We start from the raw sequence: 57,671 nt of genomic DNA on the forward strand, positions 1-57,671 counted from the left end.
CGGTCAGGCCAGCGGCCTCGAGATCCTGACGGATCTGCGGGGTCAGGTTCGCAACCCACGGGTGATCCGTCGAAATGAGGGTGACTTCGGTCAGACCAGCGTCGGCGAAGACCTGCGCTGCTGCGTCGGTGTCGTAGTCGAACTGCGTTGCGGCCTCGGTGTACATCGGGTTGGTTTCCGGAAGGAATGCGGTCGAGACGATCGCATCGCCCGCGAGTGCGGTGTCAACGAGACCCTGACGGTCGATTGCCTGGTGGAATGCGCGGCGAACTTCAGCGTCACCGAACGGATCCTTGGCGGTGTTGAACATGAGGAATGCGTTGTTGTAGCCGGGGACCTCATCGAGCTCCCAGCCTGCACCAGCAAGCTGATCCTTGGTTGCCGACGGAACGGTCTCCATGACGTCGATCGTGCCACCGAGGGCAGCGGACAGACGTGCCGAGTCGTCCTTCAGGACGTCCCAGTGCATGAGCTCAACCTGAGCAGGCTTGGAGCCGTTGTAGTGCTCGTTCGGAACTGCTTCGATCGAGGTGTTGGTGATCTCGGTGTACTTGAACGGGCCGGTGCCGATCGGGTGCGCGGTCATCTCATCCTGGGTCGAGGACGCCGGGATGATCTTGACGTTGACGAGACGGTCCGTCAGGCCTGCGAACGGGTAGTTCAGCTTCACGGTGATGGTCTGGTCATCCTTGGCCTCGACCGAGTCAATGAACGTGAAGAACTGCTTGTAGATCGAGGTCTCGTCCGTGGTGCGTGCCCACGACTCGAGAACATCCTCGGTGGTCACGTCGGTGCCGTCAGAGAACTTTGCACCTTCGCGAAGCGTGATTTCGTATTCGGTGTCCGAGATTTCGACAGGCTCGCCATCAGCAAGCGCCGGGTAGACCTCGTAGGTCGCCATGTCGAACTCGTACAGACCCTCCATGACGTGCCAGTTCGCACCCATGGCCAGAGCCGATGAGGTCGTTGAGGGGTCATAGTTGGTGGTTTCGTATGCAACGCCGAGGTTGATCTGGCCCGAGGGGGCGCCGTCGCCACCTTCGCCACCTTCGCCGCCGTCGGTCGTCGTGGTATCCGTGGCGGAACCTTCTCCACCTTCGTCACTGTCGCCTCCACAGGCTGACAGCGCAAGCATCGCTGCCGCTACAACGGCAGTTGCCTTGACCCAGCGCTTTGATGAACGCATGTCGTTTCCTCTCCATCGAGTAAATGTGAAGCACCAATGCTTCAAATCGGGTAGAATGATTGTATGTTGTCAGACAAGTCGGCGCAAGTCCTTTTAACTAAATACTCTCCGACAACGATGTCGGAGCGCGCTCGTGAGCCCATTGTGGCGGTAAATCGGTCATCGGCGACGATGAACGCGATCAAGGCCTACATTTTGAATCACGCGCTTAAACCGGGAGATCCCCTGCCCACCGAGTCCGCGCTATGCGAAGATCTTCAGGTCTCTAGGTCATCGGTTCGCGAAGCTCTTCGCAAGCTCGAGGCCCTCGATATTGTCCGCGTTCACCAAGGCCGTGGATCCTTTGTGGGGTCCATGTCACTTGAGCCCATGGTTGAGACCTTGGTTCTGCGCTTCGCACTCGATACCGAGTCTGGCGCCGAATCTCTTCGCCAGGTCGTCTCCATGCGGCGCTTCATCGATCTGGGTGTGGCAGACAGCCTCGTCTCTGCGATGAAGGGGACCAAGAATCCCGATCTGGAAGAACTCGTGGAGGCGATGGTCACCAAGGCCTCGCGCTCCGAGAAGTTCACGGAGGAGGACATGGCCTTCCATACCGGCCTCGTCTCCTACCTGGATAACGAGCTCGTCACCCAGATCAACGCCTCGATGTGGCTCATCCACCAAACGTTCATTCCGGAGCTGAATGAAAGCTCGGCCGAGAGCCTGCTGCGCACCGCCCGCGCACACGAAAGCATGCTCCTGACAGCGCAAGACGGGGACGTGGAGGCATACCGAGAGGCGGTCATCGAGCATTACGAGCCGCTCGCAGGCCTGCTCGATATGGACTCATAATGTTTCGCACTCACCCCGATAGGCCGCTGTCGTATGTGAGCACTGGCGCAGGTCCGCTGGTCGTGCTGTGCCACGGCGTCACCGATTGCGCGGCCTCGCTTGCCGATCTCGTGGAGCGCCTGTCGGACCGCTACCTCGTCGTCGCTATCGATTCGCTCGGCCACGGCCTCTCGCGCCGAACCACACCCGCCGAGCGCGAAACACCGATGGCCAGCGCGCTTGCCGCGCTCGAGGACACCCTTGAGCGGCTGGTCCACGAACACGGCGTCGCCGTTGGCATTGGCCATTCCATGGGCGGCGCATTGCTAACGCGCCTGGCCGCCCGCCGCCCAGATTTGTTCGCCGGCGTGATTGGCGAGGATCCGTCGTGGCTCTCCCCCGATCAGGCCCAGCGCTATCTCGACGGCGTTCCGGGCAGCCTCGAGTATCACCGCACGCTTCGAGCCGCTCCGGCTGGCGCGCTCGAGAACAACCGCGCCGAGTATCCCTCGTGGCCCGAAACCGAACGCCCAGGCTGGCTCGCGGGCAAGCTTCAGGTGGATCTCGACTTCCTTGAAACCGGCGAAGTCGGCTTCGTGGATTGGCGCGAGTTCGCCGCCACAATCTCGGTGCCCGCGCTCATTGTGACCGGCGACGGCGACGACGTCGTGCTTGGTCACCCCGGCATAGCCGAGATTGACGCTCTCCACAATGGCAGCATTCGCACGCACCTCATCGAGGGTGCCCGCCACTGCGTGCGCCGCGAGGACGCCGAGGCGTTCCAGGCCGTCGTCGATAGCTTCTTGGATCGCGTCCATCCCGCACTGGACCCGGAAGCCGCCGTACGTGAGCCGGGTGAGCCCGCCGTCGTCGGCCCTCAGCCCAGCCAAACCGCGGAGTTCTATATCGATCCGCAGTTGCGTGGCCCGCTGGCGGAGGCGTATTACCCGCAGTGGGATCCGATCGGCACCCGCGAGCGCACGGAGGCGAACCTGCCGCCGACCGCCGCGGCCGAGGGTACCGAGCTCGACGTGCGGGAATTCGAGGGCGTGAGCGTGCGCGTGTGGAATCCGCCCGCGAGCGCCGAGCGAGTCATTCTCGCCATTCACGGTGGCGGCTTCATGGCGGGGCGCGCGGACTTCGATGATGAGCGAAACTCGCAACTCGCGGCCCGGTTGAACGCCGTCGTCGTCAGCCCGGAGTATCGGCTCGCGCCAGAACATCCGTTCCCCGCGGCCGCCGAGGACTGCCTGAGCGCCGTTCGCATGCTCGAACGCGATGGGCTCGTCGGCGAGTCGAGCCAGGCGCTACCTTTCTTTATATACGGCGATTCAGCCGGCGGCGGGCTGGCGGAAAGCGTCGGGGCCATGCTGCTCGAGGGCGAGGCGGTATCGCCAGCCGGGTTCATCATGCTCGAGCCGTTCCTTGACCCGTCGATGTCCGGCCGCTCGATACGCGTCCATCAGGACGCGCAGATGTGGAACCACATGAAGGCTTACCACGCGTGGCGGGCCTACCTTCAGGGCACGCATCCGCGCGAGCTTCCTCGACTGATCGATCACAGGGATCGCGAGCACCTCCCGCGCGTGCTGACCATCGTCGCGAGCGCGGATCTGCTGCGCGACGAGGGCATCGCGTGGACCACGGATCTCGTGGACGCCGGGTTCAACGCGCAGCTGCACATGATGGCCGGCACGTATCACGCGGGCCTGTCGATGCCGGGCACGCGCGTGTGGGAGCAGGTCCAGCAGCTCATGGAAGATTTCGTCACGGATTAAGGATAGGTATGTGGGTTTGTTCGGGTCAGATGCGTCAGGGCCTCGTGCTCGAAGCAAAGTCGTGGGCGCTGGCCGTACGCGACGGAAAGCTGCACCTGCACGGCGTGGCCGACGAACCATTTGACTACGACATCGAAGACGCGCGCGTGGCAGGCATGCACACCATCGGCGTGATTGCGCAGCCAACCACTCGCATCTTCCTTGATGGCTACGAGGTGTGGTCGGCGACGGCACCGCTGCGCGGCACACCCACCGCGCGCCAAGGAGAGCTTCACACCGTGAGCGTGCCGGGTGGGCTCGGCCCGGATGAGGTGGCCACCTTCGTCCGCGACCTGACCTCCCCTCCTACTCCGCTCGTGTCCTTTGCCTCGATGCGGTTATCCGACGACGACGCCCGCGCGATGGGCGCCCTGCCCGAGCTCGTCATTCATGCCAAGTTCCGCGTGCGCGGGCCGGGTCAATACGGCACGATCCTCGCGGCGGGCCTCGAGGGAGCCACCGTGCTCACCGCCTACATCGACGGCACGCGCGGCATCACGCTCACCTCCGAGACCACCACGGCGTTCTCGGAGGGCAACTGGTCAGATGGGCGCTGGCACCACCTCGCGCTTGCGTTCACCGGCGGCGCGATCCAGATCTGGATCGACGGCTGGCTTCACGCCCACGTGCCCGGCTCTGCCCCGCGTTTCGACAACGTGGCGATCGGCCAGGATTTGGCGGGCCGCCGCCTCATGGGCGAAGTGGGCGAGGGTGGCATCTACGGACCCATCAACGATCAGCAGATCGCCTTGCTCGCTCACCGCGCCGCGCTCTCGCAGGTGCCCGTCTTCGACTCCTACCCCACCGGCTCGTTCCATCGCATCCCGGCGCTCACGCGCACGAGCGCCGGCACGCTTCTCGCGTTTGCCGACCGCCGGCGCGATCTGCCCAACGACGCCCCGAACGCAACCGACCTCGTGCTGCGGCGCTCATTCGACGAGGGCCGCACGTGGGAACCGGTCCAGACCGTCGCAAGCTTCCCGGGCGAGGGAATCGACGGCGTGGCCGTGACGGATGCGGCCGCCGTCGAAGATAGGAACGGCCGCATTCACATGCTCGCCGACTTCTACGCGGCGCACACGGGCCTGCTGAACTCGCGCCCGGGCTCTGGCATGGACGAGCGTGGAGTGTTGCTCGAGGACGCGGACGGCACCGAATACGCGGTGCCGGGGCGGTGGCCGGCAAGCCCGACCGTCGTCATTGATAGCGAGGGCGCTCAGACCCCGTGGGTTGTGGACGCGGACGGCAGCCTCACAAAGGACGGCGAAGCCGCCGGAAACGTGCTGATTGACGGCGAGCTGCTACTCGTCAAGACCGCGCATATTGGCGTGTGGACCTCGGATGACGACGGCGCGACGTGGTCGCCCATGCGCCTGATCACCGACCAGATCAAGGATTCGTGGATGACGTTCCTGGGCATCGGCCCCGGCAACGGGATTCGCCTGGAGCACGGCGAGCACGCGGGCCGGCTGCTTGTCCCCTGCTACTTTTCCACCGAGGACGGCACCGAGCATTCGGCGGCCGCACTCATCTCCGACGACGACGGCGCCACCTGGTACCGCGGATCGTCGCCCAACGATGACCGCGAGGTGGATGGCGTGCGCGTCGACCCGCGCACGTTCACGGACTCGGCGCTGACCATGACGGAGTCGGCGATCGTCGAGGTTGGCTCCCGCGTGCACATGTTCTCGCGCTCCCAGCATCCGCGCGTGTTGCGCACCTATTCCGACGACGGCGGAACCACGTGGAGCGAGGTCGTGGAGGATCCGCAGTTGCGCGAGATCTTCTGCCAGCCCGCAGCGACCCTCGCCGACGACGGCTCGCTCGTCTTTGCCAACGCCTCGCGCATGTTGCCCTACCGCGGCTGCGGAACCGTGTACCGAGCCAATGGCGTGGGCGAGCACTGGGTGGGCAGGGCCGTCAATCCGCGCCACCACGGGTATCAATCGCTGGCGGCGTTGCCCGGCGGCGACGTCGCGATGCTGTGGGAACGGGAAACGGCGGGGATCTGGATGACGCGGGTACCTGCGGCGATCTTTTCAGTAGACTGAGGGCACAGACGAACGGAGAACCACATGATTTCCAGACTCGCCCGTCCACTACTGGCAGCCCCCTTCATTGCAAGCGGCATCGACGCCCTCATGAAACCCGCCGAGCATCGCGAGGCCGCGAATCGCGTGTTCGACGCGATCGAATCTTTCGGCGTCAAGCGCCCCTCGCAGGATCTTGTTGATCTGACGACTCGCGCCACCGGCGTCATGTTCACGGTCGCCGGCCTCACGCTTGCGCGCGGCAAGCTCCCGCGCAGCTCCGCGCTTTTCCTTGGCGCGATGCAACTTCCGGTTTCGCTGGCGCGCAACCCATTCTGGGAGCAGACGGGCCAGGAGCGCCGCCAATCGCTGAGCTCGCTCGTGTCTGCCGCTGGCCTCGTGGGCGGGGCGCTCATCGCCTCGCAGGATCGCGGAGGTAAGCCTTCGATCGCGTGGCGCGCGCAGCGCCTGGCGAAGGATGCCCGCGACGCCGCGTCCGATCGCGTAGACGCCGCCTCTGAGCGTCTGCATATTGGAGATGGTCGGTGACCTGGCCTGCGCCACATTCTGGGCCGGTCGACACGATCGTTGATATCCCCGGCTCGAAGTCTCTGACAAACCGGTATCTCGTGCTCGCCGCGCTTGGCAGCGAGCCGGTGACGATTCATCACCCGCTCGCCGCCCGGGATACCGAGCTTATGGCCGCCGCTCTCGAATCCCTCGGCGCCGTCATCATCCGCGCGGACGACTCGTGGACAATCCAGCCCGGTCCCCTTCGCGGTGGCGACGTCGAGTGCGGGCTGGCCGGCACGGTCATGCGTTTTATTCCTCCGCTGGCGGCTTTTGCGATGGAGCCCGTACGGCTCGACGGCGACCCGGCGGCGCGCGTTCGCCCCATGGGTGCGATCGTCGAGGGTCTGCGCGGGCTGGGCGTTCAGGTGGATGCCGATGAGCTCGATGGCTCGCCGGTGCTGCCCATGACCGTTCATGGAACGGGTTCGGTGGCCGGCGGCAGGTTGGAGATCGACGCCTCGGCCTCCTCACAGTTCGTCTCCGCCCTTCTCCTTGCCGCCCCGCTCATGACGCACGGGCTTGACCTGCACCATGTGGGCGAAAATTTGCCCTCCCAGCCGCACATCGCGATGACCGTGGCGGTGTTGCGCGAGGCGGGCATCGACGTCGCCGAGATGCCTGCGGACGCCCCGAACCGGTGGGTCGTCTCCCCCAACCTGCCCCAGTTGCCGGATGTCACGATCGAGCCGGACCTGTCGAATGCTGGCGCGTTCCTCGCCGCCGCGATGGTCACCGGCGGGCGCGTGTCCATCCCCCGCTGGCCGAGCCAGACCACCCAGGCGGGCGACGCCTATCGCGACATCTTCGCCGCCATGGGCGGGCGCGTCACCCTGGACGAAGGCCTGCTGACCGTCGTCGGGCCGGAAAGCATCACGCCCTACGATGCGGATATGAAGGACGTGGGCGAGCTCGTGCCGTCGGTGGCGGCCGTGGCCGCGTTCGCGCAGGGCACCTCGCACCTGCGTAATATTGGTCAGCTGCGCGGGCACGAGACGAACCGGCTCGCGGCACTGACGGCCGAGTTGGCGAAGATTGGCGTGCGAGCCTACGAAGACGGCGATGACCTCGTAATCGAGGGCGGCGGGCCCACCCGCGCGGCCGTCATCGATTCCTACGAGGATCACCGAATGGCGACCTTCGGGGCGATTCTTGGCCTTCGCATTGACGGGATCGAGGTCATTGACATCGAGACCACGTCGAAGACGCTGCCCGAGTTCGTCGCCATGTGGAATCGCGCCTTTGGAGGTCACCGTGTCGAGGCGTGACATCGGGACGGACGATCCGCGGGTTCGCGTACGCCCGGGCAAGGGCTCGCGGCCGCGAACGAAGCGCCGGCCCGACTACTCCGACGCGCGCCGGGCGCAGGTCTACCGCGTGGATCGCGGGCGTTACCACGTGACGATGGTCGACGACGCCACGCAGGTCACGGCCGTCAAGGCGCGCGAGCTGCCGCACGGCTCGATCGTCGTCGGCGATATCGTGGCGATGGCTGGCGACCTCTCGGGCCGCAAGGACACCCTCGCCCGCATTGTCGAGGTGGATGAACGCTCCACGGCCCTGCGCCGCACCGCAGAAGAGAGCGAGGCGGCCGGGACAGAGCGGGTGATCGTAGCGAACGCCGATCAGCTCGTCATCGTGACCGCCGTGGCACAGCCCGAACCTCGGCCCGGCATGATCGACCGCATTTTGGTGGCCGCCTACGACGCCGGCATGAAGCCGATCCTGCTACTGACGAAGAACGACCTGGCTGATCCCACCACGCTGCAGGCACTGTACGAGCCCCTCGACATCGATATCTACACCTCCTCGATCAATGAGGAGACGGGCGAGGCCGACATTGACGAGATCGCCGACGCGCTCACGGATCACGTGTCGGTGCTCGTTGGCCATTCCGGCGTCGGGAAGTCGACCCTCATCAACGAGCTCGTCCCCGAGGCCGCACGTGAAACCGGCGGCGTCAATGTGGTGACCGGGCGCGGGCGGCACACGTCCACGTCCGCGATGGCATTCCCGCTGGCAGATGGCGGGGCCGTCATCGACACGCCCGGCGTGCGCACGTTCGGGCTCGCCCACGTGGAACCCGAGGATCTCCTGCGCGGCTTCCCCGACCTCCAAGAGATCGCCGAGGAATGCCCGCGCGGATGCACGCACGAGGATGGGACCATCGACTGCGCATTCGACGATGTCAAGGGCGAGCGCCTCACGGCACGCGTGGAATCCTTCCGCAGGCTCCTCCACTCGCGCACCTCGATGGATCCGCACTGGGCGTAGCCGCCGCGACCTCGCCGGCCTGAATCGGCACAGCGCATAGCGGCGGGTATCGGCGCCTTTTCGGGGCGCGGCGTCTATGCTGAGGGGTATGAATACTGCACGCCACTCTGCCGATCTTCAGGTTGCGCTCGGGATTGCCGACCGCGTTGACGTCTTCACGATGGAGCGTTTCCGCGCCGCGGACCTCTCCGTTGAGACGAAGCCTGACATGTCACCCGTCTCCGACGCCGACCTCGGCGCCGAGCGCATCATTCGCGACATGCTCGGCCAGTTCCGCTCGCGCGATGCGATTTTGGGCGAGGAAGAGGGCGAGACGGGCTTGTCTGGCCGCCGCTGGATCATCGATCCCATCGACGGCACCAAGAACTTCGTGCGTGGCGTGCCCGTGTGGGCGACCCTGATCGCACTCGAAGAGCAGGGCGAGATCGTCGTCGGCATCGTCTCCGCGCCCGCGCTCAAGCAGCGCTGGTACGCGGCGAAGGGCATCGGCGCGTTCAACGGCCGCTCGGCCACGAGCTCGCGCAGGCTCAAGGTCTCGAACGTGGGGCGGATTGAGGATTCGTCGTTCTCGTATTCGTCGCTCGATGGCTGGAGCGAACGCAACCAGTTGCGCGGCTTCCTCCGGTTGGCACAAAACTGCTGGCGCACGCGTGCCTACGGCGATTTCTGGTCCTACATGCTGGTGGCCGAGGGCGCGGTTGACATCGCGGCCGAACCCGAGCTAGAGCTCTACGACATGGCGGCGATCGTGCCGATTGTGACCGAGGCGGGCGGCAGGTTCACCTCCCTCGAGGGCGAGGACGGACCGTGGGGCCGCAACGCGATTGCGACGAACGGACACCTCCACGACGCAGCGATCGAGATTCTTCATTCCGTTCGCGACGACGACTAGGCAACTTTTCCCTCCCCCGCGGGTTGCCCGCGAACGGGCGCGCGCAAAAAATGTCGGAGCCGCCCGATAGTGTTGAGGGCATGAGATTCTTACACACCGCTGACTGGCATCTGGGCCGCACGCTGCACGGCGCCGATCTTTCGCCCGCCTTCGAGGCGTGGACTGATCACGTCATTGATCTCGTGGCCACACAGGACATCGACGCCCTGCTGATCTCAGGCGATGTGTACGACCGCGGGATTCCGCCGCTAGAAATGGTGGATCTGCTGGCAGAGACCTTGGAGCGCGCGCTCGACCATACGAGCGTGATCGTGACGTCCGGCAATCATGACTCGGCCAAGCGGCTGGGTTTTGGTTCCCGTCTGATGCGCGATGGCCTCTATTTCTATACCGATTCCTTGGCCTCCCGCGTGCCGGTGCCGATTCGCGACCGCAGCGGCGATGTGGGCGCGCTGGTCTATCCCATCCCCTATCTCGATCCCGATTCGGAGCGCGGCCGGCTCGCTGACGATCCGGCCGAACCGCTGGCGCGCAGCCACGCGGCGGTGCTGGGCAAGGTTCTCGATTCGATCCGCGCCGATCTCGCGGCGCGAGGACTCGGGGCGCGAGGACTCGGGGCGCACACAGACAAGCCGTACACGATGATCATGTCCCACGCCTTCGTGAGTGGCGCTGAGGAAACTGAATCCGAGCGCGACATTTCGGTGGGCGGTGCGGCGCAGGTGTCGGCGTCGTTGTTCAATTTGCCGGGTGTGGACTACGTGGCGCTCGGCCACATCCACGGCCCTCAGCAGGTGGCCAGCGCCGGGCCTGTCATGAGGTATTCGGGCTCGCCGATCCCGTTCTCGTTCTCCGAGCAAAACCATACGAAGACGTCGGTGATTGTGGATACGCAGGCGGCCGATCCGATCGAGCTTGTGCCCGCGCCGGTGTATCGCAAGCTTGCCACCATCGAGGGCACGCTTGATGAGCTGCTGTCTTCTCAGTTCGATGAGTATCGGGGCCATTTCCTCCGCATCAACGTCACGGATCCCGAGCGGCCGGCGAACCTGTTCGCCAAGCTCATGCAGAAGTTCCCCTATGTGCTCGAGCATCAGCACCTCACGGAATCCACCGCTGTCTCGGTGGCTGAACTCGAAGCGATTCGCACCGAGCCGCTCGCGGTGCTGCGCGAATTCTTCGAGATGTCGGGCGGGCGCGATCTGAATGAGGCGGAGCTTGATGTCATTCGAGACGCGTGGGAGAAAGTCGGTCAGGGGGCCTAAATGCAGTTTCGCTATTTGACGTTCAGCGCGCTGGGTCCGTTCCCCGGCACGCACACCATTGATTTTGACGAGCTCACGGCGGGCAAGCTCTTCCTGTTCGACGGGCCGACCGGCTCGGGCAAGTCCTCGATCATCGATGCGATTGTGTTCGCCCTGTACGGCAGGGTGGCGGGCGAAGAATCCGACGATTCGCGCATCCGCTCCGCCCACGCCGATGATTCGACCCCGTCCTACGCCGATCTGGTATTCACGATTCCTTCGGGCATCTACCGCGTGCGGCGCACTCCGGCCTGGAATCGTCAGAAAAAGCGAGGCGAGGGCACCACGAGGGAGAACGCACACGCGACCCTGTGGAGACTCTCCGAGGCCGCCGTGGACGCCCACGAATGGGACGCCGGCGACGTGCTGGCCAGCGGCGCGCGGGATGTGGGCATCGAGCTGAGCCGGTTGCTGGCGCTTACCCGCGAGCAGTTCGTCCAGACCGTCGTGTTGCCGCAGGGCGAGTTCGCGCAGTTCCTGCGCCTGAGCTCAACTGACCGCTCTGCCCTGTTGGAGACCCTGTTCGACACCACCGATTACCGCACGTTCGCCCAGAGTCTGGATAAGCAGGCGAAGGCGGCACGCGAGAAAGTCGACGCCGCCGGCGCCGTTGCCACCCGCGCACTGCAATCCTGGTGCGACATCGACGGGCTGGCCTCCGACTTCCCCGACACCGGGGCGCTGGAGTTTATCGACGCCGAGGATTCGGCTCCTCTTGAGGTCATGGCCTCCATCGATGCGCAGTTAACGGCGCGCGCCGAGGCCGCCGAGGCGAAGGCCGGCGATCTCAAGAAGCGCTTTGACGATCTGACGGCGGCGAGGATTGCCGAGGAGGAACTCGCCAAGACGCTCGCGGAACGGGCATCCCTCATCACACGGCGCGAGGAGCTTGTGGCGCGCTCCGAAGAGATGGATGCCAAGCGCGCTCGGATCGACGTCCACGAGAAAGTGGCAACGTCCGTTGATCGCCTCGCCACCGCGAGCCTAGCGCAAGACGCACTCGAGGCCTCCGCCGCGCAGCTACCGGACGGCGTCGCGCCCGTCGAGGCCGAACGCGCGGCGCTAGCTGACGCGATTGATGATGGCCGCGATCTGGCAGACACCGCGCAAGCCCTCGTGAGCGCCGCCGATGGAGCGATCAGTGAGATCACCGCGCGCGTCGGTTCGCTGGCGAACACGCTCACGATTGAGGAGTCTCTGGGCGCGCGGGCGAAGAGCCTGGACGATCTTGATCGCTCGGCCACCGAGCTTGCGGACGACATCGCCGGTGTGACCAGCGAGCTCGAGGCGTTCCCTGCGCGCATCGAAGCCTTGGATGGTGACATCACGACGGCGCGCGAGCAGGGCGATGCCATCCCGACGCTCGAGGCCGAGCTCGCCAAGCTCACGGAGCAGGCCGAGCAGTCGGCGAAGCTCGATACTCTCCGGGCGAAGCTCGAGGAGGCTGAGAAGGCGGGGCGCCTTGCTCTTGATCGGCACAAGAAGCAGTTCGATCGAGTCGCCGAGGTCACCGCGGCATGGCGGCGCTCCACGGCGGCGAATCTGGCCGCCACGCTTGACGAGCAGGAACCGTGCCCGGTGTGCGGCTCGCTGGATCATCCGGCGCCGGCCCAGCCCACCGACGATTCGGCCAGTCTTGCCGACGTGCAGGCGACCGAGGCTGCGCTCACACCCCTCGCGCTTGAACTCAACGAGGCCAATGCTCGTCACCAAAAGCTTCAGGGCCAGCATGAGGAACTCTCGCGTCAGGTCGGTGACGCATCGGGTAAGGATCTCGAGGAATCGATGGCGTCAGCGGCCGAGAAGCTCGCCGCGGCGAAGGAGGCCAAGGCACGCGAGGCGTCGCTGACCACGACCCGCGCGAAGCTCACGGCGGCAAACAGCGCCAAGCAGGAGGAGCTCAGTGCAAAGCGTGCGGAGCAGAGTTCGCTTGCCGAGCGGATCAAGAATGCGCGAGAGTCGCTGGCGCGTGATGAAGAGGCAGTGGCCAAGTTGCGCGGCGACTTCGACTCCGTCTCAGCACTTCGCGATGCTCTCGTGAGCCAGCGTGCGGATCTTCGTGGCCTTAGGGACTCTGCCGATGTTATCGCCGAGCGCGCCCGGCAGGCTCTTGCCACTCGCGAGGCGGCCGAGGAGGCCCTCGCAGCGGCCGGCGTCAGCAGGTCCGAGGCCCTCAGCGCGCACCTTGATGCCGATACCCTCGCGGGCTTGAAACAGGCCGTCGATCAGTACGGCAAGGATGTCGCGGCGGTTCACGCCCAGCTTGCCCACGAGCGGTTCGAAGCGCTGACGGGTGAGGAGAAGCCGGACGTCGGTTCCGCGCGAGAGAAAGAGACCGCAGCCGCGGATGCCTACCGGGCCGCTGCGGCCGAGCACACGCTTGCAAAGAGCTGCGCGGAGAGGTCGGTGCGCTTCCTCCAACGCACCCGCGACGCCGTCGCCGGATGGAAGGCCACGGTAGATGACGCCGGACCGGTCGTGCGACTCGCTGGCCTCGCCAACGCGGAGAACATCTCACTGAGCAAGATTCGGCTCTCAACGTGGGTTCTGCTGCGCAGATTCGAACAGATCGTTGAGCGCGCGAACGAACACCTGCGCGAGTTCTCCTTCGGTCGCTACGAGCTGGCGCGCACGGACGAGTCGGGCAGCGAGCGCAAGACCGGCCTCGGGCTCGAGATCATCCATCACGACGCCGGCCCTCACGGCGAGCACCGGCGCTCTCCCCGAACGCTCTCGGGTGGCGAGACATTCTACACGTCGCTCGCGCTCGCACTCGCGCTGTCCGAAGTGGTGCAGGCTGAACACGGCGGAATCCGCATGGAAACGCTCATTATCGATGAAGGGTTCGGTGCGCTGTCGTCCGAATACCTGCAGTCGATCATGGATACCCTCGGCCAGCTGCGCACCGGCGGGCGGACGGTGGGAATCGTCAGCCACGTGGACGAACTCAAGTCGATGATCAGTGACCGGGTCTCGGTCCGCCCGCTCGAGGGCGGTGGGTCAACGCTGAAAGTTGTCGCCGGAAGCTAGGCGCCGAGCTCGTTCGCGAGCACCTCGCGCTCGATCACGTCGTACCACATAAGGTCAATATCGCCCGAGGCCATGAAGGCCTTCTCGTCTCCGGCCAGTGCCCGCTCGACGACGTCCTCCGATCCGGGCTCGTCCACGAGGATCGCTTCCACGTCGTCCCACGAGACCGGTTCAACCAGACGGCGGGCTGTGGGTAGCTCGTCGGCCATCTCCAGCACGCTGTCCGCGACCTCCGCCACGCACACGATTCGGCGCAGTGTGCCACTCAGCCTGCGCAGTGAGTCATCGGCGGCCGCGAGGGTCGCGATCATTTCCCACCCTTCCGCGTCCTCGCGCGGCACCTCGCTTTTCAACTGCGGGGTGACGCCGTGTACGAGCCGCGGCGTAATATCACCGCGAAGGTCGGAGGATTCGAGGGGAATGTAGATGCGCATACCCCATCCTAAACATCACGATGGCTACGCGGGCGCCGCCGCAGCAAGCGAGTCCCACAGTGCGCGCACGTCCTTCGAGTACCCGGACCTCGGATAGGCAACCGGCATCGCTTTCATCGCGAGCTCGCACTCGTCGAGGCGATCGCGATCCCCGCGCACAACATCGCAAGGCATCGGCGCGTTGGCGAGCAAGTCTCGCACCTTTGCCCTTCCGTCGAGGCCGAGCGCGTGCGGCGAGGTAACCACAACGCCACGGTGATGAGCGGCGTGATCGGAGCCGACGGCGTCGATATGCTCGACGAATCTGCGAAGCCCCACGGGAGTCCCTCGGCCCACGTGAAGCACGACGTCGGCCGCCTCGAGCGCCGAGCGCGTCACCGCGTATCGATCGGCTCGCTCCGCCCGGGCGTCCATACCGCCAGACAGATCGACGAGGACGGTCGAGGCTCGCCTGACGAGCGGTTCCCACTTCCGATCGACGACGACGCGCGGCAGTTCCCGCCAGCGTTCGCCCGTGTTCAGCCCAGCCAGTAGCCGCCGATTGCCGGTGCCGCCCGGGAGCTCGGCGAGGATCGAGTCGATGAGGTCCTCCGGGTCGCGCCCGCGTTCAATATGGCGAGCCAGAGCCACGATGGCGGAGGTTTCTTCGAGGCCGTAGAGCTGGGTCAGGCTCGGGCGATGGGTATCGGCGTCGACGACGAGGACGTCGTCGGCCAGACTCGCAAGGTCACGCACGAGCGCGGACCGTCCGACCGAACCGCCCGGTCCCCACACGGCGATCAGTCGGCCCCGGGCGGCTGCGTCCGGCACGCGAACCACCTCCGACGAGCCGCGAGCGAATGCGAGCAGCTCCCCCTCGCCCACCACCTCCACGCCCAGAGCCCGCAGGTCTGCGACGGGCCTGCCGTGGGGAACGACGCCGATGCGGATCCCCTGCCTGCGCAGCGTTGAGACCACGGTGAGATCGAGTCCGGGTTCGTCTCCGGAGATGAGGACGGACTGCGCGAGCCCGGCGTCGACGCCCGCGAGCACCTCGGCGAGGTCGGCGCATCTGCGCGCAACGAGGTCCTCTTGGCCAAATGACGCGAGTTCGCGGATGAGCGCTTCGTCGTCGGGTAAGCAGACGAGGATCACGGCTCGCCCACCGCTCCCACGATGACGAGCCCATCCTGTGTGCCAAGGACTTCGAGGATGTCAGGAACGTCGGCGGGGCTCACTCGCACCTGCGCTCGAGATCCCGCGGCAGCAACCGAATCCGGTACATCGATCGACACGAGCACCGCGCCGGAGGCGATGCGATGAGCTTGGGCATCGGCATCAAACTGAGCCGAGCGGACTCGCCAGATCTCCACCTCGGCGCCGATTCCGATGCTCGAGGGCGGATCGGCAATGAGTGGGAGTGAGAGGTCGACCTGATCGCTCGCCCCCTCGAGCGCAGACCGCGTGAGCAAGTCACCCTCGCTGATTGTGTGTGCGGCGAGGGAACCCTCAGGGATTTGTCCCGGCCTTACGTACCCCTCTCCCACGCGTTGTGGCAGCTCGTCGACGACGAACTGCCCGGGATCGAGCTCGCTGCCGGCCGCGATCGTGCGTTCGGCGCGAAGGATCGGAACCGTGTCTTCACCGCCGAGCAGGAGCGAGCCTGCTAGGCCGCCGCCCGCGATCAATGCGATACCTGCCGCTAGCCGAGGATCCTTCCACGGCACGAGAGATGACATACCCATATTGATACCGTTCCAGATTCACCATGCGGGCGAAAAAGTTGTCCACAGCGGCGCTCGGATGTTGATAACGTTGCCGAAACCGATACGAAGATGGGAGACTTTCGACATGGCTAGGTTCTTAACAATTGCTGACGTGGCGGAGTATCTCAATGTCTCCGCAGGTCAAGTGCGCACGCTCATCAAGAATGGGGAGCTGCCAGCTATTCAGGTCGGTGGCCGCGGGCAGTGGCGTATCAGCGACACGGTCCTCGCCGAGTACGTCGAGCGAGGATACGAGACCACTCGCCGCAAGATCGCAGCCGGCGAGGACATCTAGACCGCCGCTTAGCAGTCGAACTTCGTGGTCACATAGTTCGCGCATGAGGCTCGTTCAGTAACCACACTCAGTAGGCACCCGCTCAGAGGGGCTCCTCGTGGCCGTGGCCGATCACCTGGCTGAGCACCGCAATAGCCCTAAAGGGAATGGCGACCAGCCGACGCTCAGTATTCGCCGCGAACGCGTATCGCGGCTCCCAATCCGGCGCATACGAGCCCCGGCGCGCAGAATTGTCTCCCTCATCAAGCACGAGGTAGTCCTTGCCCACCCCGGTGATCACTCCCGTCCTCGTTGAGTCGATGCAATTGATAGTGACGTGTGAACCCTGGAGCTCGCGCAACATCGAGCTGAGAGAAACTGGCAAGCCATCGGGAGCTTCTCGTGCGAATGTCGGCGAATGAAGCCGTGTGATCGCATGTGCAAGGACGAGGTATTCGAACACCGCATCGCGCAGGAGAAGCCAGTCATCACCCGAGGTGGCAAGTATGCCGGATAGGAATGAGAGATCCGGCGCACTCACTGACAATAAGGCCTCGCGCCCGGTCAACGCTCTGATTCGATCCGCGAAGAGCTGGGTCGCCCGTTCGGCGTCCGCGAGCTCGCGCGCCTCGGCCAACAGATCCTCTCGAGCATCATTTTCGATGCTCGCCGCGATGTCGTACGCAATCAATTCCCATGTCATGGATGCGAATTTACTCTGAAACTTTTGCAGATAATTTGATTATCCACAACCTCTCGTATCGCATTTATGCAGGTCATACACCAAAACGCGTGTTTCAGGCATTTACATCAAATCCCAGCGACTGAAATGCCGTGTATACCCACTCGCGAATGCAAATCCTTGGGATCAAACTGACCCATATCGCATCAAACGACATCAAACGACATGATTGGAGGCGAGATGGCTACGCTCAGCATTTCTCGACCAGTTTCGTCGCCGCGGGGCGACTTCGAGCAGTTGCTCGTCATCGCCGCATTCGGCGCGCTGCTTGTGGTGGCGCTGTGGTATCTGACCTCCATTGCTGCGCTCATTTATGCGAAGCGCACCCGAGATCGCAGGCTCCGCGCGGCGGTCGCGCGGTGGGGAGCACCGCTCATCAAGACGCTCGCCGCCACCGGCTTAGCAACCGCTCTCGCGACGCCGGCGATGGCCTCCACCGACCCGGTGGACCTCAGTTGGGGCTCTGACGCACCAGAGTCCACGTCCGAGGTCGCTGACTCGCCTGCTGAGAGCACCTCGCCATCCGGGAGTGACTCGCCTCCCGTGGTCACTAGCTCGCCTCCCGTGGCTACTGGCACGATTAACGACGCCGAGGGTGTCGATTCGGAGCTGACCAGTTCGGCATCCACCGTCACGATCGCGCCGGATGCGGATGATCTGTGGCTTCCCGCGCATGCGTTCGTTAGTTCACCCGTGCAGCCCACCGTGGAGGCAGAGAACCACACCCCCGTCCCAGACTCCTCTGCGAATGAGACGGCCGCAGCAATTGACGACCCAACGCTGCCGAGCCCGGTGAGCGTCAGCCAAACCGGCGACCAGGTCCGCAACCAGAGCATCGTCGAAACCGGCGGCCAGCTACTGGGCAACGTCCACGTCGTCCAACCGGGCGAGACCCTGTGGTCGATCGTCCGGGATCACTACGCCCCCGCCACCGACGCGCAGGTTGCGAACCTCGTTCTGGATCTGTGGAGCGCAAACTCGTCAACCATCGGTTCGAACCCGGACCTCATCTACCCCGGTCAACGACTGGAATTACCGTAAGGACAGCCCATGAGTCACACCACCGCGCTCACAGCACCCGAGCTCACAGCACCAGCACCCGAGCTCGCAGCGCCAGCACCCGAGCTTGCGCCGCTCACCGTCGAGGGGCCACCACCTCCGCCGACACCGCTCCCCCGGCCCTACCCGGCCAAGGTCAACGTCGCGCCGCTCGCCAAGCCGATGCTCGACCAGGAGGACCTGCCCGCGCGCTTTGACCGCACGTCCTTTTCCTCACCCAAGATCGACAGGCCGATGTTCAACGTCGTCGACGACGACGAAGAAAAGCACCCCCTGCCCCCGCCGGATCGGTTCGCGGCGGCCGTCGTCGGGCAGGCGATCGAAGTCCTCCTCGGGCATCGGCCCGTGCGCCAGCTTCAAACGTGGGTGCACCCGCTCGTCTACGATGCCCTCGCGCGACGGGCGGGGCTCGGCCAGCGCATCCGCGGCAAGGCGGAAAAGTGCATGGCTCCGCGCATCAAGAAAATCATCGTGTGCGAGCCGCGGCCCGGGGTTGCCGAGGCCTCCATCGTCGTCTTCGATGGGATAAAAGTGCGCGCGGCGGCAGTGCGGTTAGAAGTGCGCCGCTCACGCTGGCACGTGACCGCGCTGGAAATTATCTAACCGCGCGACTGGCGCTCCGAGCCGCTACCGCTTGCGACGCTTCGCGGCGCGGCGCTCAGCCGCACGGCGCTGCTGACGGTTCATGCCAGCGTAGGGATCCGCCGCCTGCTGATTCGTCTGCTGGCCCTGCGCTTGTTGCCCCTGGGCTTGTTGCCCCTGGGCTTGCTGACCACCCTGAGCGCCGCCAAAGGCCGCGCCGACGGGCTGCGATTGTCCACGTGAGCCCGCAGGCCCAGCCTGCCCCTGATTCGCCGACGAGGTGTACGTCAGCTTCTGCTGGCCGCGTTCGGGGCGCTTGATGCCAAGAATCTTCTCGGTCGCATCCGGTGCCTGCACATGGGTCTGCTTCGGGCGCGCTGCCATCGCCTGCTTCTGCACGGGAGCCTTCTGGCCGATAAACGCGCTCCCTTCCGGCAGCTGGTTGAGCCCGGACATCGCCGCGCTCTTCGCGGCCTCCGCCGCCTCGCGAGCCATCTTCTCTGACGGCGTCTCGAAGTTCATCAGGTGGCGGACGGTGTCCTCACGGATCGCATCGTTCATCGCCTGGAACATGAGGTAACCCTCCTGCTTGTACTCCACAAGCGGGTTACGCTGCGCCATCGCGCGAAGGCCGATGCCTTCCTTCAAGTAGTCCATCTCGTACAGGTGCTCGCGCCACTTGCGATCCAGCACGGTGAGCAGGACCTGGCGCTCAATCTTGCGCATCTGCTCATCGCCCAGCTCGTCCTCGCGCTCGTCATAGACGGCCTGCATGTCCTCGCGCAGCTCAGAGCGCACGATCTGACGGCTCAGCTGCTCCTGACCGCCGTGAGCCTCGGCGAGCTCCTCGCCCGTGAAGCTCGGCTTGTAAATGCCCTTCATGTCCGTCCACATCGCGTGCATGTCCCACTCGTCTGGCGAGCCCTGCGTATGAGAGGTCACCACGTCGTCGACGACGAAATCAATGAAGGACTCAATCTGGTCCTCCACGTCCTCACCCTCGAGGATGCGGCGACGCTCGGCATAGACGGCCGTACGCTGCTCGTTCATCACGTCGTCGTACTTCAGCACGTTCTTACGCATCTCGGCGTTCCGGGACTCGATCTGCGTCTGCGCCATTTCGATGGCCGATGACAGGATCTTGAAGTCGAGCGCCTCGTCCTCCGGGCCCTCCCGGAACCCGGCCGTGGCGCGATTGTTGCCGAACAGGCGCATCAGGTCGTCGTCGAGAGACAGATAGAATCGCGACTCGCCCGGATCACCCTGACGGCCAGAACGGCCGCGCAGCTGGTTGTCGATTCGGCGGGATTCGTGGCGCTCGGAGCCGAGAACGTACAGTCCGCCAAGTTCCACGACCTCGTCGTGCTCCACCTTGACGGCGGCCTTGGCCTCCTTGAGCACCTCGGGCCAGGCTTCCTCGTATTCCTCCGCGTTCTCCTCCGGATCGAGGCCACGCTTGTTCATCATGTCAACCGCGATGTGCTCGGCATTGCCGCCGAGCATGATGTCGGTACCTCGGCCTGCCATGTTCGTGGCAACCGTGACGGCGTGCTTGCGGCCCGCCATCGCCACGACCGATGCTTCGCGATCATGCTGCTTGGCGTTGAGCACCTCGTGCGGAATGCGCGCCTTCTTCAACAGCTTGGACAGGTACTCGGAATTCTCCACAGACGCCGTACCCACAAGCACGGGCTGGCCGGTGCGGTAGCGCTCCTTGATGTCCTCCACGATCGCCCGGAACTTGCCGTCCGCGGTCGGGTACACGAGGTCGGTTTTATCCACGCGCTGCATGGGCTTATTGGTATCGATAGGCACGACGCCGATATCGTACGTTGACGCAAATTCTTCTGCTTCCGTCTCGGCGGTACCCGTCATGCCCGAGAGCTTGTTGTACAGGCGGAAGTAGTTCTGGAGCGTGATGGTGGCGAGCGTCTGGTTCTCCGCCTTGATCTTCACGCCTTCCTTCGCCTCGATGGCCTGATGCATGCCCTCGTTGTAGCGGCGCCCGGCGAGGACTCGGCCGGTGTGCTCGTCGACGATCAGTACTTCGCCGTCGGAGACGATGTAGTCCTGATCGCGGGTGAACAGTTCCTTGGCCTTGATCGCGTTGTTGAGGTAGCCGATGAGCGGGGTGTTGACCGACTCGTACAGGTTGTCGATGCCGAGCATGTCCTCGATCTTGTCGATACCCGGCTCGAGGATGCCGACGTTGCGCTTCTTCTCGTCCACCTCGTAGTCGATGTCGCGCTTGAGGTGATCCATGGCTTGGGAAAACGCCACATACCACTTGTTCGCATCGCCCTCGGCCGGCCCCGAAATGATCAGCGGCGTTCGCGCCTCGTCGATCAGGATCGAGTCAACCTCATCGACGATGGTGAAGTAGTGACCGCGCTGGACGAGGTTATCCAGGCTCATCGCCATGTTGTCGCGCAGGTAATCGAAGCCGAATTCGTTGTTCGTGCCGTAGGTGATGTCGCACGCGTACTGTTCGCGCCGCTCCGCGGGCGTCAGGCCGGAGGTGATCGTGCCCGTCGTCATGCCAAGGAAGCGGTAGACGCGACCCATGAGCTCCGACTGGTAGGAGGCCAGGTAGTCGTTGACGGTCACAACATGGACGCCCTTGCCGGGGATCGCGTTCAGGTAGGCGGCCAAGGTTGCCACGAGGGTCTTACCTTCACCGGTCTTCATCTCCGCGATGTTGCCCAGATGAAGGGCAGCGCCGCCCATGATCTGCACGTCGTAGTGGCGCTGGCCGAGCGTGCGCACGGAGGCCTCTCGCACGGCGGCGAAGGCTTCTGGCAGAAGGTCATCGAGCGATTCACCGGCGTCGTAGCGCGCGCGGAACTCCTCGGTTTGCCCCTTGAGCTCCTCGTCGCTCATGTCTTGGAAGACGTCCTCGAGCTCGTTGACCTGCTCGGTGATTCGTTCCAGCTTTCGAAGAATGCGCCCTTCGCCAGCTCGCAGAATCTTATCGATAAGTTTGCGCACGTTTGCTCCTCGCTATGACTGCGAACATTCTACCGACTTCCCCAAGCATCACTGCAATTGCGGGTATATCTTCACTCACAGCCAACGCGGCGCGGGCGCGGGCAAGGCCGCTTAGGCCATGCGCTCGACCATCGCGTGCGCGAACGCCACGAGGTGGCTGTGCACGGGATAATCCTCAAGCCCGTCGAGATAGGCCAGCGCGTCGTTGACCCACGAGCGAGCCAGATCACGCGTTTCGTCGACGACGGGGTGCTCGCGCAGCATCGCCACCACGGTTGCGAGGCGGTCGCCCTCGTCGAGGTTGCCCTCGGCGAGCATCTGCAGGATCGTCGCGCCCGTCTCGTCGAGATCCCCGCGCGCCTCGCGCTGTCGAAGAAGGAGGGTGGGCATGGTCGGAACGCCCTCGAGGAGGTCGGTGCCCGGCGTCTTGCCGGTGAGCTCCTCGTCGGAAGCCAGGTCGATGACGTCGTCGGCGATCTGGAACGCCACGCCGACTCGCTCGCCGAACTGCTCGAGCTTCTCGGCCACCTCATCCGTACCGCCGGCGGCCATCACGCCGTGATGCGCCGCCGCGGCGATAAGAGAGCCAGTCTTGCCCGACAGGACGCCGATGTGGTGCTCGATCGGATCATCGCCTGGCTGCGGGCCCACGATCTCGTGCAGCTGACCCGTGCACAGGCGTTCGAACGCCACCGCATGCATGTAAATCGCCTTCGGGCCGAGCCCAGAGACGATCTTCGACGCTCGGGAGAACAGCACGTCCCCCGCCATGATTGCCGAGGAGTTGCCGAAGATGTACTGCGCCGTCGGAACGCCGCGGCGCATCGGCGCCTCGTCCATGACGTCGTCGTGATAGAGCGACGCAAGGTGCGTGAGCTCCATGACCACGGCGGCGTCGATGACGTCCGGCGAATCCGGGTTGGGCCCCATCTCCGACGTCAGCAGCGTCAGCAGCGGCCGGAGCCGCTTGCCGCCGGCGTCGGCAAGATGGGACGTCACGGAATCAACGACGACGTCGTCCACCCGGGTCTCGGCGCGGAGGCGGTCTTCGACCTCATCCATCCGCTGCGCAATGCGCCGGCCAAACGGGTCGTCGCTGGTCAGGAATTCCGTTACGCTCACACGAACGACCCGATGATGAAGTCAAGAACCGGACCGGGCAGGACGCCCAGCGCGATCGTGCCGATCAGGGCAATGACGATCGCGACGATCGACATACCCTCGGATTCGATGACCACGGCCGAGTCGGTATCCGGCTCACGGAAGTACATGAGCTGGACGAGACGGAAGTAGAACACTGCCGTGGCAGCCGACGCGAGAACGGCGATCACAACGAGCACGGCCTGACCGGTGTTCAAGCCGGCCTGGAACACGCGGAACTTTCCGATGAAGCCGCCCGTGAGCGGGATGCCCGCGAATGAGAGCAGGAAGACCGTCATCGACGCTGCGAGCAGCGGGCTGCGCTTTCCAAGGCCGGCCCAGCTCGAGAGCTTCGTGGCCTCGCCGAGGATGTTGCCGTGTGCGTCACGTTCGCGAACGAGCGTGACGATGCCGAAGGCGCCGACGGTGCCGATGCCGTAGGCCAGCAGGTAGAACATGATCGCTGCGATCGACTGCTCGGTCACCTGAGCCGAACCCTCGGGGTTGTTGATCGCGTTGATCGCGATGAGGATGAATCCGGCGTGTGCGATCGAGGAGTAGGCCAGCAGGCGCTTGATGTCCGTCTGGATCAGACCCATGACGGTACCGACGAGGATCGTGGCAATGATGACGATCCACAGGAACACGTTGAGCGAGTCGTGCACGAGCACGGCCACCCAGTAGAACACGCGGGCCATCGCCAAGAACGCGGCCGCCTTCGTTCCAGCGGCCATGAAGCCGGTGATCGGAGTGGGTGCGCCCTGGTAGACGTCCGGCGTCCATGAGTGGAACGGCACGGCGCCAACCTTGAACAGCAGGCCAACCAGCATCATGATTCCCGCGACGGCGAGCATGACCGAGAAGTCTCCGGCCGGTCCGAATTCCGCGCGCAAGAATGCGCCCGTAAGGTTCAGCGTGCCGGTGGCTCCGTAGAACAGAGCTGCGCCCATGAGGAAGATCGCCGAGGAGAACGCGCCAAGAATGAAGTACTTGAGCGCGGCCTCCTGAGCCAGCAGGCGCTTGCGGCGCGCGGTGGCCGAGAGCACGTACAGCGGGAGCGAAAGGACCTCGAGGGCGATGAAAAGCGTGAGCAGATCCATCGCCGACGTGAAGGCCATCATGCCACCGGTGGCGAACAGTGCCAGCGGGAAGATCTCCGTCTGCTGGCGGCCAGCCTTCGTCATTTCGCGCTCGTCGGGCGAACCCGGGCGGGTTGCGGCCGAGGCTGCGAATGCGCCTTCGCGGGTCTCCGTGCGGTCCGCCATGATGAGGAACGCCAGCAGCGCCGACGCCAGGATCACCGTCTGGCCGATGAGGGAGATGTTGTCCTCAACAAGTCCCACGCTGTAGAGGCCCTGCGGGAGGGTCTCAAAGCCGGAGCCCGGAATGCCCGCCATCGGGTGCGAGGGAAGGACCGACGCCGACAGCGCGGTTCCTCCTGCCCCGGAGACTTGCAGTTCGGTCCAGCGCCACACGACAGCCACGAGGGCCGATGCGAGGGCGAGCATCGAGAGCCCGATCTGGACGGGCCGGCGCGCCCGATGGGGCACGAACGCTTCGATCAGCGTGCCAAGCACTGCGGCGCCGAGCACGATGAGCAGTGGAAGTACCGCTACCCACTCAATACTGAATTCGAGGTAATCAGGGGTGGTCACTTGGTGCTCCCTTCTGCAGATGCGTCGGCCGGGCCGGCATCAATGTGCGATGCGTACTGTTCCGCGACCGGATTGATCACATCAAGCGCGGGCGCCGGGTAGAAGCCGAGCACGAGCATGGCCGCAACGAGCGCGCCCATGACTGTCTTCTCGCGGCCGCCGAGGTCCTTAACCTCAACCTCGGGCCTTGGGCCCGTGAACACGCGCTGGTACGGAAGCAGGATGTAGATCGAGGCGAGAACGACGCCGATCACCGCGACGAGCGCCGCCGCAGCGTTGACCTTGTAGGTGCCCATGAGGACCATGAACTCGGGGATGAAGCCCGACAGGCCCGGCAGGGCGATCGTGGCAAAACCGGAGAGCATGAAGAATCCGGCCACGAGCGGGGTGACGCGCTGCCAGCCACCGTAATCGGCGATCATGTGCGACTTGCCGCGCTCGCCGAGGAATCCGACGGCGAGGAACAAGCCTGCGGTGCCAACACCGTGGGCGACCATGTACAAGATCGCGCCAGCCATCGCGAGCTCCGAACCCGAGAAGATGCCCAGGACCATGAAGCCGAAATGCGAGACCGACGTGTAGGCGACCAGACGCATGAGGTTCTTCGAGGCGATCGCCATGAACGCGCCCCAGATGATCGAGATGATCGCCGCGACCATGATCACGCCTGCGGCATCCGATGCCGCAGCCGGGAACAGTGGCAGACAGATCGCGATCATTCCGAACGTGCCCAACTTGTCGAGAATGCCAACAAGGAGGGTTGACGTTCCGGCCGGGGCCTCTTCGGTGGCGTCAGGCAGCCAGGTGTGGACGGGCCACATCGGAGCCTTGATCGCGAACGCGATGAAGAAGCTCAGGAAGATCCACATCTGCGTACCGCTGGAGACCTGGAGACCAGTTGCGAGGTTGTCGATCATGAAACCACCCGCGCCGCCCGGGCCGTATGCGTAGACGGCGATGACGCCGACCAGCATGATCAGGCCACCAAGGAGCGAGTAGATCAGGAACTTCATCGCGGCCTTGCTGCGGTTCGCACCCTTGCCGTAGCGGCCAATCATGAAGAAGATTGGCAGGATCATAAGCTCGAAGAGCACGTAGAACACGAACAGGTCGCGTGCCGCGAACAGGCCAATGATGATCGCCTCAAGGAACAGGATCCAGGCCATGTAACCGGCCGCGCGCTCGTCGTCGATCTCGTCCCACGAGGCGAGGATGACCACCGGCACGAGGAACACGGACAGGGCGATCATCACGGCGCCCATTCCGTTGATACCCCATGCGAGGCTGACGCCGATCTGCGGGATCCACGTGTAGGTCTCCGCGATCTGGATCGCGCCTGCGTTCGCCACGTCGAACTCGCTGACAAAGGCGACGACGTACGCCGCGGCGATCACCAGCGACAGGCCGAGGGCGATCGGGCGTGCCTGCGTGCGCAGTGGCTTGACCAGCCACAGCACGATGGCACTGACCACCGCAAGGAGGATAATAGTTGTGAGCCAGGGGAAGCTGGCTTCAGAAACGGTGTGCAATTGCATGTACCTCTTGTCCTCCCAGTCCTAGAACGCAGCCGATGCGACGACAGCGATGAGTGCAATGACCAGGCCGATGGAGATGTAGCTGGCGTAGTTTCGGGCGTAGCCGGTTTGCAACTTTCCAATTGCGTGGCCCAGTCCAGGACCTCCCTTGCCAACGCCTTCGACAGCGCCGTCGACAACTGTTCGATCCACCGCGTCGGTGCCGGCAACCAGTGCCATACCGGGCTTCATTAACAGGCCTTCGTTGATAGCGTCCTGATACAGATCGTTGCGCGCCGCTCGGGTCAGGCCAGAGCCGACCGGAGCAGCCGCAGGCATCGGGTTCGCGAGGTACATCTTCCACGCGATTCCAACGCCGACCGCAACGGACACCAAGGTGATTCCGGTAATGACCGGGATGGGCATGACGGGATCCTCGTGTGGCACGTGGCCGATAGCCGGCTCGAGCCAGGTGAGGAAGCCCGTGTAATTCAAGAACGCACCCAGTCCGAGCGAACCGAGGGCGAGAACCGCCATCGGAACCCACATGAGCGGGGACGGATCGTGCGGGTGCTGAGCATTCGGCCCTTCGCTACTCCAGCGTTCCTTTCCGAGGAAGACGCCGAAGAACAGGCGGGACATATAGAACGCCGTCAGGCCAGCCACCAGAACGGTGATGCCACCGAAGATCCAGGGCTGAACGCCGTCGCCGGTAAATGCGATCTCAATGATCTTGTCCTTCGAGAAGAAGCCCGACAGGAGCGGGAATCCGATGATCGCGAGGTAGCCGGCGAGGAACGTGTAGAAGGTGATCTTCATGTGCTTGGCTAGGCCGCCAAAGCCGCGGATGTTCACCTGGTCGCTCATGGCGTGCATGACCGCGCCGGCGCCAAGGAACATGTTCGCCTTGAAGAAGCCGTGCGTAACGAGGTGGAAGATCGCGAAGCCTGCGCCGATCGGGCCAAGGCCAGCGGCGAGCATCATGTAGCCGATCTGCGACATCGTGGACGCCGCGAGGATCTTCTTCATGTCATCCTTCGCCGCACCGACGATCGCACCGAAGACGAGCGTGATCAGACCGATGAGGGCGACGATGAGGGCCGCCGTCGGGCTTGCCTCGTAGACGGCGCCCGAGCGAACCATCAGGTAGACGCCCGCGGTGACCATGGTGGCCGCGTGGATGAGGGCCGAGACCGGGGTCGGGCCCGCCATCGCGTCGCCGAGCCACGCCTGGAGCGGGAACTGGGCGGACTTACCACAGGCGGCCAGCAGGAGGAAGATACCGATGAACGCTGCCGTGCCTTCGGAGACGTTGGCAATGCCCGCCGAGACGTCGGTGTACTTGACCGATCCGAACGAGGCCACCATCGCCATCATGGCGATGAGCATGCCCAGATCGCCCACGCGGTTCATGATGAAGGCCTTCTTACCGGCCGTCGCGTATTCGGGAACCTGGTTCCAGAAGGAGATGAGCAGGTATGAGGCCACACCCACGCCCTCCCAGCCGAAGAACAGAACAACGTAGGAGTTACCCAGCACGAGGAGCAGCATCGCTGCCACGAACAGATTGAGGTAGGCGAAGAAGCGACGACGTGCCGGATCGTGCTCCATGTAGGACACGGAGTAGATGTGGATGAGCGTGCCCACGAAGGTCACGAGCATCACGAACGTCATCGACAGCGGGTCAACGCGCGTGCCGAAGTCAACGGCGAAGTCGCCAACGCCGGGGATCCATGTGTAGAGCGTGGATTCGACCACCCGCGAACCGGCGTCCATGCCAAGCAGCTGCACCGTGGCAGCGGCTCCGATCACGAACGACGCGGCGGAGGCGGCGATAGCGAGCCAGTGGCCCCACTTGTCCGCAGCTTTCCCGGCTAGCAGGAGGATCGCAAAGCTCAGCAGCGGCAGTGCCACGGTCAGCCAGATCATGTTGGCTGCGCCCGTCGCCTCACCGGCGCTGGCGGTGCTCAGTGCAAAGAAATCATGAACCAATGATCACACCTGCTTCCGTCAGTTCTTCATGAGGTTCGCGCCGTCGAGCGATGCGGACCTGCGGGTTCGGAAAATGGACACGATGATCGCCAGGCCCACCACGACTTCCGCGGCTGCCACGACCATGACGAAGAAGGCAAAGACTTGGCCCTCGAGGTTGCCCCACATGCGGGAGAACGTGATGAGCACGAGGTTGCAGGAGTTGAGCATGATCTCCACTCCCAGCAGCGCGACGACGCCGTTGCGGCGAGTCAGCACTGCGGCTCCACCAATCACGAAGAGGATGATCCCAAGGATCACATAGGCCATGAGATCCATTAGTTACCCTCCTCCGAATCCGTGGTATCGGTGTGCTCTTCGGTGACGTTGCCTTGATCAGCAACCCTGTCCGCGCTCGGCACCTCAGGTTCGGGGGCGGCGTCGATTTCATCGCGGTCACCGCCGGCCTCGAGTTCCTCGAGGCGCTTGAGAGCGGCGTCGTGATCGGGAGCGAGTTCTCCTGGCATACCCATGAGAGACGAACGACCAACCTTTCCGTATGTGCTCGGGCCCGAGATGCCTTCGCCGGTCGCAATGCGCTCGACGGTCTTGGGCGAGATCTCACCGACGGTGCGAACCTGGCCGCGAACCTGAAGCACGCGGTTGACCGAGCCGGGCTCGGGCTGGCCGTAGGCGGTGAGTGCCGGGTTAGCCGACGAGTTGGACTCGGCGTACACGCCCGGGTTGGGCTTATTACCAATGTGGGTGCCCTTGGTGATGAAGTCGCGCACGGAGCGGTGTGCGCGCTCTTCCTGCGTAACGATCGAGCGGAGGCGATCCTTGTGCGTGAGCGTCATGGCACCGAGCGCTGCGACGATGAGCAGCGTGCCGGTGATCTGCAGCGTGAGCACGTGGTTGGAGAAGATCGACTTCGCCACGCCAATCGGGTTGCCCTCCGCGTTCGCCAAGGAAAGACCAACGGCCGTGGGGTTGGCCGCGCCCATCACCACTCCGATGAGGATCGCTGCGATACCCAGACCGCCAACCGCGGCAACTCCGCGCTGGCCCTTGAGCGTCTCGTGGCTTGAATCGGCCGAGTCAACGCCGATGAGCATGAGCACGAAGAGGAACATCATGAGGATCGCGCCGGTGTAGACCACCACTTGCGCCACGCCCATGAACGGCGCCTCGAGAGCCGTGTACATGATCGCCAAGCTCACCATGATGAAGATGACGCAGACGACCGAGTAGACCGCCTTGCGCGCAATCAATAATCCGTAGATCGCGAGGAGGACCATCACAACGGCGCCAACGCCGAAGATGATCATCTCGCCAAGAGAAATCTCTAGCATTTACTTTGCCTCGGCTTCCCGTGTCGCCCGCGCCTTGTCCAGCGACGGATCATCCGGGCGGTTCGTGGCCACCCAATCGATCTGCGCCTGGGTCGGGCCGGTCACTGCGCCCCTGTAGTAATCGCTATCCGAGGTCCCCTCGACCATCGGATGAGGAGGATTGAGCATACCCTCTGCGAGCGGTACCAGCAGCTGGTCCTTCTCGTAGATCATGCCCTCGCGGGTCGGGCCCGCGATTTCGTATTCGTTCGTCATCGTCAGCGCGCGGGTCGGGCAGGCCTGGATGCAGAACGCACAGAAGATACAGCGCAGGTAGTTGATCTGGTAGACCTTGCCGTAGCGCTCACCCGGCGAGTACTGCGCTCCTGGGGTGTTCGAGCCGGCTTCCACGTAGATCGCGTCTGCCGGGCACGCCCACGCACACAGCTCGCAGCCAATGCACTTTTCGAGCCCGTCCGCGTAGCGGTTGAGCTTGTGCAGGCCGTGGTAGCGCGGACGCGTGGGGACCTTCTTGTAGGGGTACTCCTCCGTCACCGTCGGACGGAAAATCGTGGAGAACGTGACGCCAAAGCCGGCAACCGGGTTCAGGAATCGGCCGATGGGCCCCTTCTTCGTGGGGCTATACAGCGCCGGATCCGGTTGCTCGAAACGTGGCTGGTTCTTATTCTCTTCAGACATTGTCAGCCTCCTCTAGCGTCTTGACGTCAGTGGTCTCGTTCGTACGTGCTCGCGGCGAGGGTGGCAGGTGCTGGCCGGGCAGCGGCGGTACCGGGTAGCCGTTCTCGAATCCGTCGAACTCCTGACTCTCGCGCTCGGCGATGAGCTCCTGCTCGGACTTTTCGACGTCGTCGCTGCCAAATGCCCAGATGAGCAGGATGAGCGAGTAGCCGATCGAGAGGATGATCAGGACGTTGCGGACGTTGATGCCGATCGCGATGTCGATCGCGATGACGGCCATGACGATGCCGAGCCAGCCGAGGGCTGCCGGGATGAGTCCCTTCCAGCCAAGGTGCATGAACTGGTCGTAGCGGAAGCGCAGGAGCGTGCCTCGCACCCACACGAAGATCGCCATGAAGAACCACGTCTTCGCGATGAATACGAGGACGGGGAACCAGCCCTGGTTCGGATCGCCGTTCCACAGTCCGAAGATCCACGTGATGATCGGGCCCGAGCGCCAACCGCCCAAGAAGAGGGTGGTGGCGAGCATCGACATGTTGAGCATGTTGATGTACTCGGCCAGGTAGTACCAGCCGAACTTCATCGAGGAGTACTCGAGGTGCGGGCCGGCAACGATCTCGCCCTCTGCTTCGGGAAGATCGAACGGCAGACGGTTCGTGCCGCCGAACATGGTGACGAAGAAGATCATGAAGGCCGGCAGGAGAAGGATGATGTTCCACAGGCCCTGCTGGCTGGCCACGATGCCCGAGGTGGACATGGTGTGCGCCATGATGAACACGGTGACGAGCGAGAGGCCCTGCGCGAGTTCGTAGGAGATCATCTGGGTGGCGGCACGGACCGAGCCGTACAGCGGGAAGGTCGACTTGGCCGACCAGCCACCGAGCACCATGCCGTATTCGCCCAGCGCCGCAACGGCGAGGACGAAGAGCATGGCCACCGGCGAATCCGCCAGCTGAACTGGTGTGTTGATGCCGAACATCGAGACGTTCGGGCCCACCGGGATGACGGCCATGACCGTGAACGCACACGTGGCCGAAATGACCGGCGCGATCGCGTAGACCACCTTGTCAGCACCCGCGAGCCAGAAGTCTTCCTTCAGCATGAGTTTGAGTGCGTCAGGGAAGGACTGACCGAGGCCGAGCGGGCCAACAGTGTTCGGACCGAGACGATTCTGCATGCGGGCGAGCAAGCGGCGCTCGAACCACAGCGCGAAAATCACGGAGAAGATGAGGAACAGGAGGATTGTAACCGCCTTGATCACCCAGATCCACCACGTGTCCTGGCTGAAGTCCGCGGCTACTCCCCCGTTCATGAAAATAACCGGATTCACTGTGCTACCTCCGTGCTGATACCGACGACGTCGCCGGCGCGGCTACCGATCGTGTGGATCTGGCAACCGAACGAGTTTTGCGGCACCCACACCACGCCGTCGGGCATGTTGAGGGTGACCACATCGAGTGTGATGGCACCGAGTGGGCCGCTCACCGTGACTGCGCCCGTGATTCCGGCGTCGTCGGCCGTCTTTGCAGACATGACGGCAACCGGCTTGCGGGCCGTCTTGGCAAGGTGCGGTTCGTGGCTGAGCAGCGCTCCGGCGTCGATCATCTGCTTCCAGGAGGCGAGGACTGCCTGACCTGGGCCAACGGCTGGTGCGGGCGATGCCTCGACGTCGGCGAACTGACCGCGGGCGCCATCCCAGCGGCGAAGCTCGGCCATTTCCTCCACTGCCTCGGCGAGTGTGCCGAGGCCAAGGTCCACGCCCATTTCGTGAGCGAGGTCGTGCAGGACGCGGCGGTCGGGCAGGTTCTTCGAGACGAGCGTCTGGCCGAACGGGCGCAGGCGGCCTTCCCAGTTGATGAACGTGCCGCCCTTTTCCGAGGTGGGGGCTACCGGCAGGACGACGTCGGCAAGCGCCGTCGTCTCCGTGTCGCGTACCTCAAGCTGGACGACGAAGACGTTACGAAGTGCGTCTTGCGCTCCGGCCGGAAGGTCAGCGAGTTCGACGCCACCCAGGACGATTGCCCCGAGCTCGCCGTTCTTCGCTGCTTCGAGGATCTCCTGCGTGCAGCGGCCTGCGGTTTCTGGAAGCCCGCTGGCTCCCCACACGGCCGCCGTATCGATGCGTGCTCCCGAATCGGCGACCTGACGGCCACCAGGCAGGAGGGTCGGCATTGCACCGGCGTCTACTGCTGCGCGATCACCCGCGCGGCGCGGGATCCACGCCAGGCGTGCTCCGGTGCGCTCTGCGAGGCGGCGTGCCGCCGTCAACGCGCCGGGCGTATCGGCTGCGCGCTCGCCAACAAGAATGACTGCGCCGTCTTTGCTCAGATCGGTGAAGACCTCACCGAATGCATCCTCGCCGCCGTCGGTGATGGCGTTGAGGACCTCTGCTTCGGTGCCGGGCGTTGCCGGGATGAAGCGGGCCTTCATCTTCGAGGTGCCAAGCGTTTCGTAGGCGGAGATGACGGAGACCGAGGTGGTGTTAGCCAGCACGCCCTTGCGAAGGCGCAAGAAGACCGTGCCGATCTCATCCTCTGCCTCGAGGCCGACGGTCAACACGTGCCCTGCTTCTTCGAGATCGCCGTACGTTACGCCCAGATCGGAGCCGGCAACGTGAGCTGCGAGGAACGCGTCCTCTTCGGCTGACGCCGGGCGAGTGCGGAAGTCGATGTCGTTCGTGCCGAGCACGAGGCGAGCGAACTTCGAGTAGGCGTAGGCGTCCTCGATCGTGAGGCGCCCGCCGGTGATCACACCGACGCCCTTGTCCTTCGCGGCTGCGAGGCCCTCGGCGGCGGCGTCGAGCGCCTCCCACCACGAGACCGGGCCTTCCGGATCCGCGGCGATGCGCGGGAACCGGAGGCGATCCGGGCCGGACTGCCAGCGGAACGCGAAGCGGTCCTTATCCGTGATCCACGATTCGTTGACGTCCATGTCCTCCTGAGCGAGGCGGCGTGCAACGGTTCCGCGGCGGTAATCCACGCGAATCGCGGCGCCCGATGCGTCGTGCTCGGTCACCGATGGAACGGAGACGAGGTCGAAGGGACGTGCGCGGAAGCGGTACGCGGCCGAGGTCAGTGCGCCAACCGGGCAGATCTGGATGACGTTGCCGGAGAAGTAGGACGAGAACGGCTTACCCGTGACGTCCACCTCGGACGGCTCAACCGGGCCGGCTGCAAAGCCGACCTCGTGGCCGAGCAGACCCTGTGGGCCGGCGTAGTTATTGGCGACGACGGGCGGCAGGTTGCCGTCCTCATCGGTGAAGCCGAGCACGGTGGCGTCGAAGTTTCCGACCTGCGAGCCGGGCAGTCCGTGAACCTCCATGCCTGGCGTGCCGCCGGAGCGGCCCTGCAGCTGGATGAAGGCGTCGCCTGCAATTTCCTCCGAGAAACGCGTGCAGCGCTGGCACAGGATGCAGCGATCGCGGTCGAGGAGGATCTGCGGGGAGACGGAGATCGGCTTGGGGTAGGTGCGCTTGATGTCCACAAACCGGGACTCCGCGCGCCCGTCCGTCATGGCCTGGTTCTGAAGGGGACACTCGCCGCCCTTGTCACATACCGGGCAGTCCAGCGGGTGGTTGATCAGCAGGAACTCCATGATTCCGTGCTGAGCCTTCTCCGCGACCTCGGAGGTCTCCTGAGTGTAGACCTCCATGTTCGGCGAGACCGCCACAGCACATGCGGGCTGCGGCTTGGGCATCTTCTGAACCACGCCGTCGCGATTCGGCGAGGCCACCTCGACGAGGCACTGGCGGCACGCGGCGGCCGGTGCCAGGAGCGGGTGATCGCAGAAGCGCGGAATGTGAACGCCCATCTTCTCCGCGGCGCGGATGATCAGCGTTCCCTTGGGAACGGAGGTTTCCTTGCCGTCAATCTTGAGAGTGACGAGTTCTTCTGGCGCGTTGTGAGTCGTTGTCATTGAACACCTACTTCGGAGAAGAGTGCAGACTTCTCGATGGGGAATCGCTCGGTGATCGGCGTCGTCAAGCAATCTTCAAACTCGGAACGGAACAGCTCGATCGCGGAGCGAACGGGGGTTGCTGCGGCGTCGCCGAGTGCGCAGAATGACCGTCCGAAGATGTTGCCGGCGATCTCGTAGAGGAGATCGATGTCGGCTTCGCGGGCGCGGCCCTCTTCGAAGCGGTGCATGATTTGACGCATCCAGTACGTTCCCTCGCGGCAGGGCGTGCACTTTCCGCAGGATTCGTGCTGGTAGAAGTCGGTCCAGCGGGAGACGACGCGAACAACCGAGACGGTCTCGTCAAAGACCTGAATAGCCCTGGTTGCGAGCATCGACCCGGATTCGGCCACTTCTTCGTATCCGAGCGGAACGTCGAGGTGGTCGGGGGTACACAGCGGAGCGGACGAGCCGCCAACCGCGTAGAACTTCAGTTCGTGGCCATCGCGCATGCCACCAGCCATCTCGAGCAGTTCGCGCATCGTGATGCCGAACGGAGCTTCGTACTGGCCGGGGTTCTTCACGTGGCCGGACAGGGAGAACAGTCCGTGACCGGAGGAGTTCTTCGTGTCTTCGCCCATCTTCTTGAACCAGTCGGCGCCGTTGTTGATGATGCCGGGCACCGAGGCGATTGATTCGACGTTGTTGACGACGGTCGGGCGGGCGTACAGACCCTCCACAGCCGGGAACGGGGGCTTCAGGCGCGGCTGGCCGCGGCGGCCCTCGAGCGAGTCGAGGAGCGCGGTCTCTTCGCCACAGATGTAGGCGCCGGCGCCGGCGTGAACCGTGATGTCGAGGTCATAATCGCCGTTGGGTCCAAGGCCCGTGCCGAGCAGGCCGGCTTCGCGAGCCTCGCGAACGGCGGCCAGCAGGCGGCGGTACACGTGCACGACCTCGCCACGCAGGTAGATGAAGCCGTGATTGCCACCGATGGCGATCATGCAGATCATCATGCCTTCGAGCAGGACGTGCGGGTTAGCCATGAGGACCGGGATGTCCTTGCAGGTGCCGGGCTCGGACTCGTCCGCGTTGACCACGAGGTAGCGCGGGCCGCCGTCGGGTGCCGGAAGGAAGGACCACTTCAACCCGGTGGGGAATCCTGCGCCGCCGCGTCCGCGAAGGCCGGAATCCTTGATGAGGTTCGTGATCGCGCCTTCCTCCTTCGACATCTCCCACGCCTTCTCGATGGCCTTGTAGCCACCGTTTTCGCGGTAGACGTCGAGCGTCCAGGAACGCTCCTTGTCCCAGATGTCACTCAAGACCGGCGCGAGTGTGCCGGGTGCATTGAACTCAGTCACTGCTGCTCCTCCCCACCTGTTGGCTGGGGTGCGCTCCAGCCCTGTTCGCGTGCGATCTTCAGGCCGGCCATCGTGGCGTCGCCACCGGCTGGGCCCTCGTCGACGAGGCCGTCTTCAAAGCCGGCCAGAACGCGTGAAATTTCCTTGAAGGTCTGAACCTTGTTCGGGCCGCGGGTCGGATGGACGTCCTTGCCCGCGCGGATGTCGTCCACGATCTGCTTCGCCGACGCCGGGGTCTGGTTGTCGAAGAACTCCCAGTTGACCATGACGACGGGCGCGTAGTCACAGCCGGCATTGCACTCGAGCTGCTCGAGCGTGATCTTGCCGTCCGCGGTGGTCTCATCGTGGCCGATGCCCACGTACTGGCTGAGCTCCTCCCAGATGATGTCTCCACCCATGACGGCACACAGCGCGTTCGTGCACACGCCCACGTTGTATTCGCCATTGGGACGACGACGGTACTGCGAGTAGAACGTCGCCACGGCCGAGACCTGGGCGCGGGTCAGGCCGAGGATGTCTGCCACGAGCGTGATGCCACGCGGGGAGCAGAAGCCGTCTTCGGACTGAATGAGATGGAGCAGCGGCATGATGGCCGAGCGCGACTGCGGGTAGCGCGAGAGAACCTCGTCGGCGTCGGCGCGCAGCCGTGCTTCAACGTCAGGCGAGTAATTGGTTGCCATTAGCGATCCACTCCTCCCATAACGGGGTCGACTGCCGCGAGCGCAATGATGAGATCGGCCAGCAGGCCACCCTCACCCATGATCGCGAGCGACTGTAGGTTGTTGTAGCCCGGGTCGCGGAAGTGCGCGCGGTAGGGGCGCGTTCCGCCGGAGGACACCAGGTGAACGCCAAGCGTGCCCTTCGGGTGCTCGATCAGCTGGTAGACCTGACCTGCCGGGACGCGGAAGCCTTCCGTCACCAGCTTGAAGTGGTGGATGAGCGCTTCCATCGATCCCGTCATGATGTGCTCGACGTGCTCGGGCGTGGAGCCCTGGCCGTCGCTGGCAATGGACAGCTGCGCTGGCCACGCGATCTTCTTGTCCGCCACCATGTAGGGCTGACCCTCGGTCTTATCGAGCTGGTCAAGCACCTGGTAGATGATGCGAATCGATTCGTAGCACTCCTCGAACTTCACCTTGATGCGGTTAAAGCCGTCAGACTTGTCGGCCACCGGCACGTCAAATTCGTAGAGGTCGTAGCCCGAGTTCGGCTGGGTCTTGCGAAGATCCCACGGAACGCCCGCGGCGCGGATCGACGGGCCGGTCATGCCGAGCGCCATGAGCGAGGACAGCGGCGAGACGGCGACGTCGATGTGGCGCTTCTTAAAGATCGGGTTGCCGAGCGTCAGATCCTGCATCTCAGAGATCGTGTTGCGCACGCCGGGAAGCAGCTCGCGGATGTAATCCGTGCCGCCGGCGGGCATGTCATCAGCCACGCCGCCGGGGCGGATGAACGCGTTGTTCATGCGCAGGCCCGTGATGTCTTCCAAAATGCGCAGGATGTCTTCGCGCAGGCGGAAGGTCAGGGTGAGCATCGTCGTCGCGCCCAACTCGTTACCGCCCGAGCCGATACCCACGATGTGGGACGAGATGCGGGTCAGCTCCATGAGCAGAACGCGAATTGCCTGGGCGCGCTCGGGAATCTGGTCCTCGATGCCCAACAGCTTCTCAACTGCCTGGCAGTAGGCCACTTCCTGGAAGATCGGGGCCACGTAGTCCATGCGAGTACAGAACGTGACGCCCTGCGTCCACGTGCGGAACTCCATGTTCTTCTCGATACCCGTGTGAAGGAAGCCCGTTGCTGCGCGCACTTCGTTCACACGCTCGCCGTCAAGCTCGCACTGAACACGAAGAACGCCGTGGGTCGAGGGGTGGACAGGGCCAAGGTTCACAACAATGTGCTCTTCACCGAGCTCCTCGGCGTCCTTGGCGATATCGCCCCAGTCGCCGCCCACTGCCTCATACATCTTTGCGCCGGCCATCGACTCCTCGGTCGCGGCACGCGTGGCGCGTGGCATGGAATTGGTCATTAGTTGTACTCCCTCCGTGCATCCGGCGGCGGAATAACGGCGCCCTTGTACTCCACGGGCACGCCACCAAGCGGGTAGTCCTTGCGCTGGGGGTGTCCGATCCAGTCATCCGGCATCGCGGAGCGAGTCAGGCCAGGATGCCCATCAAAAATAATTCCCATGAGATCGAAGGCCTCGCGCTCCGACCAGTCGTCGCCCGGGTAGACCGAGCAGATCGACGGCATGTGCGGATCGTCATCCGGGCACGTGACCTCGAGGGCGATCATCCGGTTGTGGGTGATCGAGAAGAACGGGAAGTAGCCGTGGAGCTCCCGGCCCTTATCGTGCGGGTAGTGCACGGCCGAGACGCCAAGGCACAGCTCGAAGCGAAGGTCTTGGTCATCGCGCAGGTAGCGCGCCACGTCCACGAGGCGCTCGCGCTTGATGAAGATCACGAGCTGGTCGTGTTCGACCGAGACCTTCTCGATGACGTCCGTCTCCGCGAAACCGTCGGCCTGGGCGAGCTCGATGATGATGTCCACGACCTCGTCGAACCAGCCGCCGTAGGGGCGGGTTGCCGGAGGAGCGGTGACGAATACTTCTTCTTGGCCGCCAAAGCCGGTGGTGTCGCCGGTGTCCTGGACACCCCACATGCCCTTTCGCCGGGCGATGACCGACGGACCTACCGCGCCGGTTGCTGCGATTTCATCACTCACGCCAGCAGTCCCTTTCTTTCCTCGACTGGGATCGCTTCGAGGGCGGCCTGCTCAGCCTTGCGCGCGATCTCCTTGCGGTGCTCGCCGATGGGGCGGCCCTCAATATGGTTGTTACGAAGCTCAAAGATTGCGTTGATCAGCATCTCGGGGCGCGGCGGGCAGCCGGGCAGGTAGACGTCAACGGGCACGAGGTGGTCAATGCCTTGGAGGATGGCGTAGTTGTTGAACATGCCGCCAGAGGACGCACACACACCCATGGAGATGACCCACTTGGGTTCCATGAGCTGATCGTAAATGTTGCGCACGACCGGAGCCATCTTCTGACTCACGCGGCCCGAGACGAGCATGAGGTCTGCGTGTCGCGGCGATGCGCGGAAGACCTCCATACCAATACGCGAGGCGTCGAATCGCACGGCGCCGAACGCCATCATCTCAATTGCACAGCAGGCCAGACCCATCGTCACCGGCCACGGCGAACGAGCCTGTGCCCAGCCGCCGACGGCCTCGATGCCGTGAAGGAGCTTTCCTGATGCCTTTTCTTCAATACCCATTCTTACTCCCACTCCAGTCCGCCACGGCGCCATTCATAGACGAACGGGACGGTAATGAGGAATACAAAGCTTGCGATCGCAATCACTCCGGCCACGCCCAGCTGATCCGCGGTCACAGCCCACGGATAGAGGAACACGACCTCGATGTCGAAAATGATGAAGGTCATGGCCGTCAAGAAGTACTTGATCGGGAAGCGCCCTTCCTGGCCAGCGTTCGGTGTGGCTTCGAGACCGCACTCGTAGTTGGCGACCTTGACGCGGTTATAGCGCTTGGGGCCGAGGAACGCGGACATGACGAGTCCGACGACGGCGACCACGCCGGCGGCAATGATCATCACTAGGAATGGAACATACGAATACATCAGCCCTCCACATGTTCTTTCATCGTTGAAAGGTTTGGTGCCTGTGCATGCACAACACGTCTAACCTTACAGGTTTGGTTAAAGTCTTTTGGGTTCACGCTTTAGGAACCACCTTCGTCAAAGACGTAATGAGCCTATCCATCCAGTCCCCGCCACGGCGATCGTAGGCGTCGGACAGAAGTTTCATCACGAGCGTCATCAGCGTGGGGCGGGGCAGGCCGTACTTGACGCAGATGTGCATGATCTCCGGACGTTCAATGAGCGCCGCAAAGATGCGCCCGAGCGTGTAGTACCCGCCCAATTCGAGGCGGAGCTCTTCAGGGTATTGCGCCATCGCGCGGTCCTGCTGGCCGAGCGTGGGGCGAAGGAGTGCTTGCCCGATGAAGTCCGCCAGGAGACGGCCGGACGCGAGCGCGTACGCGATGCCCTCACCGTTGAAGGGCGACACCATCCCGCCGGCGTCGCCGACGAGCGCCAGTCCGTTCTCGTAGTGCGGCTTTCGGTTGAATGCCATGGGTAGCGCCGCGCCGCGGATCGGGCCGCGTTGGGTGGTCTCGTTCAGTTCCCATTCGGGAGGCGTGTTGGCGAGCCAGGCTTGCAGGACCTTGCGGTGGTCGACGCCCGATGGCGTTGCCGTGGAGGAGAGGCTGCCGAGTCCGACGTTGACGAGGCCGTCGCCGACGGCGAACGCCCAGGCGTAGCCCGGAAGCTGTTCGGATTCGTTCGGCTTGCCCGCCCATAGTTCGAGCCAAGACTCCATCATGTCCGTCTGGGACAGCGGGGATTCGAAGTACGTGCGCACGGCAACGCCCATCGGGCGATCCTGCGCCTTTTCGCGGCCCACGGCTGTGGACAGGCGCGCCGAGACTCCCCCGGCGTCGACGACGAAGCGCGCCGAGAACGACATCTCTTCATTTCGGTCGCGGGTCGAGCGAGCGGTCACGCCCACGACTCGGCCGGACTTTTCGTGGATGATCGGGCCGGTGACCGTGACGCCCTCGCGCAACCGCGCGCCGGACTTCACGGCGTGTCGGATCAGCAGCTCATCAAAATCGGTGCGCCTATTCGCGCTTCCCCAGTTCGGCTGCGAGGCGAGCTCTGGCCACGGAACTTCGATCTCGTGGCCGGCGCCGTATGCGCGGATGCCGTGATTGCGGACCCAGCCGTCCTCTTCCTTGAGCGAGATGCCCATCCGGATGAGTTCGCCGACCGCGCGCGGGGTCAGGCCGTCGCCACAAATCTTGTCTCGCGGGAACGTCGCCTTTTCCAAAACGAGCACGTCAACACCGTTTTGGGCGAGGTAGTGGGCTGTAGATGCGCCTGCAGGACCGCCGCCAACGACGATGACATCTGCATGCTCTGCCATAGATCTGCCCTTCCCAAGGCGTGATTAATTTAATCGCGCCATTCCGCCCAATAGTCTACGCACCTTCGCCGGGCATACGAAATTGTCACGAACCTATTTACGCAATACTTTTCTTTCCGAATTAGGAGCGCGAGGTGATTAGGTGGAGGGCTTTTCCGCCCGGTGAAGTGCGACCACTCCGTTGGTGAGATTTCGGTATTCGACGTTGGTCCAGCCGGCCTCGCGCAGGTGCCCGGCGAACTCCTCCTGTGCCGGCCACGTCTCAATCGACTCGAACAGGTAACCGTAGGCGGCGGCGTTCGAGGAGAACAGTGAGGCCACGAGCGGCATGAAGTCCTGGAGGTAGAAATGGTAGGCGGTGCGGAACAGGCGGTTCTTCGGGCGCGAGAACTCGGCGATGACGAGGCGGCCGCCGGGCTTGGTCACCCGGAACATTTCGCTCAGCGCCATGTCCGGATCCTTCACGTTACGAATGCCGTAGGAAATGGTGGTCACGTCAAACGTGTTATCCGCGAACGGGAGGTTCATCGCGTCGGCCTGAACGAATTCCAGATCGGGGTAGCGCAGGCGGCCCTTCTTGATCATTCCTTCGGAAAAATCGGAGGCAATGACGTCGGCGCCGTACTTCGCGTAGGAGGCTGCGGACGAGCCCGTGCCGGCTGCGATATCGAGCACTTTTAGACCGGGGCGGGGCGCGATCGCCTCGCGGGTTGCAGAGCGCCAAACTTTAATAAGACCGCCGGTCAGGATTCCATTGGTGATGTCATATTTGTTCGAAACGCCGTCGAACATACTGGCGACGTCGCGGGGGTTCTTCTCTAGGGTGGCTCTATCCATACCTGCATTTAATCAAATTGCGACGTAACATCGATACTCGTGTTCGAGATTCCACATTTACGTGCCCAGACTACCGAGCTCCCGCACGCTCCGATTTTGACCTCGCTTCTGCGCACGGAGCAGGGGTCAATCGTCTGGATGCGCGAGGGCAAGGGCTTTGTCGCAGCCGGCCAAGCGGCGCGCTATGACCACGGGCCAGATGGCGCAAACACGCGGTTTGCGCTGGCTTCGCAGTGGTGGACAGAGGTGTTGGCGGAGGCCGAGATTCGCGACGACATGCGCGGGCGCGGCACCGGACTGGTCTGCGTCGGCTCCTTCAGTTTTGCGTCCGATTCGCACGCTGGGTCCGCCTTGATCATCCCGCAGGTCGTGGTGGGCTGGGACGGCGAGCGCGGATGGATCACATTCATTGGCCCCGCCGATCGTGACGTGTTCGACACGCTGGATCCCGACGCACGCGAGCTCGTCGACGCCGCACTGCGGCCCTCCCAAGTTGAGTATCCCGGCCACGGCGCCGCTCACGTCAAGCCGGCCGACGCCGACGCGCACCGGGCCGCCGTCGTCGCTATTCAAGAACGCATCGACGCGGGTGAGGCCGACAAGGTCGTGCTCGCGCGGGAACTCACTGTGACCACGGACGAGCCGATCGACGAGCGCTACGTCATCGAGCGCCTGGCGCAGGCCTATCCGCAGACGTGGACGTTCGCCGTGGACGGGCTCGTGGGCGCGACTCCGGAGCTATTGGCCGCGACGACGGACCGGTCGGTTCACGTTCAGGTGCTGGCGGGCACGCTCCCCCGCGGCGGCGATGACGACGCCGGGAAGCTACAGGCCTCCGAGAAGGACGTGGCCGAACACCGCCTCTCCGTGGAGTCGGTGGTGACGGAACTGGAGAAGATCGCCACGCTTCACGTGGATGACACGTTCGTGCTTGAGCTGCCCAACGTCGTCCATCTGGCCACGAATGTGCGCGCGGATCTCGAGTTTGACGCGACAGCCCTTCAGGTGGCCGGCGCATTGCATCCGACCGCCGCGCTTGGCGGCACGCCCACGCTGCAGGCGCTGGAGATTATCTCGCAGGTCGAGGGCATTGATCGGGATCGCTACGGCGCGCCCGTGGGATGGATGGACGCGCGCGGTGGCCAGTGGTGCGTGGCTCTGCGCTGCGCGCGCATCGAGGGCAACCGGGCAACGGCCTGGGCCGGTGGCGGCATCCTCGCGACCTCCGATCCGGACGGCGAATACACCGAGACCGTGGCCAAGTTCGCGCCGATTCTTGGCGCGCTCGGCGCAGAGGCTTAGGGCTCGGCGTAGAGTTTAGTCAGCGCAGAGGTTTAGTCAGCGCGCGTCGCGAGCGTCACGTCGACCTCGAGCAACTCGCCGTTGCGGATGATCAGGAGCGTGATGACCTCGCCGGAGGCGAACTGCCGGACGTACCCGGTGAGGGCAAGCGCCGAGGAGACGTCTCGCCCGTTGACCTGAAGCACGACGTCGCCCACCTTCAACCCCGCCATATCGGCCGGGGTGTTCGGATCCACGACCCGCACTTCCGCGCCCGTCCAGGCCGTGCCGTCGGCCTGACCGATTCCGTCGATGATGGACACGCCCAAGTACGCGTGCTCTGCCACGCCGTTCTCGATGAGCTCGCCCGCCACCCGCTGCGCGAGGTTCGCCGGGATAGCGAAGCCAAGCCCGATCGAGCCGACCTGCCCCTCCTCGCCCAGCGATGCGATGGAGGAGGCCACGCCGATGACCTGACCGCTCTCGTCGAAGACCGGCCCTCCCGAGTTTCCGGGGTTGACGGCCGCGTCGATCTGAATGGCGTTCGTAATGACGCGCGTCGGATCTGCGTTCGCGCTTTCCTTGATGGTCTGAACTGGCCGATCGAGCGCGGAGACGATGCCGGTGGTCATCGTGGAGGAGAGCCCGAGCGGGTTTCCGATCGCGGCAACCGGATCGCCGACGACGACCTGGGAGGAATCGCCAAAGCGCGCCACCGTGAGGTTATCCGGCGGAGAGATGAGCTTGATGACGGCGAGGTCGGTCGATTCGTCGGTGCCCACGATATCGGCGTCGTAGACGCGACCGTCGTGGAGCGTCACGTACACGCCCGTCGCGCCGTCAACCACGTGGTCGTTCGTGATGATGTGGCCCTGATCGTCGATCACAAAACCGGATCCGGCAGACGCACCGCCCTGAAGCGAGACGTCGATGGCCACCACGGAGCCGCCCACGGCATCCGCGACGACGGCCCAGTCCGGTGCCGCGCCGTCGGTCTCGACGAGTTCGGTGGTGCCGGAGGTGAAGGTAGTCGGCGCGGCGGCAGGTCGCGAGTTGAACCAGCGCGCGTTCATGACGCCGACGCCGAGTACGCCGCCCAGCAGCGCCGAAATGAGGCCGACGGCGATGAGCGCGGCCCAGCCCGGGCCCTTGCGCTTCTTCTTCTGAGGCTTGGATGCCTGAGCCTGCTCCCAGCGCGACCACGGGAAGTCCCCCGTTGGCACCTGCCCCTGCGACTGGTTCACCGGGGTCGAGCCGTAGACGTTCTGGCCCGAGTTATTCATTGGCGTGGGAGCCACCGCCGGCGAGTGCACGACCGGACGGGTCTCGTGGCCCGGGATCTCGTGAGGCGTGGCCTGGTGGGCCGGGCTCTCGTGGCGCGGGCTGAAGCGCGACTGCGTCGGCTGACTCGGCGCATGGCCGCCGTGCGGCGCGCCCGATGGGCGCTCGCCGAAGGGGAAGTTGTTCGGGTAGGCAAGGCGCTCGGTCGGCGCGGAGTCGCGGCGCGCGCTGTCCGGCGAGGAATTGCCAGCGGTCCCAGATGAGCCTCCGGGGCCCAGTGCCCGTTCGTCGTCGTGGTTATCCATGACTTCCTCCCTCCACATAGCCCTGCGCTACCGTGTCTAATCTAAGGGCATGCGCCGGTGCAGTTGAAATTTCACGCGAATTTTTTACTCAGGGCACAAGTGCGCGCACGATCGCGTCTGCGAGGTCCCGCCGCGCCGCGCGCTCGTCGGCCATGGCCGTGCGGCCAAGATCCACGTACACGATTCGAACCCCGCCGACGGTCGCGAGCGCCTCGGTGAACTCCGCGAGGTTCGCGGGCGCGAGGAACTCCACGCCGAGCGCGCGGGCGAGCGCCTCGACGTCCAGCTCCTTTTCAGTGCGGAACGCCCGGTCGTAGGCGGCCTCGGGGCCTGCCCCATATTCGAGCGTGGCAAACAGTGAGCCGCCGTGATCATCGATCACGACGACGTCGAGGCCCGGGATCGTCTGCCCCGCCCCACGCACGAGCGCACCGAGATCGTGGATGAAGGCGAGGTCTCCGACGACGACGCGCACGGGCTCCCCCAGCGCGATCGACGTGCCTATTGCCGTGGAGATCGTGCCGTCGATACCCGCGAGCCCGCGGTTGGCAAAGAGCGGGCCGGCGGGCACGCCGCCGTAGAGGTTGACCTCGCGGATGATCGAGGAGGCCGCGAGCTGGGTGGGCACGGGTGAGGCCGTCAGTGCGCGCGCGATGGTTGGGAACGTGAGCTCCGCGCCGATCTCGCCCTCGATGGCCGCGTCCGCGAGCGCGCTGGCATCTCGCCAGTCCTGGAGCCACTGAGGGTCGGCCTGGGCCAGCAGTTCGTTGACCTCGTCGAGGGTGGTGACGTGCGCGGTGCCGGCGGCGTCGGTGTACCCGGCCCCCTCATCCACGGCGAAGACGGCGACGGCCGGGTCGGCGAGGATCGCCGAGACGTCGCGCGTGAGGGTGGGGTGACCAAGCACGATCACCGAATCGATGCGGGCCCGAAGCGGCGTGCGCAGGAGGTAGGGGTGGGCACTGACCGCGTTCGGGTGGGCGCGCAGCTCGCCGGTCGGTTCGGCGAGGATCGGCACATCGGCAAGGCGCGGCACACGCTCGCGCAGGTGCTCGCGCAGATGAGTGTGCGCGGCTAACTGCGACCGAACTGAGGGGCCAGACACGACGACGGGGTGGCGCCCGGGCTCGGGCTGATCCGGCGCGCAGTCGGCCGCGGCGCTGCTCCAGGTGTGGCCTGGCACGAGCGGCTCGCGGAAGGCCACGTTGATAAGCGCGGGTCCGGGCTCGGCGCCCGTCGCCTTGCGCACCGCTCGGACAACCTGACCGCGCACCTCGGGCGCATCGGCGGGGATGTCCGTGACGAAACGGACCGACCCGTCGAGCACGGCGCGGTGGTCGGCGGTCTGCGAGGCGCGCACGCCGCGCCTCTCATGCGGGCGGTCGGCGGCGAGGACGATGAGGGGCACGCCCGCGTAGTTGGCCTCCTCGACGGCTGGATGCAGGTTCGCAACCGCGGATCCCGACGTCGTCACAACAGCTGCGGGCTTGCCCGCGACTCCCGAGCCGAGTGCGATAAAGCCCGCCACGCGCTCGTCGGTTTCGATGTGCAGCGTGATGACGCCGGCGTCTGCGGCGTCGCCAAGCGCGTAGGCAAGCGGGGCCGATCGCGAGCCCGGGCACAGCACGAACGTGCTCACGCCGGCCTTGACCAGCTCGGCGATCACTGCGCGCGCGACGCGCGTCGAGCCTTCCATCAGCACCGCTCTCCCATCAACATAGTCCCCCCATGAATTCGAAATCTCCGCTCACGTCACCGCGGTTCGCGGCAAGCTCCCACATCGCGTCGAGGCGCAGGTGCCAGCGGGTCATCAGGTCCTCGCTGACCGGTGCGGAGTATTCCGGAACGATATCGCGGATTGCGATCTCGCCGCCCGTTGGCGTGAGTGGATCGGCCACGACGTCGCGCTCGAACAGCCTCGAGGTGGCAAGCCCACAGGCGTGCGGCAACTCGGGAAGGGATGCCGCGAGCGCGAGCCCGGCCCGCAATCCCACCGAGCTTTCGACGGCGGAGGACACGACGATGGGCATCGCGAGCCTCTCGCACGTCTCTAGCGCCGCACGCACGCCGCCAAGCGGTTGGTTCTTGAGCACGGCCACGTCCGCCGCCCCGGCGCGCGTGATCTCCTCGAAGGCGTGGTCGAGCCTGATTGACTCGTCGGCGGCGATGGGCACGTCAACCTTCCGGCGCACGGCGGCCATATCCTCCACCGACCGGCACGGCTGCTCAACGTACTCGAGCCCGCCGGCTGCCGCCTCCATCTGCCGGATGTGCGAGACCGCCGTCGCCACGTCCCACGCCGCGTTCGCATCCACGCGGATCTTCGCATCGGGCTGCGCGCTGCGCACGGCCTCGAGCCGGGACAGATCTTCGGCCAGGGAGTCGGGGTGGTCGGCAATCTTCACCTTGAACGTCTGGCAGTTGGAATCGGCCGCGAGCCCGTAGGCGGTGACGGGGCCGACGGCCGGAATCGTCTCGTTGACGGGAATCGAATCACGCACCCGCTCGGGATATCCCCGCTGTGCCGCCTCGACACCGGCGGCGAGCCAGGTGGCCGCGACGGCGTCGTCGTAATCCCAAAACGGCGAGGCCTCGCCCCAGCCCGCCTCGCCCTCGAGGAGCAGGCCGTCGCGTTCGACCAGGCGGCGGAAGCGGTTCTTGAACCTCAGCCGGTAGACGTAAATCTTCACCCCTCCACAATACGCTGGCACAATGGGGTTATGACACATGCGACTAGTGCCCTGCCCGCCAAGGTTTCCGAGACGTTCGATCCGCGCCGCTGGCGGTCAATCGACGGCTTCCCGGATTCTGACATCACGTACCATCGCGCCGTTGAGCGCAAGTACAACGGCGAGGCGGTGATCGCCGAGCGCGACCTGCCGGTGGTGCGCATCGCGTTCAATCGGGCGCACGTACGCAACGCGTTCCGGCCCGAGACCGTAGACCAGCTCTACAAGGCGATCGATCACGCGCGCCTGTCGGGCGAAATCGGCACGGTGATCCTGACGGGCAACGGCCCGAGCGAGAAGGACGGCGGCTGGGCGTTTTGCTCGGGTGGCGACCAGCGGATTCGCGGGCGGGACGGCTACAAGTACGACGGCGGTGGCGACGACGCCGAGGCGAATGCGGCTACGCGGGCCGAGACGTCGCGGGCCGGCCGACTCCACATTCTTGAGGTTCAGCGTCTCATGCGCACCTCGGGCATGATCTTCGTTGCGGCCGTGACCGGCTGGGCCACCGGCGGAGGGCACTCGCTCAACGTGGTGTGCGACCTCTCGCTCGCCTCGATCGAACACGCGCGGTTCATGCAGGTGGACGCGAACGTCGGCTCGTTCGACGCCGGATACGGCGCGGCGCTCCTTGCGCGCCAGGTGGGAGACAAGCGGGCGCGCGAAATCTTCTTCTTGGCGCGCGAGTACTCGGCCGAGGACGCCGAGCGCTGGGGCGTGGTCAACGAGGCCGTGCCGCACGCCGAGATTGAGTACCGGGCGCTCGAGTACGCCAAGATCATGGCCACGAAATCCCCGCAGGCGCTGCGGATGCTGAAGTTCGCCTTCAACCTCGCCGACGACGGTCTGGCTGGCCAGCAGGTGTTCGCCGGCGAAGCCACGCGTCTGGCCTACATGACCGACGAGGCACAAGAGGGCCGGGACGCTTTCCTCGAAAAGCGCGCCCCCAACTGGGACGACTTCCCCTTCTACGCGTAGGGGTGGGCGTGGATATTCAGGTACTGGAGGGCGGGCGCGGGCCCGAGGCGCTGGCCAGGGTTGATCGGGCGGTTCGCTCGGCGTTGCGCGCGCATCTCGCAGGCGAGCACCCAGCGCCACTCTTTGTTGTGCCGCCCGGCACCGACGCGCAGGCCGCGAGCGCCGAAGCACTCGAGCTCGGCGTGCCTGCCGAGGCGGGCGTCCTCATGCGGACCTCTGGCTCGACCACCGGCACCGGCAAGATCGTTGCCATCAGCTGGGAATCGCTCGTCGCCTCCGCCACCGCCACACACGAAGCCTTTGGCGGCCCGGGCCGGTGGGTGGCCGAGTTGCCACTCCACCACATCGCGGGCTTCCAGACCGTCGCTCGCACGGCGCTCGTGAGCATCACGGCCGGCGACGATTCGATCCGCCCGGCCTACCTTGACCTCTCCGACGCAGGCGCGCTCGCCAAGGCACTTGCGCCGGCAGCCGGATCGGACGCTGCACACACCGGGCGCGTGTACTTCTCCCTCGTTCCCACCCAGTTGCTCCGAATCCTCGACAACCCACCCGTCCTCGATGCCCTTTCCGGCGCGGTTTTTCTCGTGGGTGGCGCGGGCGTGAGCGCGGAGGCTCTCGAACGCGCGCGGGCCGGCGGCATCGAGATCCACACGTCCTACGGCATGACGGAAACCTGCGGCGGCTGCGTCTACGACGGCCTGCCGATCGGTGACACGCAGATCCTCCTCGACGACGCCGGTCGGATCAGCTTGCGCGGGACCGCCGTGGCTCTCGGGTACCTCGGCGATCGCACTCGGGCTGGCGGCGACCCGGCTTTTAGGGCCGATGCCAACGCGCGGATCCACGCCACCCAGGACGCCGGCCGCGTTACCGACGGGCGCCTCGAGGTCTTGGGCCGCATCGATGACGCGATTACCACCGGCGGCCTGACCGTCATGCCGAGCCTCATCGAAGCCTCGCTGGCGAAGACGGGCTGGGACGCCGTCGTCGTTGGTGTGCCGCACCTGGAGTGGGGAGAAGCCGTGGTCGCGGTGATCGACGACCGCGCGAACCACGCGCAAAGTTGCAACGTCACCGTCATGCGCAGCTACGTCAAGCTGGACCTTGGTGAGGGGTGGGCGCCCACGTACGTCGTGGGGTTGTCGGACCTTGGCGGCGAACTGCCGCACACCGACTCAGGCAAGGTCAATCGACGAGAGCTATCCGACATGGTTGCCGACCACCTCGGGCTCTAGCTCGCGGTAGGATAGGGCGGCTGAAAGGACTGCAATGGCAACCCTAAATGACTGGCTTGAGGGCGCCCGCGTGCGCACGCTACCAGCGGCGGTCTCTCCCGTGCTCGTGGGATCGGGCATCGCGATCATGGAGGGCGGATTCTCGTGGGTCCGCGCGGTTCTCGCAGGCGCCGTGGCGCTCCTGCTTCAGGTGGGCGTGAACTTCGCGAACGACTATTCGGATGGCGTGCGCGGCACGGACGAATGGCGCACCGGTCCCCCACGCCTGACAGGCGGGGGCAAGACCTCCCCGAACGTCGTCAAGTTCGCCGCCTTCGCGTTCTTTGGCCTCGCCGGCCTCGCGGGCATCGCGCTCGTGGCGCTGTCTGGCCAGTGGTGGCTCATCGCGGTGGGTATCGCGGCCGTCGTGGCCGCTTGGTTCTACACGGGTGGCAAGAATCCGTACGGGTACATGGGGCTGGGCGAAGTGTTCGTCATGGTCTTCTTCGGTTACGTGGCAACAGTCGGCACCACCTATACGCAGACCGGCACCGCGCCGTGGGAGGCCTGGGCCGGCGGCACCGGCGTGGGCCTGATCGCCTGCGCGCTGCTCATGATCAATAACATTCGCGACATCCCCACCGACTCCGTGACCGGCAAGAACACGTTGGCCGTGCGCTTAGGTGACCGACGCGCGCGGATCTCCTACGGGCTCATGCTCGCTGGCGCCATCGTCTTCGGGGTTGCGATTGGCTTCAGCCACTGGCCGGTAAGCATCGGCATGATTCCGCTGGCCGTGTGGGCGATTGTGCTAAGCCGCCGCGTCATGTCCGGCCTCGAGGGCCGCGCCCTCATCCCCGTACTTCGCGACACCGGCCTGCTCGAGTTGGCCTACGGCGCCGTCGTCGTCGCGGCGATCGCTCTGTTCTGATCTTGTTGGCCGCGCCGTTCTGATCTTGTTCGCCGCGCCTTCCAGGCGCCGCCTTAACCCTCATCAAAATCGGCGAAGAGTGGCGTTCCTGCCGGCTGCAGGTAGGACTCCACGAGGCTTTTGAGCGGACGATCCGCCAGGTGTGAGAAGCGGCAGGTGTGCGGCACGGTCGGAGGGTAATCCTCAATCTGTATGCCCAGCTGCGTGCCGTCGGGCCGGCGCAGCGAGAAGACCTCGGCTCCGATGCTGCTATGTCCGTCCGCCCCGAGGAGGATTCGGCTGTGACTGAACCATATTTATATTGCGCAATATTTGAACTAGGGTGGGGCGCGTGGCTCGAGTAATACCGATTATCATTGGCGTCGCGTTGATTATCTACGCGTTCATTGACGCTGCCCGCACGGATTCGTCCAAGATGCCGGCGCGTATCAGTAAGCCCGTGTGGTTGTTGCTGATTGCCATCGTGCCCGTGCTTGGGGCACTGATTTGGCTGTTCTTTAAGTACCAGTACATCTTCAAATCGGACTACAAGATGCCCAGCAGCGGCGCGAACCCGTTCAGCCGCACCAAGAAGCCCACGGGCCCGGTGGCTCCCGACGACGATCCGGAGTTCCTCGCCCGCCTCGAAGCCCGCAATCGCCGCCGCGCGTACGAACAGCGGATGCGCGAGGAAGAGGGCCTTGATCCTCTCGAGGACGACGAGGAGACCGAGCACGACGACGGCGAGAACGACGACGAACGCTTCGACGAAGGCGGCCTGTACGGTTCACGCTAAGACCGCGTGAGCTGGCCGCCGGCTGATCCAGCAGGTGGTTTAGGTGTGTGCCTCGGCTGATGACGTGCCCGGCACCATGTCCGACGCCTCGTCGAGGAGGTAGCCGACCGGCTCCCAGTAATCCAAGGCCAGCAGCTGCTTGTCGGCGAAGGTCAGCGACGTGACCGACGCGAGCGAGCATTCGCGCCTGCGCGGATCGTGTGCGATGGGCTTGCGCTCAACAAAGCGGCGCATCGACCAGATTGTGAGCTGGTGGGAGAACAGGACTGCCTCTCCCCCGCGGGCGTGGTCGATGGCGTGTGCAATAGCTTGAGACATGCGCTCGATAATCTCGTCATAGGGCTCGCCCCACGATGGCTCGAGCGGGTTGGCGTACCACGACCAATAGCGCGGGTGAGCCAAAATCCACCGGTTCTTATTGACGGGCACGCCCTCGAACTTGTTGTCGGCTTCGAGGAGTCGTGCATCCTTGACGATCTCGAGTCCGAACGCCTCGGCTGTGGGCGTCGCCGTCTCAACGGCCCGTTCGAGCGGGGAGGACATCACGTAGCGCACGTCGTGCTCCGAAAACGCCTCGCCCAGGCCATCTGCCATGCGGTAGCCCAGATCCGAGAGGTGGTAGCCGGGCCTGCGACCATACAAAACGGCCTCGGGGTTATGAACCTCTCCGTGGCGGACGAGGTGAACGGTCGTAATATCCATGGCCTACATTGTGCCATGCGGGGCGGCGCGAGCCGAACCCGGTTACTCCTGCGCGTCGATAAGCTTCTTCAGGACGCGGCCGAACTTCAAGAACTCCTCGGCGTCCAAGTGCGAGATGAGGTGGCGGCGCACGGATTCAACGTGCTGCGGCGCTGTCTTTTCGAGCTTGGCAAAGCCATCGTCCGTGAGTTTGCAGATGATGCCTCGGCGGTCGTCCGGGCATGGGGCGCGCAGGACAAAGCCCTCCTTCTCGAGCCGCTTGACCGTGTGGGTCAGCCGCGAGCGCGAATGCACGAGGTTCTCGGCAAGGTGCGACATGCGCAGCTGGCGGTCCGGGGATTCGGACAGACGCACGAGCACCTCGTACTCGTTGAGGGTCAGGCCAGAATCCGTGGCAAGGTCATGATTGATCGCATCGAGAACGAGAGCCTGACCCGTGAGGAATGATCTCCAGGCGGTCTGCTCTTTCTCGTTCAGCCATTCGACCACGTCTGCCTCCCTGCGTGCCTGATTGAAACTTCAACAAGCCGAGTATGTCACAGTCTTTCCCGCAAAAGAAAGAGCCCCGCCCGAATTGCCCGCATCCGCCGCTTTGATCGACGACGACGATACGCCCACCTTTTCGCGACAGCGCGCCAGTTCGCACCATTGGCCGGGTGGGCGAAACCGTGACTAAACGCTCATGGCGAAACGTGGCTCACGGGCACTTCACGGTGTTAGGCGTTTCCCGATGCTCCCTAGGCGCTTCACGACACGCGCCAAGGCGAGCCGACCGTCGTCGTGAAGAAAAACCGGCTTCCTTATGGAAACCGGTCCGACAGGGAAAACCTATCTACTTCTTGTTGCGACGCTGGTGGCGCGTCTTGCGCAGCAGCTTGCGGTGCTTCTTCTTCGACATCCGCTTGCGGCGCTTCTTAATAACGGAACCCATCGGTTACCTCCGATCGCATTGGCAGTGGCTCAGCCACGTGAACGAGAAAATACTACCCTAGAGCGGGCGAGGGCAAAATTAGGCCCCGAACGCCTCGCGGGCGTCGGTGGCAGATTCGCCGGAGAGTAGATTGTCAACAGCCGACTTAGGCACCCTGTACGAATTACCAACGCGTACTGCCGGCAACTCACCGGCGTGGACCATTCGGTACACAGTCATTCGCGATACGCGAGTTAATTCGGCGACTTCGGCAACCGTGAAAAACTGCGGTGCCGAGGGTGGTAGCTGCGCCATCCTTACCGTCCTTGCATCCCCCATCGGGCGTAAAAAATTCACCGCCGAGAACTGTCGGCGTCACTTCGTTTCACACCATACCCGATTTCCCCAACTTCAACACCATAAACGGGACAATTCCGCGCGAAATAACTTCGTCACACTCCCGCGTCTCGGATGGCGGTACAGATTCGGCCCCCGAGGACTAATCTTGGATAAGCACACTGAGCGAGGGAAAGGCGGTCACATGGCGCACATAGCTCACGTCGGCACGCCCGGACCAGCCGGCCCCCGCCTGCGCGACCGCATCGATCACATCGCGCGCCACTCCCCCGCGCGCCTTGCGATGATCGTTTTCGCCTTCATCATCTTGATCATCACGTCCCTCCTGCTCATGCCGTTTGCCAAGGCCGGCGCGGGAAGTGCGAGCTTCCTCGAGGCGCTGTTTACCGCCACGTCGGCGGTGTGCGTGACTGGCCTGACGATCGTTGATTCGGCCACCTACTGGACGGGCTTCGGGCACGCGATCATCGCGATCGGCCTTCAGATCGGCGGCCTGGGCGTCATGACGCTCGCCTCGCTGCTCGGCCTCGCGGTCTCCCGGCACATCGGCCTCACGCAGCGCTTGCTCGCGGCGTCGGAGACGAAGTCGAAACTCGGCGACGTCGGCGGGCTCCTCAAGGCCGTCGTCATCACCTCGCTGTCCGCCGAGCTCCTCATCGCCGTCGCGCTCTTCCCCTCGATCATGGCGCGCGAGGACACGTTCCTCGGGGCGCTGGGGCACTCGATCTTCATGGCGCTGTCGACATTCAATAACGCGGGATTCGTGATCGCCGACGCCGGCCTGACCGGTTTCGTGGGAAGCTGGGCGATCTTGGTGCCGATCATTCTTGGCACAATGGCGGGCGCGATCGGCTTCCCCGTCATCTTGAACATCTCGCGCAACCCGCGCTCGCCCAAGCGCTGGTCACTGCACACGAAGCTCACCCTCGTCACGTACTTCTCGATCTGGGTGATCGCCGTGGTCGCGATCGGTGCGCTCGAGTGGAACGGCGCCTTCGGGGATTTGAACACGAACGAGCGCGTCCTCGCCTCGCTGTTCCAGGGCACCACGCCGCGGTCGTCCGGCCTGTCCACGGTGGACATCGGGGCGATGTCGGAGGGCACGTGGTTCGTCATGGACGTCCTCATGTTCATCGGCGCCGGATCGGCAGGCACGGGCGGCGGCATCAAGGTGACCACGTTTGCCGTGCTCGTCCTCGCGATTATTGCGGAGGCGCGAGGCGATCGGGACACCGAGGCGTTCGGCAGGCGCATCCCCGCCGACGTGCACCGGCTCGCCATTTCGGCCACGTTCCTCGGCGCGTTCCTCGTCGGGCTCGCCACGCTCGTCATATTGAGCGTCTCGAATCAGCCCCTCTCGCGCGTGCTGTTCGACGTCATTTCGGCCTTCGCCACGGTCGGCCTGTCCACGGGCATCACGCCCGACCTGCCGTCGTCGGCGAAACTCGTCCTCGTCGTCCTGATGTACCTGGGTCGCGTGGGAACCATGACCTTCGCCGCGGCGCTCGCCCTGCGCTCGCGCCGGCGCGTCGTCAGACTGCCAGAAGATCGACCGATCATTGGCTAAAATCACCACCAACGATAGGGGTAAACATGCCGCATAGGGTTTACACGGACACCGCGACCCTCGTCATTGGGTTGGGCCGCTTCGGTTCGGCGATCGCGGCCACGCTCGACCGCTTGGATAAGGACGTGCTGGCCGTCGAGGTCAACTCGGATCTGGCGCAGCAGTGGTCCCACCGCTTCTCCGTGGTGGAGGCCGACGCGCGCACATCCGAGGCGCTTCACCAGCTCGGCGCCGAGGACTTCGACGTGGCGGTTGTGGGCGTGGGAGCCCTCGAGGCCTCGGTGCTCATCACGGCAAACCTCGTGGACCTTGGGATCAAGGACATCTGGGCGAAGGCCACCTCGATCGAGCACGGCACGATCTTGAAGCGGATTGGCGCCCACCACGTGGTCTATCCGGAGTACGACGCCGGTCAGCGCGTTGCGCACATGCTCTCGGGGCGCATGCTCGACTACATCGACATGGAGGACGGCTTCACGATCGTGAAGATGGTTCCGCCCAAGGATTTGGTGGGCTTCTCGCTGGCGGAGTCGAACGTTCGGCAAAAGTACGGCGTGACGATCATCGGGTTGAAGTCACCCGGCCAGCCGTTTGAGTACGCGACGCCGGAGACGACGATCAGTTCTGGCGACATCCTCATCGTCTCAGGCGAATCCTCCCTCCTTGAAGACTTCGCGAATAGAAATGTCGGACGGCTAAGTTAGCCTGTTTTCATGGCAAAGAAACAGGACGCATTCAGGTGCTCCGAGTGCGGCTGGACCTCCATGAAGTGGGTCGGCCGCTGCGGAGAGTGTCAGGCGTGGGGAACCGTGGAGGAAGTGGCCGCTGCGAGCGGCCCGTCGAAGGTGGCGCCGCTCGCGCCGCGCTCACCCGCCCAGCCCATCACCGAGGTCTCCCAGCAGGCGTCAGTCAAGGCTCCTACGGGTGTGCCGGAGCTGGATCGCGTGCTTGGCGGCGGCATCGTGCCCGGCGTCGTGATTCTTATGGCCGGCGAACCCGGCGTCGGCAAGTCCACGCTGCTGTTGGATGTGGCGGCCAAGGCGGCGCAGGAAGCGAAGAAGAACGGAAAGCCGCCCGTCCTCTATGTGACGGGTGAGGAGTCGGCGTCGCAGGTGCGCTCACGCGCGGAACGCATCGGCGCCCTGCACGAGCATTTGTTGCTGACCGCCGAGGCCGATCTAGCGAAGATCCTGGGCCACGTGGGCGATTCAAAGCCGTCGCTGCTCATCGTTGATTCCGTGCAGACGATCATGGATCCGCAGGTTGATGGCGCCGCCGGTGGCGTGGCGCAGGTACGATCCGTGACGTCCACGCTGGTCAACACGGCCAAAGCATCTGACTTGCCGGTGATGTTGGTGGGGCACGTGACGAAGGACGGCTCGATCGCCGGCCCGCGCGTGCTCGAACACCTCGTTGATGTGGTGTGCCAGTTCGAGGGCGATCGCCACTCGCGGTTGCGGCTCGTGCGGGCGGTGAAGAACCGCTACGGTGCCACGGACGAGGTGGGCTGTTTCGAGCTGGTGGACTCGGGCATTCACGGGCTGGCCGATCCATCCGGGCTGTTCCTATCCGCGCGCAACCTCACGGTTCCAGGCACGTGCGTCACGGTGACGCTCGAGGGAAGGCGCCCGATGCCCGTCGAGGTTCAGGCACTGTCCGTAGCGGCCGCTGGTCCCCCGCGTCGAACGACCTCGGGGGTGGATAGCTCGCGCGTTGCCATGATGCTCGCCGTCCTCCAGTCCCGGCTGGGCATCGAGTTTGAGCGCAATGACGTATTTGTCTCCACCGTCGGCGGGGCGAAGGCCTCGGAGCCGTCGGTGGACGTGGCGATTGCGCTCGCCTTGGCCTCGGCGGCGCTCGACCTGCCGCTGGCCCCCGGCGTGATCGCGATTGGAGAGGTCTCGCTCACCGGCGAGCTACGCCCCGTGGTCGGGTTGCAGAGGCGGATCAACGAAGCGGCACGACTCGGTTTCCACACGGCGGTTGTGCCGGTGACGGGTGATGACCTCAAAGTGCCAGACGGCATGAGCGTTCGTGCCGTTGCAGACGTTCAGTCGGCCGCGCGGTCAGTCCTTCCGGTGAATGTGAACTGATGGCTGTGAACTGATGGCTGTTCGCCGGGCTTGGTGAACGAGCAGGGTGAGCTATTCGGTGTCCTCGGGTTCGCCCGACTGAACCTCGGTGGGTGCCTGGACGCCCTCGTCGGTGGCAGGCGCGTCTGTGCCCTCTTCGGGCGTGCCATCGGCAGGTTCGCCGCTGTCGCCAGTGTCATCAGTGTCGCCAGTGTCCTCAGCGTCGTCCGTGGGCTCGGGTTCGGGCGGCGGCGCGGCTGCGAGGTCGAAAACGATGCCGCTCTCGAGGAGCTCGTCGCCGCCGAGGAAGACGCGGCCCACGTAGGTGCCCGGCTGCGCGGCCGACGACGCCGAACAGTCAGCGCCCGTGTTCAGGCCGTTCCACTGGAGCGGCTGGCTGGTGGTGAGTTCGGTATCCAATAGCAGGGTTTTGGAGCCGATTCCGGCCTGGCAGGTGGCGGTGTCGAAGATGATCTGATCGCCTGAGGTGATGTGCAGGCGGAGGTCGGCGGCGTCGAAATAGCACGGGCGCTCGCCCGTGTTCGTGATGGACGTGGTGAACTGTATCGGCTGGCCGGCCTGCGAACCGAGACGGTCGACGCTCGTGGATAGCATGTCGGCGCTGCACTCCACGGGCGCGTACTGCTCGACCGGGCTGACCGGGGCCGTGTGGTTCTCAATCTTCGACAGCGCGTAGCGCGTAACGAGGAGGATCGCCGCAATTGCGAGCACGACTGCCGCCACCACGAAAACGATCAGCTTGATTCTGCGCGACCTGCGCGTTGCCTCTTCTCGCTCCTTGGCGGTCAGTGGCTTGGTCTGCTTGGTGGGGCGCTTCGTGGCGGCCGTGCCGCGAGCGCCCTGCCGGCCGGTCCGGGAGCGCCTGTCGTCGCGATCCGTGCGTGTGCCCGCTGCCGCACGTCCGCGCGCATCTTGTGGCCGGCGCTTGCGGGGCTGACCATCGCGAGTGCGGGGCTGGCCATCGCGTGTGCGGGCCTGGCCTGAACGGGCCTGGTCTGAACGGGCTTGGCTAGTACGAGCCTGACCCGACCGGGCAGACCGAGTCGTACCAGCGCCGGAAGCTCTCGCGGTCCTCGGGGCGGCGCTTTTGCGGCCGGTGCCCTGCTGACCTGTGCCATTCTGAGCAGTGGGCTTCCGGCTGGGGCGCTTCTCGCCAGACGGCGTCCTGCCGCCTGAGCCCGCGCGAATGCCCTCGCCTCGGCGGGGCCGCGGCTGAACTTTTCGGGCACCATCATTCGCGCGGGAACCCGCAGGTTTGCGCGTACGCCTTGGTTTGTCGTCAGCCACGCCAATACCGTAACCGGATTCGGCCGAGTGGCGAGCGACGCGCGCCGCGAGATCTCGCCCACGAGCGTCTATAGTGTGGGCGATGGCTCCTACTCCCTCGCACGCATTCACGCTCC

General features: G+C 64.7%; 52 protein-coding genes (1 of these 52 running past the window's edge). 21 read left to right on the plus strand and 31 right to left on the minus strand.

Annotation, left to right across the window (positions count from 1 at the left end):
• Positions 1-1,186 (minus strand): ABC transporter substrate-binding protein (locus tag ACHFFR_RS02010; RefSeq protein WP_394262600.1); only part of this gene is annotated, 1,186 nt, incomplete at its 3' end.
• A gap of 63 nt (positions 1,187-1,249) precedes the next feature.
• Between ACHFFR_RS02010 and ACHFFR_RS02015 the strand changes: the two genes are divergently transcribed.
• From ACHFFR_RS02015 to ACHFFR_RS02055, 9 genes are all read left to right on the plus strand, one after another.
• Positions 1,250-2,020 carry a FadR/GntR family transcriptional regulator gene (locus tag ACHFFR_RS02015; protein WP_394262601.1) on the plus strand — a complete coding sequence of 257 codons (771 nt, stop codon included), beginning with the start codon at positions 1,250-1,252 and terminating at the stop codon, positions 2,018-2,020.
• The gene (locus tag ACHFFR_RS02020; protein ID WP_394262602.1) at positions 2,020-3,777 is read left to right on the plus strand and encodes an alpha/beta hydrolase; all 1,758 of its coding nucleotides are present in this window, start codon (positions 2,020-2,022) and stop codon (positions 3,775-3,777) included. Before ACHFFR_RS02015 ends, ACHFFR_RS02020 begins: the two co-directional genes overlap by 1 nt.
• Positions 3,778-3,785: 8 nt before the next feature.
• Positions 3,786-5,867 (plus strand): exo-alpha-sialidase, encoded by a 2,082-nt coding sequence (locus tag ACHFFR_RS02025; RefSeq protein ID WP_394262603.1) that lies wholly within the window; start codon positions 3,786-3,788, stop codon positions 5,865-5,867.
• 24 nt (positions 5,868-5,891) lie between these two features.
• The gene (locus ACHFFR_RS02030) at positions 5,892-6,395 is read left to right on the plus strand and encodes a DoxX family protein (RefSeq protein ID WP_394262604.1); all 504 of its coding nucleotides are present in this window, start codon (positions 5,892-5,894) and stop codon (positions 6,393-6,395) included.
• Positions 6,392-7,684 (plus strand): 3-phosphoshikimate 1-carboxyvinyltransferase, encoded by a 1,293-nt coding sequence (gene aroA, locus ACHFFR_RS02035; RefSeq protein ID WP_394262605.1) that lies wholly within the window; start codon positions 6,392-6,394, stop codon positions 7,682-7,684. The genes ACHFFR_RS02030 and aroA overlap by 4 nt, the downstream gene beginning before the upstream one ends.
• Positions 7,671-8,690 (plus strand): ribosome small subunit-dependent GTPase A, encoded by a 1,020-nt coding sequence (rsgA, locus tag ACHFFR_RS02040; RefSeq protein ID WP_394262606.1) that lies wholly within the window; start codon positions 7,671-7,673, stop codon positions 8,688-8,690. Before aroA ends, rsgA begins: the two co-directional genes overlap by 14 nt.
• An 88-nt stretch (positions 8,691-8,778) precedes the next feature.
• On the plus strand, positions 8,779-9,582 hold the full coding sequence (gene hisN / locus ACHFFR_RS02045) for a histidinol-phosphatase (protein ID WP_394262607.1): 804 nt from the start codon (positions 8,779-8,781) through the stop codon (positions 9,580-9,582).
• Between the two features lie 80 nt (positions 9,583-9,662).
• Positions 9,663-10,847: an exonuclease SbcCD subunit D gene (locus ACHFFR_RS02050; protein ID WP_394262608.1), complete on the plus strand. Its 1,185-nt coding sequence runs from the start codon at positions 9,663-9,665 to the stop codon at positions 10,845-10,847.
• Positions 10,848-13,916, plus strand: coding sequence for an AAA family ATPase (locus ACHFFR_RS02055; protein ID WP_394262609.1), 3,069 nt, complete (start codon positions 10,848-10,850; stop codon positions 13,914-13,916).
• Here ACHFFR_RS02055 and ACHFFR_RS02060 read toward each other — a convergent pair.
• Genes ACHFFR_RS02060 through ACHFFR_RS02070 form a run of 3 tightly spaced genes read right to left on the minus strand, consistent with a single transcriptional unit; the run spans position 13,913 to position 16,074 of the window.
• Complete coding sequence (locus ACHFFR_RS02060; RefSeq protein WP_394262610.1) at positions 13,913-14,350, minus strand: DUF6912 family protein; 438 nt, start codon at positions 14,348-14,350, stop codon at positions 13,913-13,915. The genes ACHFFR_RS02055 and ACHFFR_RS02060 overlap by 4 nt on opposite strands.
• A 24-nt stretch (positions 14,351-14,374) precedes the next feature.
• Positions 14,375-15,484, minus strand: a complete 1,110-nt coding sequence (locus tag ACHFFR_RS02065; protein ID WP_394262611.1) for a hypothetical protein — start codon at positions 15,482-15,484, stop codon at positions 14,375-14,377.
• Positions 15,481-16,074, minus strand: a complete 594-nt coding sequence (locus tag ACHFFR_RS02070; RefSeq protein ID WP_394262612.1) for a hypothetical protein — start codon at positions 16,072-16,074, stop codon at positions 15,481-15,483. Before ACHFFR_RS02070 ends, ACHFFR_RS02065 begins: the two co-directional genes overlap by 4 nt.
• Before the next feature lie 106 nt (positions 16,075-16,180).
• On the opposite strand from ACHFFR_RS02070, the gene ACHFFR_RS02075 reads away from it, so the two are divergent.
• Positions 16,181-16,390, plus strand: coding sequence for a helix-turn-helix domain-containing protein (locus tag ACHFFR_RS02075; RefSeq protein ID WP_394262613.1), 210 nt, complete (start codon positions 16,181-16,183; stop codon positions 16,388-16,390).
• A gap of 82 nt (positions 16,391-16,472) precedes the next feature.
• Here the strand turns inward: ACHFFR_RS02075 and ACHFFR_RS02080 are convergent, their stop codons facing one another.
• Positions 16,473-17,072, minus strand: coding sequence for a hypothetical protein (locus tag ACHFFR_RS02080; protein WP_394262614.1), 600 nt, complete (start codon positions 17,070-17,072; stop codon positions 16,473-16,475).
• Positions 17,073-17,291: 219 nt separating this feature from the next.
• Here ACHFFR_RS02080 and ACHFFR_RS02085 point away from each other — a divergent pair, with 219 nt between their 5' ends.
• Complete coding sequence (locus ACHFFR_RS02085; protein WP_394262615.1) at positions 17,292-18,152, plus strand: LysM peptidoglycan-binding domain-containing protein; 861 nt, start codon at positions 17,292-17,294, stop codon at positions 18,150-18,152.
• 9 nt (positions 18,153-18,161) lie between these two features.
• On the plus strand, positions 18,162-18,773 hold the full coding sequence (locus tag ACHFFR_RS02090) for an Rv3235 family protein (RefSeq protein ID WP_394262616.1): 612 nt from the start codon (positions 18,162-18,164) through the stop codon (positions 18,771-18,773).
• A 24-nt stretch (positions 18,774-18,797) separates the two neighbouring features.
• Here the strand turns inward: ACHFFR_RS02090 and secA are convergent, their stop codons facing one another.
• The 18 genes from secA to ACHFFR_RS02180 all read right to left on the minus strand — a co-directional run bounded on the left by secA (position 18,798) and on the right by ACHFFR_RS02180 (position 41,142).
• Positions 18,798-21,740 carry a preprotein translocase subunit SecA gene (secA, locus tag ACHFFR_RS02095; protein WP_394262617.1) on the minus strand — a complete coding sequence of 981 codons (2,943 nt, stop codon included), beginning with the start codon at positions 21,738-21,740 and terminating at the stop codon, positions 18,798-18,800.
• Positions 21,741-21,851: 111 nt separating this feature from the next.
• Positions 21,852-22,862 carry a polyprenyl synthetase family protein gene (locus ACHFFR_RS02100; RefSeq protein ID WP_394262618.1) on the minus strand — a complete coding sequence of 337 codons (1,011 nt, stop codon included), beginning with the start codon at positions 22,860-22,862 and terminating at the stop codon, positions 21,852-21,854.
• Positions 22,859-24,535, minus strand: coding sequence for an NADH-quinone oxidoreductase subunit NuoN (gene nuoN / locus ACHFFR_RS02105; RefSeq protein WP_394262619.1), 1,677 nt, complete (start codon positions 24,533-24,535; stop codon positions 22,859-22,861). The genes ACHFFR_RS02100 and nuoN overlap by 4 nt, the downstream gene beginning before the upstream one ends.
• Positions 24,532-26,070, minus strand: a complete 1,539-nt coding sequence (locus ACHFFR_RS02110) for an NADH-quinone oxidoreductase subunit M (protein ID WP_394262620.1) — start codon at positions 26,068-26,070, stop codon at positions 24,532-24,534. The genes nuoN and ACHFFR_RS02110 overlap by 4 nt, the downstream gene beginning before the upstream one ends.
• A gap of 21 nt (positions 26,071-26,091) precedes the next feature.
• Positions 26,092-27,978, minus strand: coding sequence for an NADH-quinone oxidoreductase subunit L (gene nuoL / locus ACHFFR_RS02115; protein ID WP_394262678.1), 1,887 nt, complete (start codon positions 27,976-27,978; stop codon positions 26,092-26,094).
• Between the two features lie 81 nt (positions 27,979-28,059).
• Positions 28,060-28,359, minus strand: coding sequence for an NADH-quinone oxidoreductase subunit NuoK (nuoK, locus tag ACHFFR_RS02120; protein WP_394262621.1), 300 nt, complete (start codon positions 28,357-28,359; stop codon positions 28,060-28,062).
• Positions 28,359-29,372: an NADH-quinone oxidoreductase subunit J gene (locus tag ACHFFR_RS02125; RefSeq protein ID WP_394262622.1), complete on the minus strand. Its 1,014-nt coding sequence runs from the start codon at positions 29,370-29,372 to the stop codon at positions 28,359-28,361. Before ACHFFR_RS02125 ends, nuoK begins: the two co-directional genes overlap by 1 nt.
• Entirely contained in the window at positions 29,373-30,050 is a 678-nt protein-coding gene (gene nuoI, locus ACHFFR_RS02130; RefSeq protein WP_394262623.1) for an NADH-quinone oxidoreductase subunit NuoI, read from the minus strand.
• Positions 30,043-31,362 carry an NADH-quinone oxidoreductase subunit NuoH gene (gene nuoH / locus ACHFFR_RS02135; RefSeq protein ID WP_394262679.1) on the minus strand — a complete coding sequence of 440 codons (1,320 nt, stop codon included), beginning with the start codon at positions 31,360-31,362 and terminating at the stop codon, positions 30,043-30,045. The genes nuoI and nuoH overlap by 8 nt, the downstream gene beginning before the upstream one ends.
• Before the next feature lie 14 nt (positions 31,363-31,376).
• On the minus strand, positions 31,377-33,965 hold the full coding sequence (locus ACHFFR_RS02140) for an NADH-quinone oxidoreductase subunit G (RefSeq protein ID WP_394262624.1): 2,589 nt from the start codon (positions 33,963-33,965) through the stop codon (positions 31,377-31,379).
• Positions 33,962-35,302 carry an NADH-quinone oxidoreductase subunit NuoF gene (gene nuoF, locus ACHFFR_RS02145; protein WP_394262625.1) on the minus strand — a complete coding sequence of 447 codons (1,341 nt, stop codon included), beginning with the start codon at positions 35,300-35,302 and terminating at the stop codon, positions 33,962-33,964. The genes ACHFFR_RS02140 and nuoF overlap by 4 nt, the downstream gene beginning before the upstream one ends.
• Positions 35,299-35,982 (minus strand): NADH-quinone oxidoreductase subunit NuoE, encoded by a 684-nt coding sequence (nuoE, locus tag ACHFFR_RS02150; protein ID WP_394262626.1) that lies wholly within the window; start codon positions 35,980-35,982, stop codon positions 35,299-35,301. The genes nuoF and nuoE overlap by 4 nt, the downstream gene beginning before the upstream one ends.
• Entirely contained in the window at positions 35,982-37,283 is a 1,302-nt protein-coding gene (locus ACHFFR_RS02155; RefSeq protein WP_394262680.1) for an NADH-quinone oxidoreductase subunit D, read from the minus strand. The genes nuoE and ACHFFR_RS02155 overlap by 1 nt, the downstream gene beginning before the upstream one ends.
• Positions 37,284-37,330: 47 nt before the next feature.
• On the minus strand, positions 37,331-38,026 hold the full coding sequence (locus ACHFFR_RS02160) for an NADH-quinone oxidoreductase subunit C (RefSeq protein ID WP_394262627.1): 696 nt from the start codon (positions 38,024-38,026) through the stop codon (positions 37,331-37,333).
• Positions 38,023-38,577: an NADH-quinone oxidoreductase subunit B gene (locus ACHFFR_RS02165; RefSeq protein WP_394262628.1), complete on the minus strand. Its 555-nt coding sequence runs from the start codon at positions 38,575-38,577 to the stop codon at positions 38,023-38,025. Before ACHFFR_RS02165 ends, ACHFFR_RS02160 begins: the two co-directional genes overlap by 4 nt.
• A gap of 2 nt (positions 38,578-38,579) precedes the next feature.
• On the minus strand, positions 38,580-38,939 hold the full coding sequence (locus tag ACHFFR_RS02170) for an NADH-quinone oxidoreductase subunit A (protein WP_394262629.1): 360 nt from the start codon (positions 38,937-38,939) through the stop codon (positions 38,580-38,582).
• 94 nt (positions 38,940-39,033) lie between these two features.
• The gene (locus tag ACHFFR_RS02175; RefSeq protein WP_394262630.1) at positions 39,034-40,305 is read right to left on the minus strand and encodes a geranylgeranyl reductase family protein; all 1,272 of its coding nucleotides are present in this window, start codon (positions 40,303-40,305) and stop codon (positions 39,034-39,036) included.
• Between the two features lie 138 nt (positions 40,306-40,443).
• Complete coding sequence (locus ACHFFR_RS02180) at positions 40,444-41,142, minus strand: demethylmenaquinone methyltransferase (protein WP_394262631.1); 699 nt, start codon at positions 41,140-41,142, stop codon at positions 40,444-40,446.
• A gap of 39 nt (positions 41,143-41,181) precedes the next feature.
• On the opposite strand from ACHFFR_RS02180, the gene ACHFFR_RS02185 reads away from it, so the two are divergent.
• Positions 41,182-42,444 (plus strand): isochorismate synthase MenF, encoded by a 1,263-nt coding sequence (locus ACHFFR_RS02185; RefSeq protein ID WP_394262632.1) that lies wholly within the window; start codon positions 41,182-41,184, stop codon positions 42,442-42,444.
• A gap of 32 nt (positions 42,445-42,476) precedes the next feature.
• Here ACHFFR_RS02185 and ACHFFR_RS02190 read toward each other — a convergent pair whose 3' ends face one another.
• From ACHFFR_RS02190 to ACHFFR_RS02200, 3 genes are all read right to left on the minus strand, one after another.
• On the minus strand, positions 42,477-44,009 hold the full coding sequence (locus ACHFFR_RS02190; protein ID WP_394262633.1) for a S1C family serine protease: 1,533 nt from the start codon (positions 44,007-44,009) through the stop codon (positions 42,477-42,479).
• Between the two features lie 88 nt (positions 44,010-44,097).
• A complete protein-coding gene (gene menD, locus ACHFFR_RS02195; protein ID WP_394262634.1) occupies positions 44,098-45,705 on the minus strand; it encodes a 2-succinyl-5-enolpyruvyl-6-hydroxy-3-cyclohexene-1-carboxylic-acid synthase in 1,608 nt (535 codons plus the stop codon).
• Positions 45,706-45,721: 16 nt separating this feature from the next.
• Positions 45,722-46,699: an o-succinylbenzoate synthase gene (locus ACHFFR_RS02200; protein WP_394262635.1), complete on the minus strand. Its 978-nt coding sequence runs from the start codon at positions 46,697-46,699 to the stop codon at positions 45,722-45,724.
• Between the two features lie 30 nt (positions 46,700-46,729).
• On the opposite strand from ACHFFR_RS02200, the gene ACHFFR_RS02205 reads away from it, so the two are divergent.
• The 4 genes from ACHFFR_RS02205 to ACHFFR_RS02220 all read left to right on the plus strand — a co-directional run bounded on the left by ACHFFR_RS02205 (position 46,730) and on the right by ACHFFR_RS02220 (position 50,639).
• Positions 46,730-47,716: a 1,4-dihydroxy-2-naphthoyl-CoA synthase gene (locus ACHFFR_RS02205; protein ID WP_394262636.1), complete on the plus strand. Its 987-nt coding sequence runs from the start codon at positions 46,730-46,732 to the stop codon at positions 47,714-47,716.
• A gap of 8 nt (positions 47,717-47,724) precedes the next feature.
• Positions 47,725-48,954 (plus strand): AMP-binding protein, encoded by a 1,230-nt coding sequence (locus tag ACHFFR_RS02210; protein ID WP_394262637.1) that lies wholly within the window; start codon positions 47,725-47,727, stop codon positions 48,952-48,954.
• A 34-nt stretch (positions 48,955-48,988) separates the two neighbouring features.
• Positions 48,989-49,864, plus strand: coding sequence for a 1,4-dihydroxy-2-naphthoate polyprenyltransferase (locus tag ACHFFR_RS02215; RefSeq protein ID WP_394262638.1), 876 nt, complete (start codon positions 48,989-48,991; stop codon positions 49,862-49,864).
• Positions 49,865-50,195: 331 nt separating this feature from the next.
• Complete coding sequence (locus ACHFFR_RS02220; protein ID WP_394262639.1) at positions 50,196-50,639, plus strand: PLD nuclease N-terminal domain-containing protein; 444 nt, start codon at positions 50,196-50,198, stop codon at positions 50,637-50,639.
• Between the two features lie 39 nt (positions 50,640-50,678).
• Here ACHFFR_RS02220 and ACHFFR_RS02225 read toward each other — a convergent pair whose 3' ends face one another.
• From ACHFFR_RS02225 to ACHFFR_RS02240, 4 genes are all read right to left on the minus strand, one after another.
• Complete coding sequence (locus ACHFFR_RS02225) at positions 50,679-51,341, minus strand: histidine phosphatase family protein (protein ID WP_394262640.1); 663 nt, start codon at positions 51,339-51,341, stop codon at positions 50,679-50,681.
• A gap of 42 nt (positions 51,342-51,383) precedes the next feature.
• On the minus strand, positions 51,384-51,830 hold the full coding sequence (locus ACHFFR_RS02230; protein WP_394262641.1) for a MarR family winged helix-turn-helix transcriptional regulator: 447 nt from the start codon (positions 51,828-51,830) through the stop codon (positions 51,384-51,386).
• Between the two features lie 343 nt (positions 51,831-52,173).
• The gene (locus ACHFFR_RS02235; protein WP_005504750.1) at positions 52,174-52,272 is read right to left on the minus strand and encodes a 30S ribosomal protein bS22; all 99 of its coding nucleotides are present in this window, start codon (positions 52,270-52,272) and stop codon (positions 52,174-52,176) included.
• A 78-nt stretch (positions 52,273-52,350) separates the two neighbouring features.
• Positions 52,351-52,566: a helix-turn-helix domain-containing protein gene (locus ACHFFR_RS02240; RefSeq protein WP_394262642.1), complete on the minus strand. Its 216-nt coding sequence runs from the start codon at positions 52,564-52,566 to the stop codon at positions 52,351-52,353.
• Between the two features lie 226 nt (positions 52,567-52,792).
• Here ACHFFR_RS02240 and ACHFFR_RS02245 point away from each other — a divergent pair, with 226 nt between their 5' ends.
• From ACHFFR_RS02245 to radA, 3 genes are read left to right on the plus strand one after another with little or no spacing between them, the layout of a single operon-like run.
• Positions 52,793-54,175: a TrkH family potassium uptake protein gene (locus tag ACHFFR_RS02245; RefSeq protein ID WP_394262643.1), complete on the plus strand. Its 1,383-nt coding sequence runs from the start codon at positions 52,793-52,795 to the stop codon at positions 54,173-54,175.
• A 26-nt stretch (positions 54,176-54,201) separates the two neighbouring features.
• Entirely contained in the window at positions 54,202-54,879 is a 678-nt protein-coding gene (locus tag ACHFFR_RS02250) for a potassium channel family protein (protein WP_394262644.1), read from the plus strand.
• A 9-nt stretch (positions 54,880-54,888) separates the two neighbouring features.
• Positions 54,889-56,268 carry a DNA repair protein RadA gene (gene radA / locus ACHFFR_RS02255; RefSeq protein ID WP_394262645.1) on the plus strand — a complete coding sequence of 460 codons (1,380 nt, stop codon included), beginning with the start codon at positions 54,889-54,891 and terminating at the stop codon, positions 56,266-56,268.
• 51 nt (positions 56,269-56,319) lie between these two features.
• Here radA and ACHFFR_RS02260 read toward each other — a convergent pair whose 3' ends face one another.
• Positions 56,320-56,979 carry a hypothetical protein gene (locus ACHFFR_RS02260; protein ID WP_394262646.1) on the minus strand — a complete coding sequence of 220 codons (660 nt, stop codon included), beginning with the start codon at positions 56,977-56,979 and terminating at the stop codon, positions 56,320-56,322.
• Between the two features lie 658 nt (positions 56,980-57,637).
• On the opposite strand from ACHFFR_RS02260, the gene ACHFFR_RS02265 reads away from it, so the two are divergent.
• Positions 57,638-57,671, plus strand: the 5' end (the start) of a protein-coding gene (locus tag ACHFFR_RS02265) for an A/G-specific adenine glycosylase (protein WP_394262647.1). 848 nt of this gene lie beyond the right edge of the window; the window shows 34 of its 882 coding nt (coding positions 1-34); the start codon lies at positions 57,638-57,640; the stop codon falls past the right edge of the window.

The organism is Trueperella sp., from assembly GCF_043424875.1.
Taxonomy (GTDB): domain Bacteria; phylum Actinomycetota; class Actinomycetes; order Actinomycetales; family Actinomycetaceae; genus Trueperella.

Bases quoted from the DNA above. Each gene is read 5' to 3' on its own strand.
- ACHFFR_RS02015 (WP_394262601.1), top strand. From the start codon at position 1,250: ATGTTGTCAGACAAGTCGGCGCAAGTCCTTTTAACTAAATACTCTCCG.
- ACHFFR_RS02020 (WP_394262602.1), top strand. From the start codon at position 2,020: ATGTTTCGCACTCACCCCGATAGGCCGCTGTCGTATGTGAGCACTGGC.
- ACHFFR_RS02025 (WP_394262603.1), top strand. From the start codon at position 3,786: ATGTGGGTTTGTTCGGGTCAGATGCGTCAGGGCCTCGTGCTCGAAGCA.
- ACHFFR_RS02030 (WP_394262604.1), top strand. From the start codon at position 5,892: ATGATTTCCAGACTCGCCCGTCCACTACTGGCAGCCCCCTTCATTGCA.
- hisN (WP_394262607.1), top strand. From the start codon at position 8,779: ATGAATACTGCACGCCACTCTGCCGATCTTCAGGTTGCGCTCGGGATT.
- ACHFFR_RS02050 (WP_394262608.1), top strand. From the start codon at position 9,663: ATGAGATTCTTACACACCGCTGACTGGCATCTGGGCCGCACGCTGCAC.
- ACHFFR_RS02055 (WP_394262609.1), top strand. From the start codon at position 10,848: ATGCAGTTTCGCTATTTGACGTTCAGCGCGCTGGGTCCGTTCCCCGGC.
- ACHFFR_RS02060 (WP_394262610.1), bottom strand. From the start codon at position 14,350: ATGCGCATCTACATTCCCCTCGAATCCTCCGACCTTCGCGGTGATATT.
- ACHFFR_RS02070 (WP_394262612.1), bottom strand. From the start codon at position 16,074: ATGGGTATGTCATCTCTCGTGCCGTGGAAGGATCCTCGGCTAGCGGCA.
- ACHFFR_RS02075 (WP_394262613.1), top strand. From the start codon at position 16,181: ATGGCTAGGTTCTTAACAATTGCTGACGTGGCGGAGTATCTCAATGTC.
- ACHFFR_RS02080 (WP_394262614.1), bottom strand. From the start codon at position 17,072: ATGACATGGGAATTGATTGCGTACGACATCGCGGCGAGCATCGAAAAT.
- ACHFFR_RS02085 (WP_394262615.1), top strand. From the start codon at position 17,292: ATGGCTACGCTCAGCATTTCTCGACCAGTTTCGTCGCCGCGGGGCGAC.
- ACHFFR_RS02090 (WP_394262616.1), top strand. From the start codon at position 18,162: ATGAGTCACACCACCGCGCTCACAGCACCCGAGCTCACAGCACCAGCA.
- ACHFFR_RS02110 (WP_394262620.1), bottom strand. From the start codon at position 26,070: ATGCAATTGCACACCGTTTCTGAAGCCAGCTTCCCCTGGCTCACAACT.
- nuoL (WP_394262678.1), bottom strand. From the start codon at position 27,978: ATGATCTGGCTGACCGTGGCACTGCCGCTGCTGAGCTTTGCGATCCTC.
- nuoK (WP_394262621.1), bottom strand. From the start codon at position 28,359: ATGGATCTCATGGCCTATGTGATCCTTGGGATCATCCTCTTCGTGATT.
- ACHFFR_RS02125 (WP_394262622.1), bottom strand. From the start codon at position 29,372: ATGCTAGAGATTTCTCTTGGCGAGATGATCATCTTCGGCGTTGGCGCC.
- nuoI (WP_394262623.1), bottom strand. From the start codon at position 30,050: ATGTCTGAAGAGAATAAGAACCAGCCACGTTTCGAGCAACCGGATCCG.
- nuoH (WP_394262679.1), bottom strand. From the start codon at position 31,362: ATGAACGGGGGAGTAGCCGCGGACTTCAGCCAGGACACGTGGTGGATC.
- ACHFFR_RS02140 (WP_394262624.1), bottom strand. From the start codon at position 33,965: ATGACAACGACTCACAACGCGCCAGAAGAACTCGTCACTCTCAAGATT.
- nuoE (WP_394262626.1), bottom strand. From the start codon at position 35,982: ATGGCAACCAATTACTCGCCTGACGTTGAAGCACGGCTGCGCGCCGAC.
- ACHFFR_RS02155 (WP_394262680.1), bottom strand. From the start codon at position 37,283: ATGGCCGGCGCAAAGATGTATGAGGCAGTGGGCGGCGACTGGGGCGAT.
- ACHFFR_RS02165 (WP_394262628.1), bottom strand. From the start codon at position 38,577: ATGGGTATTGAAGAAAAGGCATCAGGAAAGCTCCTTCACGGCATCGAG.
- ACHFFR_RS02170 (WP_394262629.1), bottom strand. From the start codon at position 38,939: ATGTATTCGTATGTTCCATTCCTAGTGATGATCATTGCCGCCGGCGTG.
- ACHFFR_RS02175 (WP_394262630.1), bottom strand. From the start codon at position 40,305: ATGGCAGAGCATGCAGATGTCATCGTCGTTGGCGGCGGTCCTGCAGGC.
- ACHFFR_RS02180 (WP_394262631.1), bottom strand. From the start codon at position 41,142: ATGGATAGAGCCACCCTAGAGAAGAACCCCCGCGACGTCGCCAGTATG.
- ACHFFR_RS02190 (WP_394262633.1), bottom strand. From the start codon at position 44,009: ATGGATAACCACGACGACGAACGGGCACTGGGCCCCGGAGGCTCATCT.
- menD (WP_394262634.1), bottom strand. From the start codon at position 45,705: ATGGAAGGCTCGACGCGCGTCGCGCGCGCAGTGATCGCCGAGCTGGTC.
- ACHFFR_RS02205 (WP_394262636.1), top strand. From the start codon at position 46,730: ATGACACATGCGACTAGTGCCCTGCCCGCCAAGGTTTCCGAGACGTTC.
- ACHFFR_RS02215 (WP_394262638.1), top strand. From the start codon at position 48,989: ATGGCAACCCTAAATGACTGGCTTGAGGGCGCCCGCGTGCGCACGCTA.
- ACHFFR_RS02225 (WP_394262640.1), bottom strand. From the start codon at position 51,341: ATGGATATTACGACCGTTCACCTCGTCCGCCACGGAGAGGTTCATAAC.
- ACHFFR_RS02235 (WP_005504750.1), bottom strand. From the start codon at position 52,272: ATGGGTTCCGTTATTAAGAAGCGCCGCAAGCGGATGTCGAAGAAGAAG.
- ACHFFR_RS02240 (WP_394262642.1), bottom strand. From the start codon at position 52,566: ATGGCGCAGCTACCACCCTCGGCACCGCAGTTTTTCACGGTTGCCGAA.
- ACHFFR_RS02245 (WP_394262643.1), top strand. From the start codon at position 52,793: ATGGCGCACATAGCTCACGTCGGCACGCCCGGACCAGCCGGCCCCCGC.
- ACHFFR_RS02250 (WP_394262644.1), top strand. From the start codon at position 54,202: ATGCCGCATAGGGTTTACACGGACACCGCGACCCTCGTCATTGGGTTG.
- radA (WP_394262645.1), top strand. From the start codon at position 54,889: ATGGCAAAGAAACAGGACGCATTCAGGTGCTCCGAGTGCGGCTGGACC.